The sequence below is a fragment of the Providencia sp. 6390 genome, assembly GCF_058148425.1.
Genome location: NZ_JBYVYL010000012.1, coordinates 1 through 57,671 on the forward strand (window position 1 = coordinate 1; position 57,671 = coordinate 57,671).

A 57,671-nucleotide genomic window follows, 5' to 3' on the forward strand; every position below is an offset into this window, starting at 1 on the left:
GAGCAGCTTTCCACGTTTGTTATCGCCGGGGCAAGACAGTTTAAGCTTTTTTATTACGCCAGTGCGGATTGCCAGCGACTTGCAAGCCGGCGCTTATCGTGCCTTGATTTCTTTTGAGTTGATGTATGACTAACTTTTATGGCAGAGGTATTTATATGAAAGTTATGCCATTTAAATTGATGATTAAAAGCGTATTAACGCTGTTAATCGTTTTATCATCATATATTTCAATGACATCGACAAGTTATGCTGTTGAAGTTTTCATTAATGGAACATTAATTGCTGAGCCTTGCACTTTAATGCCTGGTGATGAAGAAATTGAAGTCGATTTCGATACGATCGTCGATAAATACTTGTATATCAATACAAGGACTCATCCAGAGCCATTTAGTATTCACCTAATCGATTGTGAAGTTGGACCTGGTGATGGTGTTAAGGTCAGTTTTATGGGGGCAGAGAATCCTAACCTCCCTGGATTACTTGCTTTAGATGCTGGAAGTGTTGCAACAAAAGTGGGCATTGGAATACAAAATGAAGCAGGAAAATTAATTCCAATTAATACAGAAACAGATCTATATCCTCTAATGAATGGTGACAACACACTAAGGTTTCAGAGTTTTGTTGAAGCTGAATTAGATGCAATCAAAGCAAAAACAATTGGGCTAGGTACTTTTGTAGCAACAGCTGTTTTTATATTGAATTATGATTAATTATTCATTTTAGGCGGAAGTATGAGAATTCTTACTTTATTTTTGCTGCTAATATTTTCATTTAGTTCTTATGCATTTAAATGTAGAAATGGTGATAGACAAACACCAAATGGCTCTGTTGTTGATATATATGTTCCTGTCGAAGATAACATTGATGTAAATAGCTTAGGTGAAAATATTTTTGCAAACGTGGGAGACCATTTCGAGTGTTATAATGATTACGGTTGGGGTATAGATTACCTTGATGTTATTGAGATAATACCAGGGCCAAGTATTGAGAGTGCAGGGTTAGCTTCAGGGGTATATTTACATGGTGTAAAATATTATTCGGATAGCCCTCTGGGTTCTGGAGTTAATGCATTTGAATTAGAGGATTCTGAATGGACTCCACTAGATGTAGATATGTTTTTTGATACAACACAAGCTGTTGGTCCTTTAGTTATTATTTCTGCTGGTCAACCTATTTTGACATTAAAAATGCACTTTCATTCAACTAATGATGATCATGAAGAATGGTTCACATGGGTGTTTAGAGCTGATAATGATATGTTTTTGGCATCTGGTAATTGCATGATCAATGATAACGAGCCTATTGAGATTGATTTTGGTGAAGTAAGTAAAAATAAAATCTCCACAGTAGGCCATCAAACCTTTTACCAAGTTGATGAAGAGCTAAATTACGACTGTGAAAATAACTCGGTCAATGAAAATATTAAAGTATCACTATTTGCTGATGTTGCACCGTTCTCTTCAACTGCTTTTCCAACCAAAGAAATATCAGGTCTTGGCGTTGAAATGTATCATGATGGAAAAGTTATCGCACCGCGAGAAGGGTTTAATTCTAATATCTACAATGGTAGAGGGAGAGATACTGTAACTTTTACACTAGTTAAAACTCCTAATCCAGGACCTAGTGATTTACAAGAAGGTGATTTTTCTGCAAGTGCTTCATTGGTTATGTCGACACCATAATTATATTTAAACTATAAAAAAATAATAAATAAAAGATCTTATTAGCCCTAATAAGATCTTTTATTCACAACCCAAATAAATACTCTCTTTGTTTATTTGATATTTATTCTAATTAGAGAAAACATTATGAAAAAACTATTATTAGCAACTTTGCTAACATCAACGTCATTATCTGCAATGGCAGCAGATTCTGTTGATATTTCTGTTATTGGTACCATTAGCCCAACTTCCTGTGTACCGAGTGCGTCAGGTGGTGGGGTGGTCGATTATGGAAATATCAAACCTGATGCATTAATGTCAGGTGCACCGACAGTATTGCCGGCGAAAACCGTCAATATTTCAATCAGCTGTGATGGTAAAACCTCAGTCGCTCTGCGTGCCACCAGCAACCGCCCAAATACGGTTCCAGATACCAGTGGCGCTGAAAATATTTCAGGGAGTGCTTTAGTTAGCCAAGCCGTTATTGATGCGGGTTTAGGTAAAAATCTACCATTCAGTTTACCAACAGTTTTGAAGCCAACAGCAGCTGGTCTTGGCCTTGCTAACGGTAATAAAATTGGTGGTTATATGATGAACTTACCGGTGACGTTGGTAAACCTAGATGGTGACCCAGCAGCGGTACGTTATTACTCATTAACGGCACCAACCTCGACCTCTGGCTGGAGCAAAATGACAGCGGGTATTTCAGCTAACGATGGTGATTCTTTACTGCCACCAAATACGGCATTCTTTGGCTACAGCACCAACAGCGCAGATAGCGTGCCTGAATCATTCCAAAACTTAAGCGCGACGGTAGTTATCCAAGCTTATATTACCGATAAAGATACATTAGCAACTAACCAGCCGATTAATTTAGATGGTTCATCAACCATCGAGCTTTATTACTATTAATTAAATAAAAAATTAATTAAATAACGAATTCATTAACGTCTTTATCGACTATTGAGAATTTATGATGAAAAAAGTTCTTTTATCAGCGCTGCTTGCGTCTGCGTCATTGCCTGCGTTAGCGGCGGACTCTATTGATATTTCTGTTATTGGTACTATTAGTCCAACGGCTTGTGTGCCTTCCGCTGCGGGTGGGGGTGTCGCTGATTATGGCATGATCAAGCCAAGCGAGTTGGAAACAACAGGCGTCAGTGTACTGGATGTGAAAACCTTAGGTTTCTCTGTGCAATGTGATGGTGTGACGAATGTGGCGTTACGTGCAAATAGCAACCGAGGTAATGCTTCGGATGCCGGCCCAGCAAATGACACTGGCGCATCAAAACTGACAGATACTACGGCGCTTAGTTCAATGATTGCCAACCTGCCTTATAACGTGTCAGTCGTCAATCCAGATGTGATGGGTTTAGGTACGGCACCTAATGGTGCAGACATTGGTGGTTATATGATGCTGTTACCAACGAGTTTAGTCACATTGGATGGTGAGGCAGCGACCAAACGTTTCTATGCATTTGGTCCATTAACTCAAAGCACCACGTGGAATACCGAAACACAGGAAACCAACCACGGCGGTAGCATTAACTCAGGCGCTACTTTTGTTTCTTACAGCGCCAACAACACAGATACTAAGCCACAAGCTTTCCAAAATTTAACCGGAACGCTGATTATTCGTGCTTATATTACCGACCAGTCTAAATTGGATGTGACTCAACCTATTAACCTTGATGGTTCATCGACCATTGAACTTTATTACTATTAATAACTAAAAAGGTCGTTACTCGGCATATCTAGGCTGAGTAGCGGCCTTATTTTTTGAGGGCACAGTATGTTTGTCAAAATAATTACGTGGGTAATGTTGATGTTTTTGCCGATAACCTCGGTGTGGGCTGCAGGCATGGTGCCTCAAAGTTCTATTGTCGTGATTGAAGAAAGCGATGGTGAAGGCAATATTGATATAAAAAATACCGATAAATATCCAAGTTTATTGATCACTAAAATCGAAGATCTTGAAGACGATAAAGAAGACTTGATTACGGTTTATCCACCTGTTGCACGCGTGGAAGGGAATGAAATTCAAACCGTACGATTTTTGATTACCTCAAAAACGCCGCTGAAAACGGAACGATTAAAACGCGTGACTTTCGAAGGGGTTCCTCCGAAAAAGGGTGAATTGGAAAAAGAAATTAACGTCACCTTCAAACAGAATCTCCCTGTGATTATTCGACCTGCGGGATTGGCGCAAAACCTTACCCCTTGGGAAGGCTTAACGTGGGAATATAAAAACAACCAATTTATTGTCACTAACCCTTCACCGTATATTGTGCGTTTTATCTCACCCAATATTACCGTATTACCTTCAGGCCAAAAATTCACTTTGCCTAAAAGCTACATATTGCCCCACCAATCGTTTGATTTGTCGAGTAACGAAAACGCCAATATCAAAAATGCCGATAAAGTGCGTTTTTACCCTGCGACGACTTGGGGATTCTCGACGGATAAATATTACGATGCGGCATTAGTGCGTTAATTCAACGGATTTAAAAATAATAGCGTAACTAAAATGAAAAAATATACGCCGACAGCGCTCCTTTTTTTGGTCAATCTTCACCCTGCGATGGCAACAGAATCGATGACCTTTGATGAAGAATTTTTAAAGTCACGCGGTATTGATACCTCGATTGCTAAACAATTTGCACAAGCCCCCGCTTTTTTACCGGGTCAACAAGAACTCAAAATTTACGTCAATAATCAATACCGTGCGAGTGTGGATGTTGATATTAATCAGGATGGACAGCCGTGTATTAATGCCGCGCTATTAGACGCTATTGGGATTAATGATCCGCGTACTTTTCAGGGGGCACAAACCTGCATCGCACTTCAGCAGCTTTGGGAAAACAGTGATATTGTGCCTAAACCAACAAAACAAGAACTGTGGTTTTTTGTTCCTGAACGCGCGGTTGCGACAAATTTTAATCAGCAAAAAAGTTATGTGTACGGCGGCACCGGCGCCATCGTGAATTATGCTGCAAACTATATGGGCAGCTCAGGCTCGGGCAACCGCGACATGTATTATGTGAATACGGAAGCGGGGTTTAACTATCAAAATTGGCTGTTCCGCAGTTATCAAATTTATAACCATTTCACTGAGTCAGAATTTATCCATCAATATGCGTATGCGCAAACCACACTCGAAAAGCAGAAAAAAACACTGCAATTGGGACAAATCAATTTAAATAACAGCGTCATTGGTGCATCTCGCGTTATTGGCTTGCAACTGTTCCCTGAAAATCAATTGGAAAATCACCGTGGTGGTGGCGCATTGGTGACGGGGGTAGCCGCAGAGTCTTCCATGGTGGAAATCTATCAGGCAGGCCGATTGCTGTATAATACTGCCGTTCCTGCGGGGCCTTTTGAGTTATCCCAATTTTCGTTAGTCAATCAAACCGCTGATCTACTGGTGAAATTAAAAGGGGTCAACGGGCAAGAACAACAATTTATTGTCCCTGCCTCGACGTTTTCGAATGACAGTCCATTGAGCAATACGGGCTATTCCATGGGGATCGGTCGTTATGATGAAAACAATGCACCGCATAAGCCGTTAGTCGCATCGCTATCAAAAGGATGGGGGGTGAACCGCTATTTAGGGTTACAAACCGGCGCGGTGGTGTCTCCCGACTATTATGCTTTGGGGGTGAATAGTGCCGTGCGTTTGAACGAGTCATGGCGTTTGTCGGCCAATACGGATGTGGCACGTGATGAAAAGCATCATAAAACGGGGGGGCTATTCACGGGGTCGATGGCCTATTTAGCCTCCGATACGCTGTCTATTGGGGTCAATGCCTTGATGCAAAGCCCTGATTATCACTACTTAAGTGACGCGGTGAGAGATGAACCACGTGTTAATAATAAGCAAAAGCAGTTTGGTGGCGACATTAATTGGTCAACGAGCTGGGGAACATTGGGCTCTTCAGTGGGGCGAACTTATACGCAAGACAATCAGTCTCAAGACTACATTAGCTTCTCATGGAGCCAAACACTTTACAGAAACACCCTTTTAAACACCAGTTATCAGCGCACTTACAATATCGACAATGTGTATGAAGATACCTTTTATTTACGACTGAGTATTCCACTGGATCGTGCCAATATTTCATCGTGGTTAACGCGTTCCGATAACAACAATCGCTGGGGCACTCGCTATAACAACTATGAGAGCCATGATAGAAACTGGGGCATCGCGTATGATTATAGCGACCAAAAACAGTATCAATCGGTTTCTGCTAATGCACATACCGTCACACCGTATAGCCAGTTAGGTGCCAATATTCGCCGTGATAATCAACATCAAACCAGTTGGGGAGCTTCCTTAAATGGGGGCATTGCCATGGTCAATGAAGGTGTATTGCTGTCACCGTATGAAATCAAAGACACCTTTGGTATCGCGAAGGCAGGTGATAGGCGTTATGTCCGTTTAGACACGGGGGCAGGCCCAACGTGGACTAATGGCAATGGCTATGCCGTGATCCCCAATCTCAATGCTTATCAACAAAACGCGGTGAAAGTCGATCCGAGAAGCTTATCTCGCCAAAGTGACATCCTTAATGCCTATAAAACCACGTTACCTGCAAAAGGTTCGATTGTACCGATGACTTTTACGGTGGTCGAATCGCGTCGTGTGCGGGTGAATACACGATTGGCAGGGCGACCGTTACCCGTTGATAGCGTGATCCGCGATGAAGCGGGTAACTTTTTAACATTGGCGACCCAAGCAGGACAATTTTTCTTAGGTCAAGCCACGCCGGCGATGAAGCTGATGATTGAAACACCAGAAAAACAGGTTTGTGTTGTTCAACTCGATTTACCTGATGAGCCTGAATCACAAGCTTTATACGAAGAGGTTAATGCATCATGTCAATAATACAGCGGGTGAAAAGGCCCCTCATTGGGCTTTGTTTTACTCTCAACGTATTTGCATATTCACCTTATCTGTACGCAGAGAGTACGGTGGAGAATGATTGCCAATTGGTGGTTTCTCAATCGAGTCTTGATTACGGTACGGTTTCGCGTGATCAGATCAAACGCTTGTCGAGCGGAGAGGGAGAGTTACCGAGTCGACAGGTGGTGGCCAAATTGATGTGCCCACAGGAGATTGAGCCTGTCTTTAAAATTCAAGACCTTTTGGGGGGGAGTCCAACTGACTTTCAATATGGTCAAAAAGGTCTATTGCAAGTCAGCTTAGCAGACTATCGCATCGATGGGCAGAGCACGACTGCAACGGTTGTTCGTCATCAAGTCCATCAATCCACGGCCTTATTAAAGCCAAATGATGAAATTCGTCCACAAGCCGCAGTGAGAGGTAAAAATATTGAACTGGTGTTAAATGTCACACCAAGAGTCGCAGCCACTGAGGTGACTAACCCGATGGTTTTAACTCAATCAGGGCAATTTTCTTTGAATTTTGCGGCATTACCGCCAAGCCCTGTGAGGGTTTCCTCTGAATTACGAGCAATCGCTTGTATTCCTTCGGTATCGAACAACGGTATTGTGGATTACCATACTCTCCATTCCAACGATTTAGCGGATGGCACAGTGACCGTCTTACCGGCTCAAACACTGAATTTTACTTTGAGTTGTGATGCTGCGACGAATGTGGCGGTACGCGCAAGAAGTAATCGGCTGCAATCGACCCCAAATGCAGAGAGTGAAAATGAGATTGGCAGTGCACGCGCCAAAGCGGAAGTGTTATCAGCTGGTTTTGGGAAAAACTTGCCGATGGGGCTTCCGAATGTGACGCAAGCGTTTGTGGCAGGACTAGGAACAAGTAATAGTCAAAAATTGGGAGGGTATCTCCTGAATTTGCCATTTACCCAAGTACGGTTAGATGGACAGGTGGTAACAACGAAATATTGGACACCTTCGTTGCCAACAGAGACAACGAATTGGAATAAAGAAACGGATTTACAAGGTAATGGTGGCAGCTTATTTACAGGAACTGCCTCGTATTTCTCATTTGGCACCGACACAAGTTCTGCTGTGCCAACTCCCTTTAAACAATTAGAAGGGTTGTTAATTATTCAAGCCTATATTACTCAGAAGCAAGATTTGGATTTAACGGCACCATTACACCTTGATGGTTCTTCAACGATTGAACTGTATTATTATTAAGTAATATATTGATAAACAAGCATCCATGGCTAAAGTTATTTTATAGCCATGGATGCTTGTTTAATCTATGGGTAAAAAACATTTTTTCGTTAGGAAAATAAAACTATTTGTTGAACTATTAGCGTTCAAGTCAACGATATTTTCTTGAACCACCTGCGTATTGAGAACATTAGTTTTTCGGGTTGCTCAAGTGGAAGCATATGACCTGTATTGTCAATAATACATAATTCTGAATTCGAGTAATCAGAGAGTAAAGCTTCAGATTCAGCAATTGATCTTAATTTATCACTCGCAGAGGCAATAATTAGCACTGGAAAATTATTTTCAGCCTTCAACAAAATGGGGTTATTGCGAACAATCAGTGATTGTTGAATAAAAACTTTTCCACCTAACCTGATACTCATTTCTCGTATCATGGTTATTAACTCATGATTATCCTGATTGAGTGAGTGTAATGATGAACGAATGGCTGTAGTACTTAACCCGCCATAAGTATGTGGATTCGCCATTCTTGCATTAGAACGCTTTTGTTTAAGCTGAGCAGGAGCATCGGGTAAATTAGATGTAGCGATGAGAATCATTGCTTCTACTTTGTTGGGAACGAGGCTAGCAATCCATCTAGCCACATAACCACCTAAAGAAAACCCAATTAAAACAAAGTTAGATGGGGACTGTTCGATAATATTTAGAGCCAACTGTTTAAGGTCACTGCTATCCGTTATTTTTGCATAAAATACTTCCCCTAATGATGACAGATCTTGAACAACATCTTGCCATAAACGTTCATCAGTCATAAAACCGGGTATTAAAACAAAATTCATAATATGCCTTTAAGTTCAATTTTATATTTACTAGGGTTGTTTCAATGTGTTGTAAGTTTCATCCTGAAACCAGCGTATTGAGCATACTATTAGCCCTAAAAAGCTAATACCACTACCTAGCCATAATGCAGATAGAGCTCCTTCTGCATGAGAGAAGGATAGACACCATGCAACAAGTGAAGCTCCAAGTGTTTGACCTAATAATCTCGATATGGCGACAATTCCACTAGCGCTGCCACTTCTGGATAAAGGAACTGTTCCCATAATGGTGCGGAGGTTGGGTGTTTGGAATAATCCAAACCCTATGCCACAAAGCGCCATTCTGATCATGATCTCGAAAGAGGAAGGCGCCATAGGTAGTAAAGTAAGGGAAAGCATTCCAAGCATAAGCAATAATATTCCTACACTGATAATAACTTCGTTTTTATATTGATCAGAGAGCCTACCAGCGATAGGTGCGACAAGCGCAACCATCACAGCCCAAGGGGTAATATAAAGGCCTGTTTCGAATTGGCTTTTTTGAAATACAATTAAAAAAAGAAATGGAAGCGCAACAAAGGCGATACCTTGAACAGTATAAGTGCAAATAGATGTTAGTGCTGATAACAATAACGTAGAAGATTTGAAGAGATCTATTGCAAGGATTAATGATGTACCTTTAATTTCCTTGTGAACGAGAAATATGCCAGATAGTATTGAAAGCGACCACGTGATAATGACGATAGCCCATGAGCCATTTCGAGTTAATTCACCAAGCCCAAAAATGAAAGTAAAAAACATGATAAAGCAGAGTAAGGCACTCCAGCAGTCATATTGGGCAATTGAAGAAATCTTATTGCTGTCTGGTGTTAAATAAAACCATGAAAGAAGTGTAGCAAGACACCCTATAGGAACATTGATTAAGAATAGCCATTCCCAATCAGCAAGTGACAATATTAAAGATGACAATAATGGTGCAATCGTAAATGAAATAGCCACAATTAATGCATTAAACCCTAAACCTTGTCCGAGCTTATTGGCGGGATAGATTAATCTTATCAGTGCGGTGTTCACACTCATGATCGCCGCTGCACCAAGACCTTGCAGTGCTCGAAAAACAATAAGTAAGGATAAAGAATCTGCGAGTCCACAAAATAATGAGGAGAGGGTAAATATCATTAGCCCCATCAGATAGATTTTTTTATATCCTATAAATTCGCCTAAAATAGCAAATGGTAACAACAACGAGATCATGACCATTTGATAAGAGTTAATAATCCATACTGCACTTGATGCATCTACATTGAGCTGGGATGTTATTACGGGAAGTGCTGTATTGACTATTGAAATATCTATTGTTGTCATACATATAACAATAGAGATGGCGGTCAAAGACAACCGCCATTGTAAAATATTTGAGTTACAAACTTTCATTAAACGGCGTAACCTGTTTTTTTCATTGTATCAACGGCCTTATTTTCGTTTGAGCCTTCTTGAATTTCATAGATGGAGCCGAATTCAGTCTTGGCGATAGGCAAATGATGAGTGCCTTGGTTAACTCTGGCTTTTCGTGATATTTGACCACGGAGTAATTTAATTCCAGGCTCATTATGAGCCGCATGTGGTCCGAAATAGATAGGAAAAGCATCAGCACTTCGATAAGCAGGTAAAAAGGTTCGACGTGGAATTGAAGAGGTATTCACTGCTGAAGCATGCATTGTAAGGCAGTGTAAAAAAAGTACATCCCCTGCTTCTGCCTCTATATAGATAGCATCATTTTCATTGACACCCTGTATTTTACCTCTGAAAAAATCATCAATATTATGAGATAACAACCCATGCTTGTGTGAGCCAGGCACGACTTGCAAGCAGCCATTCTCGATAGTTGCATCATCAAGAAATATTAATGCAGTTAATAAATCTGAATTAGTATGGGGATAATATGAAAAGTCTTGATGCCATTCTACGAGGCTTCCTACTTTTGGCCCTTTCATATTTAATTTACTATAATGAAAAACAATATTTTCACCTATTAAGTGCTGTACTATATCCAATAGTTGTTTGTCTTCAGCTAGCTCAACGAAAGCCATGTGTTTCTTAGTCGGGGACCATATACGTCTTACAATCGCATTATCTTTAGGTTCCTTTTCTGAATTTTCGTCAGCATCACTACGCGATAAAATTTCATCTATTGCAGATAATCCTTTAAAAATCATTTCATCATTGAAATGGTTTTTAACAACTAAATAGCCATTATCCCTATAAAATTGTATATCTGAAGAATCAAGCATATATAGCTCCTATTTATAAAGTGGATTTAATCAAGCCACCATCTACACGGATATTATTGCCCGTCAAATAACTGGCAGGTTTGCCTGCTAAAAACACTGCGACAGCGGAAATTTCATCGATGCTTCCATCTCTGTTTAACGGTATCGATTTATGATTTTCGTTTTTAACCTCTTCAATTGAAATATCCCATCTTTTAGCTCTTTGTTTATCGATACTTTCTAATCGTTCCGTTGTTATTCTTCCAGGGACTAATGTATTCACTGTAATACCAAATGGCGCTATTCTATTTGCTAAGGTCTTACTCCAGCTAGTCAAGGCTGAACGCAGCATATTAGATATGGCAAGGTCAGGAATTGGCTGATATACCCCAGATGAGGTGATGGTTATAATTCTCCCCCAATTATTACTTATCATAGGCTCTATTAACTGGTTAGTTAGGTCTATAAATATATTTATCATTTCATTAAAATGATTTAGGTAATCTGTGCTGCTTAGTGACAGAATATCTGCTGATTTTGGCCCTCCTGATATATTAACTAAAATATCAATGTTAATTTTTAATTCTTTTAATTTGGCTGTAATGATATTAACTGCATTTTTCTGACCAATATCAATTTGCAAAAAATTAACAGTGATTCCGTGCTCTTTGATTAGTTCTTCTTTCAGGGAAACTAGTTTATTTCCAGAACGTGCTATTAAAAATAAATTAACTCCTTCTTTGGCCAATTGCTTTGCGATTCCATTGCCAATTCCACGACTTGCACCAAAAATCAATGCATTTTTACCATTAATGCTTAAGTCCATTGATTTTCCTTTATTAGCTGACTAAACCTATATTTTTCTCAATAAATTGGTCATCTTCATTTTTTTCATAAAAATGCACTCCGAGACTTTTAAATTCCTCGAAAAAATCTGGGAATGAGCAATGCACATCTTGATAGCCTTCTAGACTATTGGGTGCATCACAACGTAGTGACGCAACAAACAGTGACATGAAAATATGATGATCCCCCCAGCTTTCCATTGTTACACCACCGGGATAGTGACTTTTTCCTTTTATTTCGAAGCCATCATAAACGTTATCTTTGAAGAGAGGTTTAATATCAACACCCATTTTAGTTAATTCTGAAATGATAGCTTTAATTCTAGGAGACTTATGTAATCTAGTGATTGAGCCACCAACGACTTTAAACGTTCCAGGCACATATGAACCTAATACGGCTAATGTTGGTACTATATTAGGGTAGTCGCTAGCATCAAATTCATAATCACCTTGGATTAGCTCATTATTTTCTAAAATTAATTGATTTTTCTCATCATCAAATTCAGCTTTAACACCCAAGGTTCTTACAATATCAATAATAAATTTTTCGCCTTGATAGCTTTGGCTATTCATATTGCATAGTACAGTACGCCCTTTATAGATAGATGATGCAGCAATAAGATAAGAGCTTGAAGTAAAGTCGCCAACAATTTGGTGTGTAATAGCCTGATATTTTCCAGGGTATACTTTTATCCTAGTGAAATCTTCTGCAACTTCAATCTTGATACCTGCTTTTGTCATTGTATCAATAGTTTGCTTAATATATGACACTGATAATATTTCACCCTCAATAAATATTGTGGTTGGCTCTTCAGCCATTGGTGCTGCAATCAAAATTGCTGTAATAAATTGTGAGCTTAAGTTCCCTTGGATGTGGCACTCTCCGCCTTTAAATCCACCTCCCCAGTTGACGACAGGAGCATTCCCCTTTTTTACTACACAATGAATTCTAGCTCCTAAGTTATTTAATGCATCGAATAACGGAGACATGATGCGGGTACGAAGTATTTTGTCACCAGTAATTATGGTCGGTTTTTTAGAAAAACATGAAATAGCCGTAAAAACACGGAAGACTAAGCCTGACCCCAATGCATCGATAATTTTTTCATCGGGTATAAGGGTGCTGCCAACACCATCAATTTCTAAATAGCCATCCTTCTCCGTTATTTTTGCACCAAAATGACGACAAGCATTTTTCATCGCTGTGGTTTCTAAACATCTTAAATCGTTGTAAACGTATGAAGTTCCATTAGCGAGAGTAGCGGCTAAAATGGCTCTTTGTGTTTCTGGTTTGGATGAAGGAATATTAGCTTTTCCAGATAGTTGATCTGTAGGTGTTATGCTTAATAGCATTGGTTAATCCTCAATTTAATTGTAGAGTTATATTATATTGGTTCTATATTTAATCTTTTCTAATATATGGCATTTTTATCTTTTGAAAATGCTTAGGTAATTAAGTTAATTATTATCTTGTTAAACTCTTTTGATTTTAAATGAGCGAATTTTAACTTTAATCCATAATGATTCGCTAGCTAATTAATTGTTGTTTCAGTTAATTAACTTGTTTGTTTTTTTGTTTTTTATTTTCAATGGCGTATATGTATCTTTTATATGAAATTCACATTAATGATGTATTTTTCATTTTGGGAATTTATAATTGCAGATGATTTTGATGTCAATAAAATATTGCAAAATTTTAACTTTATGGTTTTTTTTGTGATGCAGGTTAAATAATTAATTATTTTCATTTATTTATTATTTGATGAGCTAAAAGTATTTTTAATACTAAATTGAGGGTTATTGTTTATATATGGATGAAGTGATAATTGAAAATAAAAATGGTAGATGAAAAATAAGTAGGGTCAGGTTTTATAATGAAAATAAGAGGTGGGATATTAAAAATAGAGTCGCATTTTATTTAGAGCATATAGCGGGAAAATAGCCAAAAAAGAGCTTGTGGATGAAAATAATATGAGGAAAGTGCTTAGAAAGGATAGGGGAAGGTGCTGATAATTGAAATATGCTAAAGGTGTCTATCGCTTAACAGCCTGAAAGGATATGATAATGTTTATTTTAGCATTTCAAGAGAGTGGGTTTCGCTTGCTTGGTTATCTTTATTGCCTAAGCAGTTCCAAGATCAAACGGGTATTTTTCTCCATTAAAGGAATATCACCACGTGATTCGACATTCAAACGTACCAACGGCTCAGTGTTGGAGGAGCGCAGATTGAAACGCCAGTCAGTGAACGACATACTAAGCCCATCAGTTCTATCAATGGCAATAGCTTCACTGGCAAAGTATTGTTCTACTCGATCAATTGCGGTTGTTGGCTGTTCTAGTTGGCTATTGATTTCACCACTTGCGGGAAATGCAGCCATTCGCTCACGCACTAGCTCGCCCAGTGATTGTTTTTTTAAACAGGCTAATTCTACTATTAATAGCCAAGGTATCATTCCACTGTCACAGTAGGCAAAATCACGAAAATAGTGATGGCCACTCATTTCACCACCGTAAATGGCATCTTCATGACGCATACGTTCTTTAATAAACGCATGGCCTGTTTTTGAGATTATTGGTGTACCACCTGCCATAGTCACGACATCTACGGTATTCCAATAAAGGCGCGGATCATGAATGATTTTAGCGGCTGGATATTTTTCAAGAAACGCTTTTGCGAGCAATCCAACGATGTAATAACCCTCAATAAATTGACCTTTTTCATCAAATAAGAAGCAGCGATCGAAATCGCCGTCAAATGCGATACCCATATCGGCGTTATATTTAATCACCGCATTATGCGTGTCCGAACGGCATTCTGGCAATAATGGATTAGGGAGGCCGTTTGGAAAATTACCATCTGCTGTGTTATGTATTTTTATTAAAGTGATTGGTATACCTAGCGCTTGAAAGCGTGCTTCGATAGCATCTATCACCTGTCCAGCAGCGCCGTTGCCCGAATTAATGACGAGTTTCAGCGGTGTGAGGTTTTTTATATTGATGTAACTGAACAAGTGATCAATATAGGCATCACGTAAATTGATCTGTTTGTAGCTTCCACGTTTGTTATTATCTACAACCTGAAAGTTATTAGCTTCTGCTAAGCGTTGTATATTGTACAAACCGTTATTGCTGCTGATAGGACGAGCGCCTTCACCTACTAGTTTCATCCCATTGTAATCTATAGGGTTATGGCTAGCCGTGACTTCAATTCCACCATCAACATCTAGGTGAAAGGCGGCAAAATAAATTTCTTCCGTCCCTGATGTGCCAATATCTAGCACATTGACGCCTTCATCTTGCAGGCCTTTTGCGAGTGCTAATTTTAGTGGTTCACTGGTTAGTCGTACATCGCTGCCTATTACGATAGTCTGCGGTTTTAGGAGCTCACCATAAGCGCGGCCAATTCGCCATGCAATATCTTCATTTAATTCTTCACCTAGCTTACCGCGAATATCGTAGGCTTTGAAACAGGTTAGCTTTGTCATAATCGTTTGAAAAATTGAGGGAGTTTAGAAAGGTTTTTACATATCAGGGTAATGGGCCAAATCAAGCCATATTTACGCATAACACTAATATCTTCTTTAGATTTTTGAAGGATATTTTTTAGTGAACGGTTACTGATACCGCCAATACGCATCTGTGTCAGCACATTAGGTAAATAGCTGACTTTTGCTTTATGTAGCCAAAGATAACGAATCAATGAGTCATAGTCTGCCGAGATTTTATATTCTAAATTAAAGCTACCCCACTTGGTATATAACTCTCGTTTCATATAAAAACTCGGGTGAGGAGGCATCCATCCAAATTGTATTTTAAACAGTTTAAATGGCCCACTTTTCCAAAAGCGAACAACTTTTGTAACGTCATCCTTCGATATATATTCAAGATCGCCATATACTGCATCGCATTGGTCATTTTTGAATTTATTGACAACATCGTTAATAACATCAGGGTAGGCAAGCAGGTCATTAGAATGTAAAAAACCAATAATATCCCCCGTTGCTATATTAATTCCTTTATTTAGCGCATCATAAATACCATTATCAGGTTCACTAATAATGATTGTTACACGCTCTGTAATAGTAGGGATTAATTGTAATGTTGCATCGCGTGATTGGCCATCAACGATAATATATTCAATATCATGATACGATTGGCAATGAAGAGATCTCAATGTATCACTTAATGTGGCTGCACTGTTATAGGTAGCAGTTATTATACTAACTTTCATATAAGCTGCCGTGTGTATATTGTTCCAATCGAACGATATCGTCATCATCAAGGTATGCCCCTGTTCTGACCTCGATAATTTCAAGAGGTATCTTTCCTGGGTTTTCTAAGAAGTGGGGGGTACCTACAGGTATATAAGTTGATTCATTTTCAGTAAATAGTTGGATGCTGGTGTCACAATAGACCTTCGCTGTACCTGTTACTACGATCCAATGTTCAGCACGATGATAATGCACTTGAGTGGCTGTTCGTTCACCTGGCTTAACCATAACTTTTCTGACATGGTACCGATGACCATCAGAGAGTGCGTCAGAGCTTCCCCAAGGGCGATATAATTCTTGGTGCTGTAAATATTCATTGCGAGAAAGAGATTTTAATTTATTAACTATTTCTTTTACTGACTGTACCTTATCTTTATGAGAAATAAGAATCGCATCTTTTGTTTCAACGATAATGACATCACTAAGTCCAACGGTACTCACTAATCTATGTTGAGAATATAAATAACTTCTCTGTGTATCAATAGCAATAATATCGCCATGAATGACATTTTCATTGTGATCTTTTTTATCGACTTCCCATAAGGTTGACCATGAACCTACATCACTCCAATTGGCATCCAAAGGAATAATAACTGCATCATTTGTATTTTCCATTATTGCATAATCAACTGACTCGTCAGGACAAGCAGCGAACGAATCCATGTTTAAGCGGGTAAAATTAAGATCAAGAGAGGCGTTATTTAAAGCTTGAGTACAGGCTTTTAGTATATCAGGACGATATAATTCAAGTTCTTTCAGATAATTAGATGCCTTAAATATAAATATCCCGCTATTCCAATAATATATCCCAGCATTAAGATATTTTTTGGCCGTTTCCAAATTAGGTTTTTCAACAAACTCAGATACGCGATAGGCATTTTTGGCTATTAATTCACCTTGTTTTATGTAGCCATAACCCGTTTCGGGTTTATTGGGTATGATACCAAAAGTAACTAATTTCCCTTGATTTGCTAATTCTATTGCATTTTCTATGGCGGTGATAAATGACTGGTGATTTTGAATGATATGATCTGCTGCCAGCACAAGTAAAAGTGGGTCATTGTTGTTTTTCATTGCATGTAGTGCGGCCAATGCAATTGCTGGTGCTGTATTTTTACCTACAGGTTCAAGGATTATACCACTATGCTGTAAGTTTAATTGGCGTAATTGCTCCGCGACAATAAAACGGTGCTCTTCATTACAGATTATTAGCGGGGGTTTATGTTGAAGCCCATCTAATCGAGTGATGGTATCTTGTAACATGGAGTTATTTGAAGCTAATGAGAGAAACTGTTTGGGATATAATGCTCTTGAAAGTGGCCATAACCGACTTCCAGTACCACCGGCCATTATTACAGGTAGAATACTGTTAGACATATTTACCTTCTAATTTTATTGAGTATTGTTTTATTAATATATGTAAAATGAAAATTGTGGTGAGAATTAATAATAGATATGGTTGTTATTGTTGATGTTTATTGCTTTCTGAGATTATCTTGATTTTTGATAAACCAATCATAGGTCATTGATAGACCATGATATAAAGGTGTGGACCATCGCCACCCCATATTTGTTAATCGACTGACATTCATTAATTTTCGTGGGGCACCATCGGGCTTGCTACTATCAAAAACGATATTTCCTTTAAATCCTATAACAGAAGCTATTGTGGCTGCGAGTTCTTGAATAGTATAATCTTCGCCAGTACCTACATTTATATGGGAAAGCATTGGCTGAGTATATTTTTGATAGGTATCATGTGGCAAATTCATTATGTAAATAGATGCTTCAGCCATATCATCAACATATAAAAACTCGCGCATAGGACTACCGCTTCCCCATACCGTCACAGTTTCAGCATTCTGTATTTTTGCCTCATGAAAACGCCTTATTAATGCAGGGATCACATGGGAATTATCAGTATGGAAATTATCATTTGGCCCATAAAGGTTAGTTGGCATAACACTACGATAGTCACGTCCATGCTGTCGGTTAAATGATTCACACAGTTTAATACCTGCAATTTTGGCGATAGCGTAGGGTTCGTTGGTATTTTCAAGTAGACCTGTAAGAAGTGCTTCTTCTTTCATTGGTTGAGACGCATCGCGAGGGTAGATGCAGCTTGATCCAAGAAACAATAGTTTATTAATGTTGTGAATGTGAGCTGAGTTAATGATGTTGCATTCGATGATTAAATTCTGATAGATGAAATCAGCAGGGTAGGTATTGTTGGCATAGACCCCTCCCACTTTTGCCGCTGCCACATATATTTGGTCGATCATTTCGTTCTTAAAAAAATGATCGACATCAGTTTGTGAAAGTAAATTAAGTTCACTTCTTTCCTTAGTTATTAGCTCAATATGATGACTTTCTTTTAATTTTCTGACTAAAGCTGAACCAACCATTCCATTATGGCCTGCAATAAAAATTCGTAATGACATAATTAATGCTCCTGTGAAATAGAAACATTAAATCCGTTAGCTTTAAGTAAAGCGTGCTGTTTTGACTTTAGCAGATCGCTAGCAATCATTTCTTGGCACATCTCTTCTACGGTTATTTCTGGAATCCACCCTAATTTATCTTTTGCTTTTGATGGGTCACCTTGTAAGGTTTCTACTTCAGCGGGTCGAAAATAGCGAAGATCGACTCTAACGATCACATCACCAATATTTACACCCGGTGCACTATCACTTGAGGCTTGGGTGACGACACCAATTTCATTGATACCTTCACCCTGAAACTCTAATTCAATACCAACAAATTTGGCAGACATACGGACGAATTCACGAACAGTGATTTGTTTACCTGTTGCAATAACAAAGTCCTCAGGTTTTTCTTGTTGCAGCATTAGCCACTGCATCCTGACATAATCTTTTGCATGCCCCCAGTCTCTTAATGAGTTCATATTGCCAAGGTATAAACATTTTTCTAACCCTAGTGAGATATTGGCAATGGCTCGGGTAATTTTTCGCGTTACAAATGTTTCACCACGGCGAGGTGATTCATGATTAAAAAGGATCCCATTACATGTATACATTCCGTAAGACTCTCGATAATTTACTGTGATCCAATAGGCATAAAGCTTAGCAACCGCATAAGGGGAACGAGGGTAGAATGGTGTTGTTTCTTTTTGAGGTGTTTCTTGTACTAAACCATATAATTCAGAGGTTGAAGCTTGATAAAAACGTGTTTTTTTTTCAAGACCTAGGAATCTAATTGCTTCTAGTAAACGTAATGTACCTAAGGCATCAATATCAGCGGTGTATTCTGGGGACTCAAATGAAACTGCAACATGACTCATGGCACCTAAATTATAAACTTCATCAGGTTGAACTTGTGACAGAATACGAGTGAGATTTGATGTATCTGAGAGATCACCATAGTGTAGATGAAATTTAGGGTTGTCTATGTGTGGATCTTGGTAGATATGCTCAATACGAGTGGTATTAAATATTGACGCGCGACGTTTAATACCATGGATTTCATACCCCTTTTCTAGTAATAATTCAGCTAAGTATGAACCATCTTGCCCTGTGATGCCTGTAATTAAGGCTACCTTCATGTTAAACCCCTAATTTCATCATAAAATTTTATAGTTTCCGCAAAGCAATTGTTCCATGAGTATTTTTCTGCATGAAGTTGCCCGCCAATGATCAACTTATTACGAATATTGTCGTCAAAGAGTTTATTTATGCATTTTATAAAGTTTTCCACCGTTGCATCTTCAGCCAAAATTGCATGACCTGCTGCTATTTCAGTAATCGAAGATCCTTCAGTTGCGATTACTGGACACCCTGATTTCATAGCTTCAATAATTGGAATACCAAAACCTTCATACTGAGAGGGATAAAAAAGAAATAGAGCATAATTATAAAGATTATTTAATTTAGTATCATCGACATATTTTTCTTTTATATATCGGCCTTTTAAATGTAAGTTTAGTAAACTTAATTCAGTGATGTTTAAATTACCTCCACCTACAATAACCAATTTAATATCTTTAAATGGACTCAATGACTTTACACATAAATCAAAATTTTTGTATTTTTCACGAGCGCCGACAAATAAAACATAGGGGGCTGAGTATAAACTCTGTTGCTGCTGATTGTCTTTTTTTGAAAAATCTCCAGCTCCATTATATATAACCGTAATAGGAATATTTCTAGCTTCAGGTATAAACTTTAGGAGATCGTGTTTAGTGTTTTCTGAGATGCAGATTATGCCATGGCTATTGAGTATTGCTTTGCGTTTATGATAGCTAAGTACTTTGGATTTAAAATTACGAGGATAAACTTCATCAGTGAAGTCATGAACTGTGGTAATGATTTTCCCTGTAAATTTTTTTTCTGGTAATCGATAATAACTCGAATGAAATATTTCAGCATCAGTTATGATATTTTTACATCGTAAAAAACGCTCAATATTAATAGAGTAACGATGTTTATAGTCTACTTCTTTTAGAGGTGCAAACTGGTTATTATGTGGATATAATGCAATTCTATAATTTCTACTTTCTCTTGAAAGAAAAGCAAGTAATTCTTTGAAGTATACAGATATCCCACCAGAATCCTGTAATGAAAAAATTATCCCATCAATAAAAATCATTTGGCTATTTCAACCATTTTTATTGATTTTAATGTATGATATCTTAATAAAATAACATTCAAAATTATCATAATAGGAGACCAAAATAGAGGCGTCGTTGCACAAAAAATTAGCGCTAAAAAATATTTAAATCTTGCGCCATAGCAATTTTTATAAACATATAAACAAAATAGTAAAAAAAACAAAAGATTAATAATTCCAGAGTATAAAACCACCTCAAAAATAAAGTTGTTAAATTTTCCATCGAAGGAAAATAAAGGTTCCGAGTTATAGCCTGCACCTAGAAAAAAAGTTGTAATATCTTTAGGGAAAATACTCAAGCCATTTCTAATTCCATGAAACCTCTCTGCTAGAGAACTTGTTTTATTAATGTAAGGATTATTAGATAATATTATATATGCTGTAAATATAACGCTTAAATAAAATGTTATAGTACGAAAAATTAAGTTTTTGAAAATATTCATTATCAGTAATGTAGAAAGAATGATCCCTGTAACTGACATCGTAGATAATACGGTAATAAAATAAATGTAATAGATGGCTAAGAAAATTTTTTTATTATAGGTTTCACGGATGAATGAAGTGATAATCATCGCAATAAAAATATAGAAAGCAAAAAAACCTGGCTCTTGAAAAAAGAATTGATTCCTGATGAGCTCTGTTCCATTAAAGTCAAAAGATACGGTATAAACGCCCCAAAATGAAAGTATATTATAAATATACGACTGGAATTCTAAACTTCCTGTGACTGAGATGATTTTTAATACATAGAGAGTCTCGCCAATAATTGAGTAAATACAAATGGCGACTATGAATGAAGTCAGTATTTTTAGCACTTTCAGCATGTGTTTATCATTAAAAGACATGATAAATAAATAGATTACTAAAAATTTCAAAGAGAAAGATAAAGAAAATATGAGTCCTTCAATATTGTCTAATCTAATAAAATTGATTATTCCAGTTATGAGAATAATGTCAATAAAAAAGAGTAAAATGATAGATGAATTGTTATTTGTTATTTTTATTGTTCTAAATATAAATAGTGGAATAAATAATACCGCAGCGGTTATGATTATTTTTTTAAATTCTGGAATGATTATCGAAATATAATTTGGTGACAGAGAAATAAATATAGTGAAAAATAATATAGTCGAGGTTTTTGCTAGAAATGATAATTCAATTAATGGCAATCGACTAAGTGTAGTCATCTCGTTTAATCTCCGCGATCACAGCTGAAGTATTATAATGCTCAATTAAATGATAGAATATATTAGTTCTCATTCTATTCCTTAATTTTTTATCTTTTATAACTAATATAATATTTCGTGAATCCTTATCGATATCTTCTTCAAGAAAGAAACCATTGAATTTATCATTAATTATAAATCGGTTTGAATTTGCTTTCGTTGTAAAAACAATATTAAGGTATTTTAAAGAGTTAAGAATGCTACCACTCGTTGGGTTAATTACTCTATAATTTTTAGTGGGAAGTAAAACAATATTATCTTCTTTCATTAGTATATCAAGCTCATTATCTTCAACATATCCCATATATTCAACATTGTCTGAATATTGATTCTTTAATGCTTGAAAATAAAACTCTGATCGTGTGTCGAGTGTTTTCCCAATGATTTTTATTAGTATTTTCTGTTCAAGTTGCTGATTAATTTTTTCATGTAGCATGAGCGCGTACTCAACTCCTTTATTTTTTCCAATAAAGCCAAAATAGAGTAGCTGAGGTATTTCTAGCTTTTTATCTTGTACATCGAGTATGTTTGTTAAAATATGGGGAATTGTTTTTACATTAGTCAAGTGATAGCGATTTTTGATTGAGGTAGTGCCTTTGGGATTGAGAGTATAAAAACGTTTTATTTTGTATAAATGCTTATAAAAAATTAACGTAAAAGGCCACCTAAGTATCACATATTGAGTCAATTTGGATATTATATTTAAATGTCGACAAGAAAATTTAATAATCGGGTACTCAATAAATGGGGCATCATGTACCGTGATGACGATATTAGGATTTTTTTTCTTTATCAGTTTTTTTAGACATAAAGTTTCTAAGTGCGAGCCTAACCCTATTTCTATCCAAACTTTATCGGTATTGTTTATTGTTAATATAGTCTGAATAACGTCATTTTTGTTTTTTAAGTGAATTTTTTTAAAAGAATGTGGCTCAAGGATTGATGAATAAAAAAAACTTCCATATTTTGATATACCGCAGGCATCCGTAAAATCTCGACAGATGTAATATTTTTTCATTGGAACCTTGGTTTCCATAATGGGTTATAGCATAAGTTTTTATTTCGATATCCTATGACCCGTGCTGGATTGCCTGCAACAATGGTATAAGGGGCCACATTTTTCGTAACAACAGCTCCTGCGGCAATAACCGAACCTTTACCGAGTAATACGCCAGGGAGAATTATCGCTGCAGTACATACCCATACATAATCTTCAATGACAATGGGTTTAAGTGTTAATGCAAAATCTGGGCAATTGATATCGTGACTAGCAGTGATAATTTTGACATTAGGAGAAATACTAATATTAGAGCCTAATTTTATTTCTCCTCTACCATCAAGATGCACACCTTTGTTTATTGTTGTATTATTGCCTATTGATATCCCACCAATGCTAGTAATGCTAATATTACGTAATAGCGATACATTTCCATTGATTTTATTATTCATAAAGTAGGTGAAATATACTTTTCGAATGTAATTACATGGAGTTTTCGAAACTAGTAGTTCCCATATATAAATTATTAACGCATTCATTTAAATACTCTTATGACCCGTGATAGATAGAAAAATAGGATGCTTTCAATATAACCATACCAAGCTTTAAATTTATGACCAAAGTTATGTAAATAAATTTCTTTGTACTCTTTTCTACCCAGTTTATAGTGGGTATTACTTATACCACCAAGCCGCATCACGACATGACTTTCCGTGTATTTTATAGTGGGATTTTTGTTTATTATTTTAAGGAGTAATTCACAATCTGCTGCAACTTTATATTTTAAATTGAATCCATTAAAATGTGCTATTATTTCTTTTTTGATAAATACAGATGGGTGCATAAAGGGTAAGCGTAAGTGAAGTTTATATTCACTTTTGTTTTCACTGCGTTTAAATTTTACCCTAGCACCATCACGGTCTTGAGTTAAAGTGTTAGCGACAATAACATTGGGTTTTTCATTGGTACATTCTAGAACGGATTCAAGCATATCTGGAAGATAGAAATCGTCACTATTTAAGAATGCAATGTATTCTCCACTAGCTATTTTCCATCCTTTATTCATTGCATCATAAAGGCCTTTATCAGGTTCTGAAATAATAATATCGATATCTTTTGCATATTTCTTAGCTATAGTTAATGTTGAGTCACTGGATTTTCCATCAATAATAATATACTCAATCTCCTTGCTTTTTTGGCTGATTACACTATATATTGCATCTTCAATGTATTTTTCACCATTAAAAACGACCGTTATGATTGATATTTTTTTTTGCAATTGAGTACCCATTATTATTGCTTCTGTATATCTTTCTTTATCAGTTGATTAAATTTATAAGGTAGGTAAATAGCAACGGTTAAACCAAATGATATTATTGAACCAAGTAATATACCAATCAGTGATAGTTCAGATACCAAATACCATTGTAGTAGTATATTGATTACTGCTTGAATGGGTACTATTATAAATAGCGGCTTCATATTACCTATAGTTTGGAGTAAAACAGCATAGGTATCGCACCAAGCACGGATGATAAAATATAAAGAAAATAAGGCAAAAAGAGCAAAAGATCCTTTTGGAATATTATGAAGACCTAAAATAGAAAATATAAAGTCCTGTAAAAAAAAGATAATCAAGGTTAAAAAGAGAATAGCAATAGCACCTAGCATTACTGTGAATCTTATATTTTTCTTAAGCGCTATCCATTGTTTTTTGACTCTTAGTTCAGTACAAACTGGCCACCATGCTTGTAATACAGCACTATAGGTAAAATAAACCACATTGAAAACACGTAATAGCACTCCATACAATATTATTTCTTTAACTGTACCTTTTTGTGATAGTACAATTAAATCTGTTTGAAGAACGATAGTGCCCATTATTGCGAATATAAAAAATGGACGAGCTCTTTGTATTATTTTTTTACTACTTATTAAAAACAACGCTTTACTAACGGTTTTCAAGTTAGAGAATTCTTTCTTAAATCTGAATAATAACAGAGAAAAAGAAATAATTAATGCAGGTGAGAAAAATATAACGAATATGTCAAATAAATTATTTATTTTGCTATTCAAAATGCTCGCAAGATAGATCCCTAAAAGACCGAGTAATGCACTAATTGCTGTGTATAAATTTGATAGCCAACCAATATGTTCAGCATACCATATCTTATAAATTAGATTGGAAGTGGTTGTAATACAAAAAATTACGGTAGCTATAAAAAATAACTCAGTTTTATTATTTAACAGCTGATAAGAATAAGCTTTAAGATAAACTCCTGCCATAAAAGTGGATATAAAGTACAAGAATATGATTAGTAATAGACAAACAATGAGCATCAATAGGGTTGCTGCTATGATCAAATGACTATATTGGCGGTTCTGAGCTTTTCTTTCGGATATAAAATTTAGGATACTATTACCAATTCCAAAATCACTTAAGCTACACCATATCGCTAAGCCACTAAGCAAAATGAATACAGAGTATTTTTCCTCGCCAAGTATGGCTAGTAAATAATGTACGCTGACAATCTGTACACTCGCACTGACCCCTCTAGTTGCCCAAGATGATGCTGCAACCCACAAATGATTAGGAACCCATTTAAACAAATGCATTTAACCGGTAACCTCTTATAACCGGATCCTCTATAAAATTTGTGTATGCTACCGCCCTTGGCTTTACAGCTACCAGTGCACTGTGAACTCTCATTGTCTATAAAACTCTGCTTTTACATAAGCTTGAACATTGGTTGATTTTGTGACTAGTTTGTCCTTGAAACAATGGCTTAACACGACAATATGAATTAGCAGAATCCGCCGTAAACCGTCGCCTAATGCGGGCAGCGAGACGCGTCGTCTCAGCCCATGGAGGCCAGCGTAAATCCAAGGTACAGACGCTAGCAGTCTGAGAAGTGGGAAGCTTCGTCGTTTACGGCGAGGAGCAGCCATCAGATGTATATAGCGATTAATTAAGATTGGGTGATAGAGTGGGAGGAGGTTGGAATTTATTGGGGAATAAACAAGAAGTTGGTATCTTAGAAAGCAAAAACCCCCGCCGAAGCGAGGGTTATAAATGCGTGGTGCCGGTACGAGGAATCGTACTTGTTACCAGCTTCAAGGTGACTTTTTAACATCACTTAATAATTTTAGCATAACTTTACCAAATTAATATTCTCCATTGACATTGGTTGATAATAGGGGCTTGTTGCAAAAATTACCTAAGTGAGAAACACTCACAGTATTGAACATCGCTTTAGGATAAACGCATGTCACCAAACGAGTTTAAATGGAAACATTTTGCTCCCACAATTATCCTTTGGTGCTTACGTTGGTATGGCTCCACACCGTTAAGCTATGCCAACGTCAGTGATATGCTGGCAGAAAGGGGTATTTCTATTCATCGCTCGACCATTTATCGTTGGTTTATTGAATATGCTCCCATTCTCCGTAAAAAACTCAAAAAATATCAATTTATTCGGGCTGTTTCCTCTTGGCAGCCCGATGAAACTTACGTCAAAGTGAATGGAAAATGGTTTTACCTTTACCGTGCAATAGATAAATACGGAAACACACTGGATGTTTATTTTTCACCCAAACGTAATCGGTATGCCGCCTATGAATTTCTCAAACACGTATTAAAACCTTACACCGCTGAGCGACAACCCAAAACGTTAAATACCGATAAGCATGCGGCTTATGGTTATGCGATAGCCCGCTTAATAAAAGAAGGCAAGCTCCGTGCTGACGTGAAGCAACGGCAAGTCAAAATTCTCAATAATCGAATTGAGTCCGATCATGCGCCGATTAAAAAATTGATTGTTGCAACGGGCGGTTTTAAATGTGCTAAGCGCGCTTGGCGAACAATTCAAGGGTTCGAGACCTTGCGTAAACTGAATAAAGGCCAATTTGATGAATGGCTACGTCGATATGAACCTGAGTTTCGGGTACGGGAGCGATCTGCTTTTATGAATCGCTTATTCAATGTAGAGACGGTGTTAGTCTGAAATTCCACTCCAAGTTGGACGTAAAACAATCTTATTTATTTTTTGCAACAAGCCCAAACTGCCAGACTCAGCAACCGTTTTAAAGATCATTAATAATTTCAAGTCAAAAAAAGCAATTTGTCCTAATGATTTTTGTTTCATTTACTTTACAAAACCCTCAAGTAAACATTTGTTAATTTTTATTTAACATTATACATACGCTATTGCAAACTATTTAATATTCATAAAAGGAGGACAGCTTATGTCAGATAATACCGTGCATGCACCGTTAAATTATGCTTCACATTGGATGCCCTTTAGCTCAAATCGATACTTTCATCGTGACCCTCGTATCATTACATCGGCGAAAGACTGCTGGCTAACCGATGAACAAGGACGTCAAATCTATGACAGTCTATCTGGCTTATGGACTTGTGGTGCTGGACATACTCGAACTGAAATACAACAAGCTGTTACGCAACAACTAGGGACTCTTGATTACTCCCCTGGGTTCCAATTTGCTCACCGCTTATCATTTCAATTAGCTGAAAAAATCACCCAATTATTGCCTACGCCACTTAATCATGTGTTTTTTACCGGCTCAGGCTCTGAATCAACAGATACCGCAGTCAAAATTGCTCGTGCTTATTGGCGAATAAAAGGACTGTCGTCAAAAACTAAACTTATTGGTCGAGCAAGAGGCTGTCATGGTGTCAATATTGCAGGGACTAGCCTAGGTGGTATAGGAGGTAATCTATAACACGTTCATGTCACAAGATATACCTGAGCATGCGGTTGAACTTCCTCATGGCTATAAGCCTTCAGAGAAGGTGCCAAGCTCTACCTTATTTATCGCTCATTTATTACAACAAGCCTAGTGTTTTTAATGTTGTAAATGGTGATAAAGAAACAGTCGATGCCTTGATCCATCATCCAGACATTAGTGCGATCAGTTTCGTTGGCTCAACACCGGTTGCTGAATATATTTATCAACAAGGCAAGAGAGTACAAGCGCTTGGTGGAGCTAAAAATCATGCAGTTTTAATGCCTGATGCCGATTTAGATAATGCAGTAAACGTTTTAATAGGAGCAGCTTATGGTTCATGTGGCGAACGTTGTATGGCTATCGCTGTGGTCGTTTGCATTGGCGATAAAACAGCCAATGCTCTCGTGCAAAAACTGCTCCCTAATGTACAGTCACTTAAAATTGGAGCAGGAACCGAATTTGCCCTCTCCATTTAAATCAAAACTAGCTCACAGTGCTGGTATGGGATCAATTATAGTTGTGATCGCCACTAATGCACCTTTATTACCTCATCAATGTACTCGGTTAGCACAAAGAGCCAGCATTGGTATTGCTAGAACTGGTGGCGGAACTGAAAATTCTAGTGGCGATATTTTTCTGGCCTTTTCAACCGGTAATAATAATTTACCTGCTGCTGATTATTCGCTGCAGGGGGATTTTACTGTTCCCGTCGATATGGTTAATGATAGTCACATATCAGCGTTATTTGCTGCTGCGGCAGATACAGTCGAAGAGTTGATAATCAATGCATTAATCGCGGCTGAAACGGTAGAAGGAAATGGTTACATAGCTCAAAAATTAGAACAAGAAAGCCTACTAACAGCTCTAATAGAGTGTAGATGGAATAAAAATAAACCATAGTTTTTAATAAATAATCAATTTAACTTGGTAAAGTAGGAGTAAGCTAATGAATATTTTTTCTAAAGATAGAATTTCATTATTATTATCTACAATTTTTATTATTTCACTTCCTGTTCAAGCAAAAATGCTAGTTTACTGCTCTGAAGGAAGCCCTGAAACTTTTAACCCTCAATTATCAGCATCACTAACAACATATGATGCTAGTTCAGTTCAACTATATAATAGATTGATTGAATTTAAATTAGGGACAACTGAAATTGAACCTGGTTTAGCTGAAAGCTGGGAAATAAGTAATGATGGAAAAGTTTATACTTTCTACTTACGTAAAGGAGTTAAATGGCATTCAAATCGGGAATTTAAACCTACCAGGGATTTTAATGCAGATGATGTAATTTACTCTTTTATGCGCCAGAAAGATCCTACACATCCGTATCATAAAGTATCAGGTGGTAACTATGAATACTTTATGGGAATGGATATGGACAACCTTATAAGTAAATTAGAGAAAATTGATGATTATACGGTTCGTATTACATTGGATCGCTTTGAATCCCCTTTTTTATCAAACCTAGGTATGGATTTTGCTTCCATACTTTCTGCTGAATATGCGGCAAAAATGCTAGCAGCTGGAACACCAGAAAAGGTTGACCTAAATCCTATAGGAACCGGTCCTTTTGAGCTCCAGCATTACCAAAAAGATTCGCAAATTCGCTATAAGTCACATAACGATTATTGGAAAAAAAAACCTAAAATAGATAATTTAATTTTTTCGATTACACCTGATGCATCTATTCGCTATGCAAAGTTACAAAAGAATGAGTGCCAAATAATGACATATCCTCATCCTGCAGACCTGGAAAGGATGGCTCAAAATAAAAATATTGTCTTAATGAGTAGTCCCGGACTTAATGTTGGATATCTTGCCTTCAATGTTAACAAAAAGCCTTTAGATTCAAAAGAAATTCGGCAAGCATTAGCGCTCGCAGTCAATAAAGATGCAATTATTGATGCTATTTATCAAGGATCTGGGCAAAAAGCAAAAAACCTAATTCCTCCCATCGTATGGAGCTATAATGATGAGATAAAAGACCATGAATACAATCCTGAAAAAGCTAAATCTATATTAGTAGAAAAAGGATTTGCGGATGGATTTGAAATTGATTTGTGGGCGATGCCAGTACAACGTCCATATAATCCTAATCCGAGAAGAATGGCTGAAATGATCCAAGCTGACTGGGCTAAGATTGGTGTTAAATCCAAAATAGTGAGTTATGAGTGGGGGGAATATTTAAAAAGAGCTAAAAATGGTGAACCACAAACAGTAATGATGGGATGGACTGGTGATAATGGTGATCCTGATAATTTCTTTGCTATTTTATTTAGTTGTGCTGCAAAAGACCGTGGAACAAATTATTCAAAATGGTGTTATAAAGACTATGATGACTTAGTTTTAGTTGCTCGTACGACTGATGACATGAATCAGCGAATAGAACTCTATAAGCAAGCACAAGTTATTATGCATGAGCAAGTTCCTGCACTACTTATTGCACACTCAACAGTGTTTAAACCGATACGTAAAGAAGTAAAAGGCTATATAATTGACCCATTTGGTAAAAACCATTTTTCAAATGTAGACATTGAGTAAAGAAGTAATGAATTGGTAAATTTACGTATTTTTGCCCAATGTAAATTGGGCATTTCATGCTAAAACAGTTTGACACGTTTCATTGATAACAACGGGCTTGTTGCAAAAAATAAATAAGATTGTTTTACGTCCAACTTGGAGTGGAATTTCAGGCTAACACCGTCTCTACATTGAATAAGCGATTCATAAAGGCAGATCGCTCCCGCACCCGAAACTCAGGTTCATATCGACGTAGCCATTCATCAAATTGGCCTTTATTCTGTTTTCGTAAAGTTTCAAAGCCTTAGATTGTCGCCCAAGCCTGCTTAGCGATTTTGAAACCGCCTGTTGCAACAATCAATTTTCTAATCGGCGCATGATCGGACTCAATTCGATTATTGAGAATTTTGACTTGCCGTTGCTTCACGTCAGCACGGAGCTTGCCTTCTTTTATTAAGCGGGCTATCGCATAACCATAAGCCGCATGCTTATCGGTATTTAACGTTTTGGGTTGTCGCTCAGCGGTGTAAGGTTTTAATACGCGTTTGAGAAATTCATAGGCGGCATACCGATTACGTTTGGGTGAAAAATAAACATCCAGTGTGTTTCCGTATTTATCTATTGCACGGTAAAGGTAAAACCATTTTCCGTTCACTTTGACGTAAGTTTCATCGAGCTGCCAAGAGGAAACTGCCCGAATGAATTGATATTTTTTGAGTTTTTTACGGAGAATGGGCGCATATTCAATAAACCAACGATAAATGGTCGAGCGATGAACAGAAATACCCCTTTCTGCCAGCATATCACTAACGTTGGCATAGCTTAACGGTGTGGAGCCATACCAACGTAAGCACCAAAGGATAATTGTGGGAGCAAAATGTTTCCATTTAAACTCGTTTGGTGACATGCGTTTATCCTAAAGCGATGTTCAATACTGTGAGTGTTTCTCACTTAGGTAATTTTTGCAACAAGCCCCTATAATTCACTTTGAGCCGAAAAACTCAACTTCATCTCATTATTTGCAACAGTGCCCCATTATTAATATTTATCAAATTAGTCTATTGAAAAGAAATAATTATTTGTTCTTAGTAATATCGTAATTAATATAAAAAATTTTCGTTTGCCTCTAAACACCATAAACTTTTCCATATTGCTAATTTTTAATGCTGGAATAATATTTATAAAATAAAATAATAAAAATTGAAGTGAATTAATTTAAAGCTTAAATACACAAAGTTATTGAGGGTAATATTATAAAACGATAGTGGTAACTGACGGACCATAATTATAGAATAGAATGAAAAATAGTGATGCAAGAGATTTTTTTTCGATGTTGTATTCACTATTGTGGGGTAAGGGGGAGTACTCTCTTTATAAATGGCATTGTTATTATATTTTAGTATAAAAGAACCTGAAATACTCACTTATTTGTTATTTGTGAAAAAACAAGGGAAGTGCGTATAATGTTAATTATAACAATAGATTATAATTGATTGATACTGAGTTTTTATTCAATCATTCTTGAATATCCCGTTAATTATTAAAATCGGAAAAAAAAATTCCAATTTATGTATTTATTTTTGAGCTTCGTACAATAAATATTAAGATTAATTTAATATTATAAAACTTGGGGGTGAGTACTTATGAAAAAACAAGAAAGACAAAAAGCTATTAGAGTTAAATTGATAACTGATAAAAAAGCTTATGTTAGTGAATTAGCTAGGGAATTATCGGTAACTACTCGAACTATCCGTAATGACTTAAATGAGCTATGCCAAAGTACACTTTTCTCATTGTTTCATGGTGGTGTACAATTAAAAAATACACTGAATGATGAGTTTTTATTTGAGCAATCGTTTACGAAAACGATGTTAAATGGCTTTAAAAGCGACAAGGAGATCGTATTAAATACTGATCGTTCTACACAAAATAGTTATATTAATGAAAGCATTTATATTTTAGGTTCATTTAATGTTGATATTGTCCCTGAAATAACAGCACTACCCCAGATTGGACAAACTATTCGAGCTTCTGCAACACATTTTTATGCCGGAGGAAAGGGAACAAATCAGGCTCTAGCTGCAGCTAAAATTAATAATAATGTTCATTTAACGGTTAAATTAGGTTCTGATGAGTTTTCAAAAAAAGCCAAGAAGTATTTAACAAGTACTGAAATTTCATCATTTTCTTTTTTTATGAGTGAAATGTCTTCAACTGGAATAGCTATTGTATGGGTTTCTGATGCTACCGGAGACAATATGATTAGTGTCACTCTTGGTGCTAATGAAACATTTACGGAAGAGGATATTTTATTAGATATTGATAGCATTCGTAATTGTAGGGTATTTTTGACTCAGCTAGAAAACAATTTTCCTATAACTCGTTATGCAATAATGCAGGCAAAACTTGGAAAATCCATCATTGTATTGAACCCTGCTCCTTATTCTACAGAAATCAAAGAGATATTACATTTAATAGATATTATTACACCGAGTAAATTAGAGGCTGAAGCATTATCTGGCATAACTATTGTCGATATTAATTCTGCCAAAAATGCAGCCAAACTTATTCATATTCAAGGTGTAAAATGCGTCATTATCATACTAGGTAGTGAAGGTTATCTAATCTTTGATGGCAAAGCTTATACGCATATTCCAGCCTATAAATCAGCGGTTGTCGATACCAGTGGGGCAGCCGACGCTTTTACTGGAGCTCTGGTTGCATATATTGCTAACGGTAAAGAGCTTATCAATGCAGCTCAATATGCTTCGGTGTTTGCATCGTTGAAAGTTGAACATAAAGGCGCATCAAACATGCCCAGTAACTCGCTAGTTTATCACCGTAAGCAGCAGTTATTTAGAGAATTATTCAGTCCACTAAGCCTATAGGATAATTAAATGAAAAATAAAATATTGTATCGTGTTATTAGTGCAACTGTAGGAATAGTATTTTTGTCTTCCTTCATAACACCTGTTTTTGCTGCTGATATACAGACGCATAAGCCAAAAATCGCTCTAGTAATGAAATCATTGGCAAACGAGTTTTTTCTCACAATGGAGACTGGAGCAAAAGATTACCAGAAAAAACATGCTGGCAAATTTGACTTGATATCTAATGGGATCAAGAACGAAACCGATACAGCAAGTCAAATCCAGATTGTAGAACAAATGATCGTATCTAAAGTCGATGCAATCATCATTGCACCATCAGATTCTAAAGCTATTCTACCTGTAATTAAGAAAGCAATTGATGCAGGAATAATTGTTATTAATATTGATAATAAATTTGATGATGATGTACTCAAAGATAAAAACTTAAATATTCCTTTTGTTGGTCCTGATAACCAAAAAGGTGCTAAAGATATAGGTGATTATTTAGCAAAACACCTTAAACAGGGGGATCAAGTAGGTATTATTGAAGGTATTCCAACCTCTCGTAATTCTCAGCAACGAACTCTGGGGTTTCAGCATGCAATGGCTGAAGGGGGAATGAAAGTGGTTTCTGTTCAATCCGGTCAATGGGAAATAAACAACGCTAATGTGGTAGCTGCTGCAATGCTAAGTGAATATCCAGGTATCAAAGCTCTGTTAGCAAACAACGATAATATGGCTTTAGGTGCCGTTTCCGCAATTCGTTCTGCTGGAAAAAAAGGACAGGTACTGGTAGTTGGTTATGACAATATCGAAGCTATTCGCCCGATGCTGAATGATGGCCGAGTATTAGCAACAGCAGATCAATTTGCTTCCCAGCAAGCGGTATTTGGTATTGATGTAGCACTTGATGCGCTAAAGCATGGTAAAAAACAGAATGATTTATCCAATAATATTGAGACCCCAATAAAACTTATTGTAAAACAATAGGTTAGTTATGGTTCATTGCTGTGATATTACAAAATACGGATATCACAGCGGCTTACCTGATGAGGCCAGAATATGAAAAGTGGACAAGAGATCCTCTCACTTTACGGAATAGGAAAAATCTATAGTGAACCTGTCTTAGTAGATGTGACACTAGCATTATATCCAGGAAAAGTATTGGCTTTGACAGGAGAGAATGGTGCAGGAAAAAGTACCTTAGCCAAAATTATTGGAGGGATAACCCGCGCAACCTCTGGGCAGATTACCTATCAAGGAAAACCTTATACACCGAATAGCAGAAAAGACGCTGAAAAATTGGGAGTTCGCATGATGATGCAAGAACTCAATTTACTTCCCTCGTTATCGGTGGCAGAGAATTTGTTTATCGAACAACTTCCTCATTTGCTAGGCTGGATTGATCGAAAAAAGTTAAAGGAAATAGCTCATCCCGTGATGGAAATGGTTGGGTTGCAATCGATTGACCCGAATACACTTGTCGGTGAATTGGGTATTGGTCATCAACAGATGATTGAGATCGCAAAAAACCTGATTGGCGAAAGCCGAGTTCTTATTCTTGATGAGCCTACGGCAATGCTTAGTAGCCGTGAAGTTGAATTACTGTTTAAACAGATAATGCTGTTTAAAACTCGAGGAGTATCATTAATTTATATTTCTCATCGACTAGAAGAATTAGCTGTAATTGCTGATGATATTGCAGTACTGCGAAATGGGCAGTTAGTCTGTGTAGATGATATTAAACGTTATAACAGTGATCAGCTAGTTTCATTAATGGTAGGACGAGATTTGGAACGTTCATTTAATTTAAGTGGGCGCCAGATTGGCCATCCGATCTTGAAAGTGGAAAATTTTAAGCGTGGAAAAATTATTCAAGATACATCATTTACGCTGCACAGTGGTGAAATATTAGGTATTAGCGGTCTAGTTGGCTCTGGGCGAACAGAACTTTTACGCGCTATTTTCGGCGCGGATAAAATCGACAGTGGTACATTACAGATTGGTACTCCGTTAAAACCCGTATTGGTACGATCTCCAGTGGATGCAATTAAGCACGGTATCGCGTTGGTTACAGAAGACCGTAAAGGTGAAGGCCTTTTGTTACCTCAATCTATCTCTGCAAATATATCTTTGGGTAATAGTGAGAAAATAAGCTTTCTATCTATTATTTGCTCACTTGATGAGGCTAATTTGGCGAATAAATATATTAAAAGCCTAGGTATCCGTGCGACGAATGCTTCGCAGGTTGTAGAAAGTCTATCTGGAGGTAATCAGCAAAAAATCTTGATTAGCCGATGGTTGGAAAGAGACTGCCAGATTATTTTATTTGATGAGCCTACTCGAGGTATAGATATTGGTGCAAAACAAGATATTTACCAATTACTAAATAAGTTGACGGCGAAAGGAAAAGGTATTGTCGTGGTTTCCAGTGATTTACGCGAACTAATGCTCGTTTGCGATCGTATTGCTGTAATTTCAGATGGCAAATTAGTGAATACCTTTTCACGTGATAACTGGAGTCAGGAGCGAATTTTAGCGGCAGCGTTTTCTGCATATCAGCATGTAGAAAATACTTCGAGTTAGTAGCTGAGGATAAAAAATGAGTAATAAATTATCGACTCAACAAGTGGTCTATACGCCATTAAAAGAGTTAAGTAGTTATATAGGGTTAATTGTGGCGTTATTGGCAATGATAGTGCTATTTTCATTCCTCAGCACACATTTTTGGAGTATGAATACTTTCAGTACTATTGCAAATCAAGTTCCGGATCTAATCGTTATGTCTGTTGGGATGACATTTATATTAATGATTGCAGGTATAGATCTTTCTGTTGGATCGTTGTTGGCTCTTGCAGCAGCAGTGGTTAGTGTAACGTATTTAAATTTTCAATGGACTCCATGGTTATCCGCTCTTTCTGGTGTAGTTCTCACAACATTTGTTGGTGCACTAACAGGTTTTATTACGGTCGCTTGGCGTATTCCAGCATTTATAGTTTCACTCGGGATGCTAGAAATGGCTCGTGGGGTAGCTTACCAGTTGACTGATTCTAGAACGGCCTATATTGGTTCTATTTATGGTTATATTGCCGAACCGATTTTCTTTGGTGTATCTCCTTCTTTTATTATTGCCATAGTCGTGATTGTGGTCGGGCATTTAGTTTTAACTCGAACAGTATTTGGTCGCCATTTGATTGGTATTGGCACGAATGAAGAAGCGGTCCGATTATCAGGCATTAATCCAGGCCTTTATAAGATAGCTGTATTTGCACTTATGGGAGGATTATCCGGTTTGGCTTCACTGTTTCAGATCGCACGCCTTGAGGCTGCTGACCCGAATAGTGGTGTTGGGATGGAATTACAGGTTATTGCTGCTGTTGTGATCGGTGGTACAAGTTTGATGGGGGGAAGAGGTTCTATCATATGTACTTTTCTTGGGGTATTGATTATTTCCGTTCTAGCCGCTGGATTAGCTCAAGTTGGTGCAAGCGAGCCCACAAAACGCTTTATAACAGGAGCAGTAATTATTGTTGCAGTAGTACTTGATACATACCGTAGTCACCTAAACAAGAATTAAACAACCATCTACTACCTACTAAACGTGAATAGAAGGAAAAAAAATGTCTGAAAATAAAATTATTATTGATTGTGATCCCGGACATGATGATGCGATGGCTATTTTTTTAGCATTAGGCAATCCGAATATAGATTTACTTGCCGTAACTACGGCTGCTGGAAACAAGACTTTAGATGAAGTCACTTATAACACACGTGCTATTATGGAATTTGTTGATGCAAATCATATTCCTATCGCAGCAGGTTGTTCTCGCCCTTTAGTCAGGAAAATAGGGAAGGGTTTAAAAACTCATGAAGTAACAAGTATTGATAAGTCGCAACTTCCAGTACCTAAGTTACCTATTGATAAACGACATGCTGTTGACTTAATTATTGATACGCTTAAATCTCATCCGCCAAAATCAGTGACTCTTGTTCCCGTAGGGGGACTTACAAATATTGCATTAGCAGTAAGAAAGGCGCCTGAAATTGTTGAGTTAGTGAAAGAGGTAGTTTTAATGGGAGGAGCATATCAGACAGGTAATAGCAGCCCTGTTGCTGAATTTAATATCATCATAGACCCTGAAGCCGCCCATATTGTATTTAATGAGACCTGGCCTATTACAATGGTTGGATTAGATCTAGCCTATCAAGCCCGGCCCGATGACCAAATTATAGAACAAATTAAAGCGTTGAATACTCCTTTAAGCGATTTTGTTGTTGAATGCCTTAATAACTACACTGCTAGTTATCGTCGGCAAAAGGGGAAATGTGACCATGCTCCAGTTCATGATTTATGCGCTGTTGCTTATGTTATTAATCCATCGATAATAAAAACAATTAAAGCACCAATTGATATTGAATTACGAGGTACTTTAACGATGGGTATGACAGTCACTGATTTTCGTCAACCCGTTGAAGATTGTCATACTCAAGTTGCGACTAAATTAGATAACCCAAAATTATGGAATATGTTGATTGATTCCTTGGAGCAATTAGGAAAAAAATAGAGTCATAATTTCCTCCCATTATCCCTAGCTGTCTTTTATACAGAAGTCCTACTCCTAATGTGTGGGACTTTTTCGAACTAAATTATTGGGCTTGTTGCAAAAATTACCTAAGTGAGAAACACTCACAGTATTGAACATCGCTTTAGGATAAACTCATGTCACCAAACGAGTTTAAATGGAAACATGTTGCTCCCTGAACCTGAGTTTCGGGTGCGGGAGCGATCTGCCTTTATGAATCGCTTATTCAATGTTGAGACGGTGTTAGCCTGAAATTCCACTCCAAGTTGGACGAAAAACAATCTTATTTATTTTTTGCAACAAGCCCTATGAAACAGTCAAAGTTGATACGTTCAGCGATAAACCTAAACCTAAACCTAAACCTAAATAACCTCACTCTAGAGGTAAAGTTCCGTTTATGGTAGATGGGGATGTTTCAATAGAAGAGACATTTGCGATATGTCATTATTTGTGCCATAACTTCCCAAAGGGAAGTTTTTATCCTTCTGATATTAAAGAACAATCAGTTATTGAGTTTTACATAAGCTTTGCATTAACAGACTTAGAATCTCCTATCTGGAATTTACTAAAACAACTTGTTTTTGTTCCTGAAGAAAAACACGTTTTACCGTTAGTTTATTACTTTAAAACAGAATCTGAAAACGTGACCAAACAATTTAAATTCGATGAAAATAACGAGTGGGTCATTGGTGATAATTTCACTCTAGCTGATATCTTGGCTCTGTCGAAAATATCCTGTCAGGTCAAGGATAGCCTTATTCAGGGCGCAGTCAGGCTGACAATGAATAGAATTGTTTCCAGACAGGGGGATTGACAGTCTTTTCCATCTGGCCTTTCTTAAGCATTCGATGTAATTCAATCCCCGCTATCGTGGCGTCAGCCGTTTCAAATGACTTAAATCCGAGTGTATATTTCGTGATGCGTTTAATGCCCCGATGGTCTTGTTCTATCTGGTTGTTCAAATATTTTATCCGTCTGACTTCCATCAACAAAGGCCAAAGTCCGGTGAGAAATAAAAGGAAGTTGATTCTTTCCAGCGCGGCGGTATTCGCACCGGATTTATCTATATTGACTTTCTCTGGCAATCCATTGGAATTGATGGCTTTTTTGAAAAACTTCAGGGCAGCCGGACGGTCACGTGTTTCTGATAACCTAAAATCAATGGTGTTTTCCTCATTATCCACAACCCGATAAAGGTAAACCCATTTGCCATTCACTTTGATATAGGTTTCGTCCATTTTCCAGGAACGCCCTACGGGTTTCTTCCTTTTCCTGAAGGCTTGTTCAAGCTGTGGCGAGCAATGAACGACCCATTTATGTACGGTTGAATGATCGGCATTAGCCCCTCGCTCTTAGAGAAGCTCTTCAATATCCCGATAACTGAGCGGATACGCTAATTTCCACCTCACAGCCATCAAAATGAGATCCTTGGGGAAATGACGACCTTTGAAACTTAACATCATTCAACCTCAACTCAGATTTATTGCGTGAGAGTATAAACCAACTTTATATTTTCGACAGAACCCGTTGGCATAGCTTAACGGTTTGGAACCATACCAATGCAAGGATCAAAGGATGATAATGAGGATAAAATATTTCCATTTGAAATGAATTGAACGATCATAGCTGCAAATTACCAATAAGTTTGGCTTCTTCAACAAAGTCATATTCATATTAAACTCATATTTTTTATTCCTTTCTTTATGACAAGATTGTAATCATTTTTTCATCAATTATGCATGGTTACCATAGTAGATTTAAGATAAATCAACAGAAAATGAGATGATTTGATATGAAAAAAGTAATATTAACAACCTTAACTAGTGCTTTATATAACAGTTTATGCAAAAGCATATCTAAAGACGATGAAATGTTGATACTGAATGGCCGAGTCTGATTTTTAATAAGAAATGCTTTATGCAGCTTGGAGAATAGAGTGAAAAATTTTATTAATAGTTTTATCCGCTCAGACTACGATATGGTTACTCTTCGCCTATCGGTTATCATGATATTTATGCTCTTTGGAACTTATAAATGGTTTGATTTTGAAGTAATGGCTCTTGAGCCTCTGATATCGAATACGTGGTTGAATATCCTGTATACCCTGTTTGGTATCCACGGAGGAAGTTATTTTCTCGGCGTAGTCGAAACTATCACCTTTATCTTTCTTATCATCGGCTTTTTCAAATCTGCAGTTGGAGTATTAGGCGATATCATTGTTATTACTACGGGCATCACTACATTGAGTTTGTTACCTCAACTAGGAAAAATCGACAGTTTCATTATAAAGGATATGCTGCTGATTGGTGCCGGAGTTGCTCTGCTGAAATATGACTTAAAAAGGTACTTAAATATCAGAACGGAGACTCTTCTTGTCAAAAAAATACACAATCATGAACAGGAATGAGCACAAAAAAATCAGCTAAACAATAGTCGTCTAACTCGAGACCGAAGTTTACATATAATGGAAGCCATTGGTCAGTAAGTTTGTATGATTAATATAAACGGTGGGATTTAGTTTGTTATCTATTCATTGAGGAAAACATGAAAACTAGGCTTAAAATTATCCTGCTAATTTCACACTTGGTAGTTCTGGGGGCGGGGACGGCACTAGGAATTTACCTGCTACCGATACTGACAGCTCAGGAGAATGCGACACTGAATGAAATTAACGATGTACGGAAGCTGGCAAAATATAAAGGTGAGTTTATCCGCGATCAGAAAGGCAGTGATTTTGATCTGCTTTAATAAAACAGGACACTTTAATAATGGAATATAATCCAATTATTGAGGTGTTAAATGAAAAAACGAATAAATCGATTTTATACCACTGAGTTTAAGCAAGAGGCGGTCGCATTAGTCACCGAGCAAGATTATAGCGTCCCAAAAGCGGCAGCTTCTTTAGGGATCACCGATAAATTACTTTATAGCTGGAAAGCAAAATTTGACGCTGAGCAGTCTGGTAGCAGATTGAATTCAGATGAAAGAGCTGAGCTATTAAGGCTTCGAAAAGAAAATAAAGAACTTAGGATGGAGAAAGAGATCCTAAAAAAGCCAGCGCCCTCCTGCTAAAAGAAACCAAGTAGCGTTTAAAACGATTAAGCAATTATCTTCACAGTTTCCCGTGCTGAAGCTCTGCAAGTTAATGAAAACGAGTCGTTCTGCCTATTACGCTTGGCTTAAACGCCCTGCAAAATTAATCACCGCAGAACAACTTAGCCTGTACCGCAGAGCTAAAGTTATCTTTGAACAGAGTCGAAATAGCTTAGGTTATAGAACGTTACATAAACGGTTATGTAAAGAGGGCTTTAACGTGAGTGCTTATGGCGTTCAAAGGCTAATGGCTCAGCTTGGTCTAGTCGTTACTCAGCGTGTTGCTTATAAAGTTACCACAAAACGCAAACACAGTAATGCCGTAGCCTGTTGGGATAACGCCGTTGTTGAACGATTTTTTGGCAGTTTAAAACACGATTGGGTACTTAAAATCCCACAACCGACTCGGAAACAGATGAAAGAGAAGGTTATCGCGTATATGCGCTATTACAACCTAGAAAGGCTTCATACTGCCAACGGTGAGCTATCACCCATTGAGTATGAACAAAATTCCTTAAGAAAAGTGTCCTAATTTTGTTGTGCAGAACAGGTTTGGCCGCCCGAATTTTAGCGTCAGTCAGTGCCATAGTGAGCTTCCTGAAAGATAAAATGGGTACAAAATTCTATCGAACTAGTGTATACCCGCAATTGTACCCACGCAATGGGGTTGATACGGGTAGAATCGAGTTGAATTCAGTTGAGTTGAAACTTTGGGTGAGTTTTGATTTTAGCGGGCTTTACAAACAAAAACAGACGTCGGTTGACGTCTGTTGACAATAAGGTGGTGCCCGGACTCGGAATCGAACCAAGGACACGGGGATTTTCAATCCCCTGCTCTACCGACTGAGCTATCCGGGCAACGAGGCGTATTAAACCTGATTTCACTGTGGGAGTCAAGGCAGATCCACAAAACTTTCTACCGGATGCGCTTTTTTTCAACATGTTAGACAATGATTGAGCAAGATGAATAATAAAAAAGCAGAAAAATAAAAAAACACTCGTAAACAAGATGTTTAAACGAGTGTTTTTTATACGACCGACAATAATTGCTAACGGCGATAGTTTTTCTGTGCCTTATTTACCTTGATTAGGTAGTTACGAGACTCTGCAGCTGGGTGTTTGGTTGACAGCGTTTCATAAACATCGCCGGGCTCCAAATTGTTGATTTTCACTGCTGCTTGCTTTTTATCATTGTGGAAGACTCTCAACACGCTGCCTGCGCCACCATTATAAGCGGTGATCACGGCATAGCGCCGCGAGGTTGGGTTTTGGATATCACCTAGATAGCTGTTTTGTAGGATAGCTAGATATGCAGTACCTGTATCGATATTTTGCTCAGGATCGAAGAGGTAGTTACGGCTCGGTACGCCAGATTTACCTTGTGAACGGAAAACATCTTTACCCGCCGTATTTGGCATGATCTGCATTAATCCTAGCGCATCTGAACGACTGACCGCATAAGGGTTAAAACTCGATTCAATTTGCATAATTGCTAAAATAAGGGATTCTTCAACGCCATATTTAGCGGAAGCTTTTCTTATAAATGGTAAGTATTTGTGGGCACGTTTGTCTAAGTGGTTAGGGACTAACTGCATGGTGACAGCCCAGATAACATTCATACCCGACTGGCGACGTTGCAATTTGTTAGTCACTAGGTAATCTGCATATTTAGTTGCGCGCCATTCCCAGCGAATTGCTTCACCTGTATTATCTAATACCTGCCCAAACAGAAAGGGTTCTTTGCTGTGTGGAATATCATTAATGTCAGAATACAAGTCAATAGAATTAGGATCATCACCCATCAATAGGGTTGTGACAATGGCTTTCTTGAGGTGCTCTGAGGGCTCAATGGCAGAGATGGTTTCTATTGTGATAGTACCCGCATCAAAATTAATATGACTACGTGTACGATATTCATCGGTATATTTAACATAGTCTTTTGGTCCTGCAATAAGGACTTCTTTGATCCCCCATATGTTTTCAATATTATGAGCAAATTGGCCCATAAGGATATCGAACCCATTGGTGTCTTTGACATAGTTGGGATTATAATCAGACTCTTTATTACTGGAGCAGGAGATCAGTAAAGGCACCAGCAGCGTTAAGGCGAGCAGTTTTTTCATATATTCCACAGTATTCAAAAAGCGGCCTACCAAAAATGTCGGTAGACCAAGCAATTATTTTTCAGGTGTGTAGCCGTCGATATGAATATCGTGTCCTTCAAAGAGGAACTTAATCATCTCTTGCTCAAGCATTTTACGATCATCAGGATTCATTGTATTAAGTTTTTTTTCATTGATTAGCATGGTTTGCTTTGTCATCCATTGAGCCCATGCTTCTTTTGAAATTTCATTAAAAATACGTTTTCCTAGTTCACCCGGATAGAGTTGAAAATCTTGCCCATCAGCATCACGTTGTAAAAAAGTACAAAAAATAGTTCTACTCATTATTTTTTCCTCAAAATATCAGGCGGTACGGCAAGCTGTTGAAGTAAGCTTTCAACCGGCGCTGCGAGGCCGATTGTTGCACCGAGATTTAAGTTATACCAAAGTCCTTTGCCTTCATCCATGGCTGAAGTAAATGCCTGAATATTAACTTTAACAGGAATAATATCCAGATGAAAATGGCTGAAAGTGTGGCGAAACGCAATTAATTGTTCTGGAGCGTCATGATGGATCCCTGATTGAGAGAGCCATTCGTTCATCAATTGTTGGGTTTCAAATTGAGGGAAAGCGAACAGTCCCCCCCAGATACCAGAAGGTGGGCGTTGCTCAAGCCATACTTGGTTTTTATGTTGCATAATCAAAAACCAAGCTGTTTTTTCAGGGACCTTCTGTTTTGGCTTTTTACCCGGATAGTTTTGCCATGAATGATTAGCGTAAGCTATACAGCCAAAATTCAGTGGGCATAGCTCACATTTCGGCTTGCTGCGAGTGCAAACCATAGCGCCAAGATCCATCATTGCTTGGTTAAAAAACTGAACTTCTTCATTAGGTGTGACGTCAGTACTGATTTCCCACAAACGGTTTTCAACTTCTTTTTTCCCTGGCCAGCCATCAACTGCATAGCAGCGAGCCAATACTCGCTTGACGTTGCCATCCAGTATTGGATAGTGCTGTTGTTGAGATAAGGAAAGGATTGCTCCTGCGGTTGAGCGGCCAACACCGGGTAAGGCGACAACATCATCAAATGTGGTGGGAAATTTACCTTGAAATTTTTCAGCAATAACTTTAGCGGCCTTATGCAGGTTCCTCGCGCGAGCGTAGTAGCCTAAACCCGTCCACAAATGGAGTACTTCATCTAATGGGGCATCTGCCAGTGCTTTCACATCAGGAAAGCGGCTGATAAATTTTTCAAAATAAGGGATAACGGTACTAACTTGGGTTTGTTGTAGCATGACTTCAGATAGCCATACATGATAAGAGGTCTTTTCTTGTTGCCATGGCAACGTTTTACGACCGTATTTGTGATACCAGTTAAGCACGGCGGGTGAAAATTGTTGAGCTTCCATTGAGTATATTGTTTTTATTAAGTCGGTTGAAATCAGTGTTAGTCAGGATTGCAACATAGACAAGACAAGCTGTAAACCGCTTATTGTGTGGTTGAGTGTAAAGTTATCCAATTTTCACCTGCAACCTTGGTTGAGTTTTGGTAAACTCCTTGCTCTTTCTATAAAGCCTGTATTATTAATCGTTTTACTAACTCGTTGAAAATAGTAGGCGGATAGAGTCATTTTGGGCATATTTACTTGATTAGGCAATTAATTCTCAGAACTTTTATATTATGATCAATAACGTCATTTCCCCTGAATATAATGAAGAAGGGCGGGTTATGCGCCGCGTTCGCAGTTTTGTCCGCCGCCAAGGTCGCCTGACGCAACGCCAAGAAGATGCGCTACAAAGTGAATGGGAGGCAATGGGCATTGATTTTGTCCCACAACCTTTCGATTTTACTGCTGTATTTAATAACGCAAACCCAGTTGTATTAGAAATTGGGTTTGGTATGGGCTCATCTTTAGTCACTATGGCGGCACAAAACCCTGAAAAAAACTTTCTGGGGATTGAAGTTCATGCGCCAGGCGTTGGGGCATGTCTCGCATCGGCTAAAGAAGAAAATGTGACCAATTTGCGCGTGATGTGTCACGATGCAATTGAAGTACTGGATACGATGATCCCAGATGGGAGCTTATCGATGGTTCAGTTATTTTTCCCTGATCCATGGCACAAGGCGAAGCATAACAAACGTCGTATTGTTCAAACGCCTTTTGCTGATAAAATCCGCACTAAGCTTGCGGTAGGTGGTGTTTTCCACATGGCGACAGATTGGCAGCCTTATGCAGAGCATATGCTAGAAGTGATGACAAATGCTCAAGGCTATAAAAACCTATCAACAACAGGGGATTATGTCCCTCGCCCTGAAACACGACCAGAAACAAAATTTGAAAAGCGCGGCCAGCGGTTGGGGCACGGTGTATGGGATTTAATGTTTGAGAGGACAAAATAATGGCTAAGCAACAACGCAGTCGTCGTTTACGCAAAAAATTACGTATTGATGAATTCCAAGAGTTAGGTTTCATTGTTAAGTGGAGCTTTGAAGAGGGCACGCCAATCGAGGAAGTTGATCGTGCGGTTGATGCGCTGATTGCAGAAGCGATTGAGCCAAATGGGTTAGCTTTTGAAGCTAGTGGCTATATGAGCTGGGAAGGGATCGTTTGCCTGCAAAAAATTGGTAAATGTACTGAAGAGCACCGCGCAATCGTTGAAAACTGGCTGAAATCAAAAGGCATGAAAGACATCGTTGTTTCAGAGCTATTTGATGTTTGGTGGGAAGAGTAAATTCAGAACTTAACATTAAGCAGGAAAACTGTAGTGATCCTGTTTTGTTAGCAGCTTCAAGGCATCCTTATAGGGTGCCTTTGTTTTCTGGAGTGAAGTGCAGTGAGCAGTCAATTTTCCAATCAGCTACTGAACGATATTTTAGACCAAGTGCGGCCTTTAGTGGGCAAAGGCGCAGTGGCGAATTATATTCCAGCGTTAGCCAGTGTATCACCTTCTCAACTCGGGATCGCAGTAAACACCGCCGATGGTGAAGTTTTTATGGCTGGTGATGCCGAAACCCGTTTTTCGATTCAATCCATATCAAAAGTACTTAGTTTGACATTGGCAATGACGCGCTATGAAGAAAAAGAAATTTGGAGCCGCGTCGGTAAAGAGCCATCAGGTCTGCCATTTAACTCGTTAATTCAAATTGAAATGGAAAAGGGCATTCCTCGTAACCCTTTTATTAACGCAGGAGCGATTGTAATTGCTGATATGTTGCAGTCACGTTTAAGTGCCCCTAAGCAGCGTATGTTAGAGTTTGTCCGAAAGTTAGCCTGTGAACCGGATATTAGTTATGACACGACCGTCGCTCGCTCGGAGATGGAACATGCCAGTCGTAATGCAGCAATTGCCTTTTTGATGAAATCATTTGGTAATTTTGAGAATAATGTACTTACAGTTCTCGAAACTTACTTTCATTATTGTTCTCTAAGTATGAACTGTGTAGAGCTTGCACGCTGTTTCTCTTATTTGACTTCTCAAGGGATGTCATCATGTTCAGTCGACCCAATTATTACACCGTTACAATCACGGCAAATTAATGCCTTAATGATGACTTGTGGTATGTATGATGGATCTGGTGAATTTGCTTTTCGAATTGGCATGCCAGGTAAATCAGGGGTTGGTGGAGGGATTGTTTGTATCGTACCGAATCAGTTTTCCGTTGCGGTATGGGCGCCTGAGTTAGACTCAGCGGGCAATTCACTGGTTGGTTGTGCTGCACTCGAATTATTATCAAAACGCATTGGTCGTTCTGTATTTTAAGTATCATCAATAGGAGTTACTATGTTACGCCGTACTTTAATTGCATTTTCACTATTGGCTTGTGCTACTAGCCAAGCTGCTGATTATAAATGTTCTGTGACGCCTAAAGACGATATATTTATGACGCCTGCGAACATTCAGGTTGTTGGGCGCAATGGTGATCTGAAAATTACCCCTAATGGCGATGTGACCCTAAATGGTCAAAATGTGGCGATAACGGAACAACAAAGGCAACAAGCTATTCGTTACCAAACTGCCGTCCGTAACGATATCCCATGGATCAAACAAGAAACGCAAAAGAAACTTTCTGCTTCACGCAATACTTTAGATAAAGTGGTGATCCGCGTGATTGGTGATGACAGTAATGTACGTAAGCGTTTAACTAAACTTGAAGGTGATCTTAATGGGCAAATTAATCAGGTAATTGAGACACGCGCTGATGGTTATGCTTTTCATCATCAAGCCATGAATAAAGTTGAAACTCAGGGTCGTCAATTAGTTAATGATAGCTTAGGGGGCATGCTACAAGACAGCATCAATGAGATGGGGCGTAAACAATTGCTTTCTGGTGGTGATAGCAGTAAAGCATTGCAAGGTTTATTAGGTAACTTGGGTGGTTTACAGCAAGATCTCGAGGCAGAATGGAAAAACCAAGAGAACAATTTCCAACAGTTTGGTCAACAAGTGTGTGGCAAAGTGACGTCTTTAGAGCAACAACGTGTTTCGTTAATGAAATCAATTAAATAGCTATTGCATATGATTGACAGAAGGCAGTAAGGTTTACTGCCTTTTTGTTAAGAATAAAAGTGTGATGCTCTAATCAATAATAAGAATCCAAATGAAATTGATTCTTATTTGATTGACTTATCGATTAGTCTCCCTAGAATGCGTGTTTGGCTTAGCGACTAATTGGTACTGTTAATATGAAAAAATTCATTCCTGCTGTCCTTGTTTCTTTACTCTCTTTTTCCACGCCATATGCACTGAGTGCTGAATCAACCACATTTACCCCTAATGCAGTGATTGCTCAGGGCTCTGAAAAACTGAACATCAAGCATTTATCAGGTGAAACTGAAGTAGCTAAAAAACCACAAAAAGTGGTGCTGTTTGATTTTGGTATTTATGACTCAATGCAGAAATTGGGGCTTGGCGATAAAGTAGTTGCTTTGCCAATGGGGAACGCACCTGCTTATATTAAAAATAGTATACCTGCGACAATGCAGAATGCAGGTGGAATGAAAGAGCCTGATTTAGCTAAAATTGCTGAATTAAAGCCTGATTTAATTGTGATCACAGGTCGCCAAGGCAAATCTTATGAGGCGTTATCAAAGATCGCCCCAACAGTCAATTTAGGCACTGATAGCAAGCACTATATTGATTCGGTAAAAGCGAATATCAAGTTAATTGGTGATTTGTATGGTGACCAAAAAGCGGTTGACGCTCAGTTAGTTCAATTAGATAAATCGATTACTGCTGCTCAAGATAAAGCGCAAAAGTCACAATCCAAAGTATTGGTTCTGCTGCATAACGACGGTAAATTGATCCCTAATAATCAAAGCGTTGTTTATGATGTCGTTCAAGTTCAGCGCGCTGAGTTGCCTGAAGTGGCTGAAGCAGATAAATCAAAACGTCGCATAGTGGATACTAAAACCATCGCTCAGGCCAACCCTGATGTGATTTTAATTGTTGACCGTAGCGAAGCTATTGGCGCAGGTAAGTTAGATAAAACAGTTTTTGAAGATCAAAATATTCAAGAAACTAAAGCCTATAAAAATGGCAAGATCACTTATTTGCAATCTGACTTATGGTATTTGTCAGGTGGTGGTTTAGTTAGCTTAACCGAACAGGTCGATGCGGTTGCTAAAGCGTTATAATGACAATAAAAACCCGCTTTAACCGCGGGTTCTTATTATTCTTCGTCAAGAAACAGCTCTAATAATGAGTTTAAAAACAATTTACCGTGTTCAGTAATTTGCCACTCATATTCAGTCTCAGAGATATAGCCTTTATGTAATGCTTCATCCAACGCTGCCCTAACGGTGGATTCAGGTAATCCTGTATAATCACTAAACTCGTTTCGCGGCATGGCTTCTAATAGCCTAAAACGGTTCATAAAATATTCAAATGGTAGGTCTTCTGCGGCAACATTATAAGATTGCTGCAAATAGCGCCCTTCCATGTATCCACGTGGATGTTTGGTTTTAACTGTGCGCAAAATATGCCCATCAGCACATGTCACTTTGCCATGAGCACCACAGCCTATCCCTAAATAATCGCCAAAACGCCAATAGTTTAGATTGTGTTGGCATTGGTAGCCTGGTTTTGCATAAGCAGAGGTTTCATACTGTTGATAACCCGCAGCAGTTAATAGCTGGTGACCTTGAGAATAAATCTCCCACAAGGTGTCATCATCAGGCAGTGTTGGGGGACGTGAGCCAAACTGGGTATTGGGCTCAATGGTCAATTGATACCAAGACAAATGAGGAGGGGATAACTCTATTGCTTGGCGCAGATCTGATAAGCCTTCATCACGAGTCTGGGATGGTAACCCATGCATCAAATCTAAGTTAAAACTACGCAGATGGAGTTCGGTGGCTAATTTAGCTGCTCGTTTAGCCTCTTGTGGGCCATGAATGCGCCCAAGGGCAATTAATTTATCATCGCCAAAACTTTGTACGCCGATGGAGATACGATTAATACCTGCCGCTTGATAGCCAGAAAAACGTTCGGCTTCAACCGTTCCGGGATTGGCTTCCATGGTAATTTCGGCTTGTGGATCGAGATTTACGCGTTGACGTACTCCATCCATGAGCATTTGCATTGACTCAGCAGTTAATAAACTAGGAGTACCGCCACCGATAAAAATGGTTTTAACTGAACGATCGCCAATTAATTCAACATCGTTATCGAGATCTTGCAATAGATGCTCAACATACTCTTTCTGGGGAATTTCCCCTTTCAGAGTATGCGAGTTGAAATCACAATATGGACACTTTTGTACACACCAAGGAATATGGATATATAAACTTAATGGTGGCAACTTAAGCATTTTTAAGTGCATCCAGTAGCATGGCTAACGCTTTTCCTCGATGTGAAACCGCTTGTTTTTCTGCTTTGCTCAGCTCCGCTGAGGTGCAATTAAGCTCTGGCACATAAAAAATAGGATCATAGCCAAAACCACCTTGCCCACAAGGCTCATGAGTGATAAAACCGTGCCAACGTCCATGAAATACTAGTGGGGTTGGGTCTTCTGCATGGCGTAAGTAAACTAATACACAATTAAATTGAGCCTGACGTTGATTGTCAGGCACTGATTTCATGGCATCCAATAACTTATACAAATTTTGCTCATCAGTGGCTTCTTCTCCCGCATAGCGTGCAGAGTAGATGCCCGGTGCACCACCAAGCGCATCAACAGAGATCCCTGAATCATCGGCAATAGCAGGGAGACCGGTTTGCTGAGCTGCATGGCGCGCCTTTAAGATTGCATTTTCAATAAATGTTAGCCCTGTTTCTTCCGCAGACTCAACACCTAGAGATGTTTGGGCGACAATGTCCATCCCAAAATCACGTAATAGGTCTGCAAGCTCATTCACCTTCCCCGGATTACCGGTTGCTAAAACCACTTTTTGCATTGTTAATAGCTCTTATTACATCACACCAATTGAATAGAGAATGCCTGTTAAGGTTGGGTCTATCATCAGTGATACATCCAAACGTAAATAATTCAGTGCAATCAAGATAAACATCACAATCATTGCAGAAAAATCTAATCCACCCATCGCTGGAATAATGCGACGAATCGGTGCCATTAATGGCTCTGTTAATTGATATAGCAAATAATCGATAGGGTTACGACCTTGGCTAACCCAACTCATGATTGCCCTAATTAATATCATCCAAAAAATTAATTTACCGATATAAGTAAGCAGTAAAATAATGCCAATGGGTATGATAGTGATCCCCATAATTGGCAGCGTATTTGTCGCCCAAAGGCTAAAAATAATACTGGCAATCGCTAAGACAAAGGCAACAACTACCGAAGCACTATCAATCGGACCAATAGCGGGTATAACACGACGTAATGGTGTCACGATAGGCTTAGTGGCTTTAACCACAAACTGTGAGAACGGGTTATAAAAGTCAGCGCGTACCCATTGCATCCAAACGCGTAGCAGTAGGACAAAAATATAAAGTTGAATAACGGTGGTCACAACAAAAAGTAAGGTCTGCATATCTCGTCCTGCTATTAATTAAAAAAGTTTTTCCATTTCTTCTGCCCGTGAGATCGCACTTTGCATTGCTGCGGCGACCGTCTGCGGAAGGTTGTTTTCATAAAATTGCGCTAATGCCATGGCAGTTGTACCACCTTTGGAGGTGACTTGTTCACGCAAGGTCGAAAAGGCAGTTTCATTTTGTGATTTAGCAAGTGCAACTGCACCTTCAGCAGCATTTAATACTAATTCATGGGCTTGCTCTTTGGTATAACCGAGATCTTCCGCTACTTGCTGCATTGATTCCATAAACAAAAAGAAATAAGCCGGAGAGCTACCTGTAATCGCAATAATATTATTTATTTCTTGCTCTTTTTGGCACCAAATTGTTGACCCTACGCTTTGCATTAATTGTTCTGCAAATTGTTTGTCTTCAGTGCTAACCGTGGTTTCTGCATAGAGCCCGCTGACACCTTTGCCCACTAGTGATGGGGTATTAGGCATGATACGAATCAAGCGTAAAGGCTGTGCTAAGTAATCATGATAGCGCTGCGCGGGGATCCCTGCGGCAATAGTTAACAGCAATTTTTTACTGAAGTCAGCCACATTTTGTAGTGGTTGGCAGACTTGTTCCATCATTTGTGGTTTTACTGCTAATACAATCACATCAGCTTGTTGTACCGCAGAGACATTGTCACTACTACTGATAATGCCGTATTGTTGCGCTAATTTGTCTCGACGGATCGGGGTGGGCGAGCAGACGGTGATCATGGAAGCAGGGTAACCATGGCTAACTAATCCTGCAATAATTGCATGAGCCATATTTCCGGCTCCAATAAATGCGATTTTGCGATGTTGCATGCTGTTTTCCTTATGATTTTTGATAGTCACGCGCACCAAAAATAGCCGTACCAATACGCACAAGGGTAGAGCCACAATGAATGGCGGCAGCCATATCATCGGTCATTCCCATCGAAAGGGTATCGACACTCGGGTAGTGTGCTTGTAATTGTTTATAAGCGCTTTCCATTTCGCGAAAGACTAAACATTGGCGTTCATAATCAGGCTCAGGTGCTGGAATGGTCATTAAGCCACGCAGTACTAAATGAGGTTGTTGGCTAACATATTTAGCGAGTTTATCCAGTTGTTCAAGTTGGATCCCTGATTTACTGTTCTCATCACTAATATTAATTTGGATTAATACATTTAATGGCGCTTTATCGCTAGGACGCTGATCATTAAGGCGTTGAGCGATTTTTTCACGATCGAGGGTATGAAACCAGTCAAAATGTTCAGCAACAAGGCGGCTTTTATTTGATTGTAATGGGCCAATAAAGTGCCAAACTAGATCAGGTGTATTAGCGAAAAATTGAATTTTTTCAACACCTTCTTGAACATAATTTTCACCGAACTGACGTTGTCCTGCTGCAATAGCCTCTAGAATTGCGTCACAAGGCTTAGTCTTGCTAACCGCAAGAAGTGTAATGTCATGTGAGGAGCGATGACATTCGGTGGCCGCTTGTTCAATGCGTGCTTTTACATCAGAAATATTACTTTGAATGGTCATTATTCTGTTCAATTACATTAGGTGGATAATCAACAATGCCACTAGTGTAAAGCATATTGCTTTATAACGGCACCTCTGCGTGCGTAGATTGACAAAAATTACACCACAAAGAGAACATTTATAGCTATAGGTGTTGATCAAACCAACTTTCTAAGATCACGACTGCGGAAGCAGAGTCTACTTTGCCTTTACTTAAGGCGCGGTAACCCCCTTGTTCAAACAAATCGGCTTTTGCGGCAACCGTTGAAAGGCGCTCATCGTGCAACTCAACTTTTACGCCAAAGCGGCCGTGAATACGGTTGGCAAAGTTACGTGCTTGGCTGGTAACGAGTTGCTCAGTGCCATCCATATTTAAAGGAAGACCAACAATAACTAATTGGGGCAGCCACTCCTTCAAAAGCTTTTCGATTTGTTGCCAATCAGGTCGACCATCATTGGCTTTAAGAGATGTTAAAGCGCGAGCAGTACCGGTAATTTCCTGACCAATAGCAACACCAATGCTTTTGGTGCCAAAATCAAAGGCGAGAAGCGTTCTGTTAGACATTATGCGTGCCCTGCTTGCATAGAAATAGTGCGAATGTTGATCCCCAATAAATTAGCCGCCGCTTGCCAGCGATCTTTTATTGGTGTGTTGAAAACTAGCTCGGGCGTTGCTTCGACAGTCAGCCAACTATTTTCCATGATTTCGTTTTCGAGTTGGCCTGGCTCCCAGCTTGCATAGCCTAAAGCAACCAATGATTGCATTGGATGACGTTCGCTACCGAGAGTTTCTAAAATGTCTTTAGAAGTGGTGACCATCATATCATCATTAAGGTGCAAGCTGGATGCAAATCCTTTGATGGGGGTATGGAGAATAAAACCGTGCTCTTCAGCAACTGGGCCACCAGCAATAACGGGTTTTTCTAAGTTACTGGCATTTGTATCAGTGGAAATCGTAATTTCTAATTTTTCCAACATGGTGCTGACGGAAAAGTCATCAATGGGTTTGTTAATGACGATCCCCATCGCACCTTTTTCATTGTGCTCGCACACATAAACAACTGATTGCTCAAAATAAGGATCAGTCAGGGACGGCATCGCTATCAAAAAATGATTTTGTAAGTTCATAAATGGGTTATTTATTGCCTACTTTGATCGGTTGATTAAGAAAAGGCCAGTGACAGCCTTTTCATCTTAAATAACAGCTTATTTTTTTATATCGCGCTCAATAGCATCCATTAACATACCTGTAATGGATACATCATAAGCGGCTTCGATTTCACGGGCACAAGTTGGGCTAGTGACGTTAATTTCTGTCAGTCTATCACCAATAATATCCAAACCAACAAAATAGAGGCCTTTGGCTTTTAAGGTTGGTGCAACAGCACGGGCAATTGCCCAATCACTTTCACTCAATGGACGTGCTTCGCCACGACCGCCAGCTGCAAGGTTACCACGCGTTTCCCCTTGTGCAGGAATGCGAGCAAGACAGTAAGGAACTGGTTCGCCATCAACCACTAATACACGTTTATCACCATCTTTGATTGCTGGTAGATAGTTTTGTGCCATGCAGTATCGGCTTGCGTGCTCAGTCAGTGTCTCAATGATAACACCTACGTTAGGATCATCTTGTTTTAAACGGAAAATCGATGCGCCGCCCATGCCATCAAGAGGTTTGAATATGACATCACCATGTTTCTGATGGAATTCACGTAGTTGTTTAGCGCTACGAGTGACGAGGGTATCAGGTGTTAACTCAGGGAACCATGCTGTAAACAGTTTTTCGTTACAGTCGCGTAGGCTTTGTGGTTTGTTAACAATTAAAGTACCAACTTGCTCAGCTCGTTCTAGAATATAGGTGGCGTAGATAAACTCAGTATCAAAAGGGGGATCTTTACGCATCAAGATCGCATCGAGAGAGCCAAGCGCGATATCTTGTTCAGACTTGAACTCGTACCATTTGCTTGGGTTTTCTTCGACGGTAACGATCTTAGTGGTTGCTCGTGCTTCACCTTGGTGCAAATAGAGATCATTCATCTCCATATAATGAATTTCATAACCACGACGTTGAGCTTCCAGCATCATAGCAAAACTAGTATCTTTCTTGATTTTAATGGATGAAATAGGATCCATTACTATACCGAGCTTGATCATTTTTTCTCCTTAACCTAGATCGCCTAGGCGCACTTGCAGTGCGGTGATTGCGGTTAGCGCAGTCGTTTCTGTTCTTAATACTCTAGGCCCTAACAAAATATCGGTAAATTGATAATTAGCTGTCATGGCGATTTCTTCTTCACTTAACCCGCCTTCAGGGCCGATTAATAGGCGAACTTTATTTAATTCAGCGGGCAATGTATTGATACTTTGTGTTGCCCTAGGGTGTAAGTTGATTTTAAACCCACCATCGTCTTCTGCGCACCATGCTTCAAGTGATTGAATTGGGCGAACTTGAGGGATACGGTTACGGCCAGATTGCTCACAAGCGGCAATAGCAATTTTTTGCCATTGTTGTAATTTTTTTTCAAGCCTTTCGCCGTCTAAGCGAACGCCACAGCGCTCTGACAACAATGGTGTAATAGTATTGACCCCAAGCTCTACAGATTTTTGAATGGTAAATTCCATTTTTTCACCGCGGGATATGACTTGCCCGAGGTGCAAATCTAACGGTGATTCTCTGTCATCAAATTGGCTACTGAGAATGTTGACAGAGACTTTCTTTTTACTTGCTTCTAATATTTCAGCGCTAAAAATTTGGTTCGTTCCATCAAATAATTCAAGTTGTTGGCCTACTGTCATACGAAGAACACGGCCAACATGATTAGCGGCATCATCGCCAAGAGCGATTGTGGTATTAGTTTGAAGTGGCTCAGGGTGATAAATGCGTGGAATGCGCATAATTTTTCCTTAAAAAATACAAGGTTATAAATACAGATAGCAAAATAAAATATGGGGTTTAAATCCCTAAATGCAAGGGGAGTGTTTAAGTTTATAGTGATTTGAACACTTTTTGTAGCCCACCTTGTGTGATATTGGTGGTGTGGATGAGTTTGATTAATTTAAAGTGAAAATTGATTATAAAGGATAAATCGATGATTAACATCGGAATTACTGTGTAGGGGGAGGGCTAATCACAGTTTATTATTGGTGTGTTACGAAATATGCATTATAGATAATTCGAGGTGTAGTTAGGTAGCTGAAGAGTGACTTGCACTAAGTAGGGATAAGTATTGAGTGAAGACAATCACCCTACATTTACAAAGGGTGCTGCAACTTGAAGAATGACGAATATTGCTCCATTAAAGGAATAAGGAGAATAAATGCTGTTTTCTGTTGGGCGGGTTTATCATAAGGTTATTCATAACATACCTGTTTTTCCTTTTAATTATAACGACAGCGTTATAACCTCATTTTTTTCAGTCCTAACCATGTGCCTAGACAACTTCTGTGTTGCAAACATAAAAGAAAATTATTTTTTCTTTTCTTTTGTCAATGCATGCCATTATCGGCTTTTGCTGCTGATTATTCTTATTCTATTATCGGCAAAGGTTACACAATGGCTGCTGAAACATATTCCTGTAAAATATTTACGTAAAGATAAAATCAGTATTATTTATAAAAAGTTGCTTCTTTTATACCTGCCTATTATCTTTTTTAATATATTATTAAACAATGAATTAATAATTATCATATTATTTACTTTCTTTTTTAATATCACGATTTGCTTATTTATCATTGATCTTAAAACAGGTTATTTACCCGATATACTTGTTTATCTATTACTCTGGGGTGGTTTGATATATCAAAGTTGTATAGCACAAGGTAATGTCGTTTCTGCCGTGTATGCTGTAGTGATTAGTTATCTTTCCATCATGCTAATCACTGCACTAATGGAAAAAGTCCGCCGACGCCCACAGATGGGGCGGGGAGATTTTAAACTCATTGCCGCTTGTGCTGCATGGTTGGGGATGATGGATTTGCCCTACTTTTTGGCCTTGGCTGCTATGTTTGGGATGATACATCATGGTTTTATTTATTATGTAAAAAGGCGCACAGAAACACTCAATACAATTCCATTTGGCCCTGCCATTGTACTGAGTGCGAGTTATTGGCTAGTTGCGCCATTACTGAATGTATTCACACTCAAAATGGCGAGTTAAAATTAATGATTTATTGCCACCAGTGAATTTAAAAACTGGTGCCATTTATCGGTATCACCTAAATAGTTCTGTAGTGGAACTCGTAACCATTTACCTTGTTGCTGTATTAATAACGTAGGGAAGCCCGAAGAGGCTGACTGAGCCAGCAATTGGCGGCTATGGTGAATATGATTTTCTAGATTATCACCCCCTTGTTGCTGGTAATCGTGTTGGTATTGCTCAATATCCAAACCTATTTCATGCGCGATTTCTAACAGCGTACTGGGATCACTAATATGACGACCAGAAACATAATGTGCATGTTGAGCGGCTTTCAACATAGTCAGTGCTTGATGTTGCTTATCTGCTGCAAGGATCGCTTGCAAAGGTGGCGCTGAATCAAGCACCAGATCCTGCTCATTTAACATTTCTAGGTATTCACTACCAAACACTTGTCCAGTCATTGCAGCAATACGTTTATCAGACTGCTTAATATGTTCACGGAATTGATTATCCATATGTAGGCGGGATGCACCGGCTAGCATTCCACCGCCATGGAGTTCTAACATGATATTAGGGTGGGCATTGGCAATCTCGATGAGTGGTGATGCACCATAACACCAGCCACAAAGCGGATCATAAATATAATGTAGGGTTATTTTATTCACGGCGTATCCTTAAATTATTATTATAAGGTTGGCTCATATGAGCCAGCCTCGATTATTTTACTGCGGCCACTGCATTTCGCCTTTGATAACTTTAGCACTCAGTTCTAGGCTAGATTTGTCATCAAGGTTAGGGTAAGCCGCTTCCATTTTACTGGTTAGCATTTTGGCATCTTTACTCTGTTCCGCCATTGCTTCAAATGTATTCAAATATTTCTGAGTAAAGGTTACTGTACCAAGATCCATTTTTGAATTGCCTGTATAATGCCCCGGTACAACGATTTCTGGTTTTAATGCCTGAATACCTTCTAATGTTTGCTGCCAATGTTGGCGAGACTGCTTAGTTTGGGTGTCAGCAATCCAAACATGGATGTTATCTGACACAACGACACCACCAACAACCGCTTTTAGTGATGGTACCCACACATAGGTGCGATCAGGGGCTGGGCCATCACTACCTTTAATGAGCAAGGTTTCACCATCAACAGTAAAACTATTACCTTGTATTACATCAGGCACGACTAGCGCTGCCGGAGCTTGGTCTTTAAGTACTTCACCCCAGTACGCCAATTTGCCATCTTTCGAGGCTTTGATGGCTT

Annotated in this window: 56 protein-coding genes, 1 tRNA gene and 4 pseudogenes (1 of these 61 running past the window's edge); 27 read left to right on the forward strand and 34 right to left on the reverse strand. The window is 38.4% G+C overall.

The genetic code is table 11. From position 1 onward, the window contains the following. Positions 1 to 155: 155 nt before the first annotated feature. From AC3Z9T_RS19735 to AC3Z9T_RS19765, 7 genes are all read left to right on the forward strand, one after another. A complete protein-coding gene (locus AC3Z9T_RS19735) occupies positions 156 to 710 on the forward strand; it encodes a fimbrial protein (RefSeq protein ID WP_490127796.1) in 555 nt (184 codons plus the stop codon). Positions 711 to 731: 21 nt separating this feature from the next. Next, positions 732 to 1,682 (forward strand): fimbrial protein, encoded by a 951-nt coding sequence (locus tag AC3Z9T_RS19740; RefSeq protein WP_490127797.1) that lies wholly within the window; start codon positions 732 to 734, stop codon positions 1,680 to 1,682. Between the two features lie 126 nt (positions 1,683 to 1,808). Next, a complete protein-coding gene (locus tag AC3Z9T_RS19745) occupies positions 1,809 to 2,573 on the forward strand; it encodes a DUF1120 domain-containing protein (RefSeq protein WP_490127798.1) in 765 nt (254 codons plus the stop codon). A gap of 61 nt (positions 2,574 to 2,634) precedes the next feature. Next, positions 2,635 to 3,387, forward strand: a complete 753-nt coding sequence (locus AC3Z9T_RS19750; protein ID WP_490127799.1) for a DUF1120 domain-containing protein — start codon at positions 2,635 to 2,637, stop codon at positions 3,385 to 3,387. A gap of 66 nt (positions 3,388 to 3,453) precedes the next feature. After that, positions 3,454 to 4,155: a fimbria/pilus chaperone family protein gene (locus tag AC3Z9T_RS19755; protein WP_490127800.1), complete on the forward strand. Its 702-nt coding sequence runs from the start codon at positions 3,454 to 3,456 to the stop codon at positions 4,153 to 4,155. 33 nt (positions 4,156 to 4,188) lie between these two features. After that, entirely contained in the window at positions 4,189 to 6,546 is a 2,358-nt protein-coding gene (locus AC3Z9T_RS19760) for a fimbria/pilus outer membrane usher protein (RefSeq protein WP_490127801.1), read from the forward strand. Beyond that, entirely contained in the window at positions 6,537 to 7,793 is a 1,257-nt protein-coding gene (locus tag AC3Z9T_RS19765; protein ID WP_490127802.1) for a DUF1120 domain-containing protein, read from the forward strand. Before AC3Z9T_RS19760 ends, AC3Z9T_RS19765 begins: the two co-directional genes overlap by 10 nt. Positions 7,794 to 7,918: 125 nt before the next feature. Here the strand turns inward: AC3Z9T_RS19765 and AC3Z9T_RS19770 are convergent, their stop codons facing one another. The 16 genes from AC3Z9T_RS19770 to AC3Z9T_RS19845 form a co-directional block, all read right to left on the reverse strand. After that, positions 7,919 to 8,614 (reverse strand): alpha/beta fold hydrolase, encoded by a 696-nt coding sequence (locus AC3Z9T_RS19770; protein ID WP_490127803.1) that lies wholly within the window; start codon positions 8,612 to 8,614, stop codon positions 7,919 to 7,921. A 30-nt stretch (positions 8,615 to 8,644) separates the two neighbouring features. Next, complete coding sequence (locus AC3Z9T_RS19775; protein ID WP_490127804.1) at positions 8,645 to 10,027, reverse strand: MFS transporter; 1,383 nt, start codon at positions 10,025 to 10,027, stop codon at positions 8,645 to 8,647. Continuing rightward, positions 10,027 to 10,884: a phytanoyl-CoA dioxygenase family protein gene (locus AC3Z9T_RS19780; RefSeq protein ID WP_490127805.1), complete on the reverse strand. Its 858-nt coding sequence runs from the start codon at positions 10,882 to 10,884 to the stop codon at positions 10,027 to 10,029. The genes AC3Z9T_RS19775 and AC3Z9T_RS19780 overlap by 1 nt, the downstream gene beginning before the upstream one ends. A 13-nt stretch (positions 10,885 to 10,897) precedes the next feature. After that, a complete protein-coding gene (locus AC3Z9T_RS19785; RefSeq protein ID WP_490127806.1) occupies positions 10,898 to 11,689 on the reverse strand; it encodes an SDR family oxidoreductase in 792 nt (263 codons plus the stop codon). Between the two features lie 13 nt (positions 11,690 to 11,702). Next, entirely contained in the window at positions 11,703 to 13,061 is a 1,359-nt protein-coding gene (gene aroA / locus AC3Z9T_RS19790; RefSeq protein WP_490127807.1) for a 3-phosphoshikimate 1-carboxyvinyltransferase, read from the reverse strand. Positions 13,062 to 13,822: 761 nt separating this feature from the next. Continuing rightward, the gene (cpsG, locus tag AC3Z9T_RS19795) at positions 13,823 to 15,193 is read right to left on the reverse strand and encodes a phosphomannomutase CpsG (RefSeq protein WP_490127808.1); all 1,371 of its coding nucleotides are present in this window, start codon (positions 15,191 to 15,193) and stop codon (positions 13,823 to 13,825) included. Continuing rightward, on the reverse strand, positions 15,190 to 15,939 hold the full coding sequence (locus AC3Z9T_RS19800; RefSeq protein ID WP_490127809.1) for a glycosyltransferase family 2 protein: 750 nt from the start codon (positions 15,937 to 15,939) through the stop codon (positions 15,190 to 15,192). Before AC3Z9T_RS19800 ends, cpsG begins: the two co-directional genes overlap by 4 nt. After that, positions 15,929 to 17,356 (reverse strand): mannose-1-phosphate guanylyltransferase/mannose-6-phosphate isomerase, encoded by a 1,428-nt coding sequence (locus tag AC3Z9T_RS19805; protein WP_490127810.1) that lies wholly within the window; start codon positions 17,354 to 17,356, stop codon positions 15,929 to 15,931. The genes AC3Z9T_RS19800 and AC3Z9T_RS19805 overlap by 11 nt, the downstream gene beginning before the upstream one ends. Before the next feature lie 98 nt (positions 17,357 to 17,454). After that, positions 17,455 to 18,420, reverse strand: a complete 966-nt coding sequence (gene fcl, locus AC3Z9T_RS19810; protein ID WP_490127811.1) for a GDP-L-fucose synthase — start codon at positions 18,418 to 18,420, stop codon at positions 17,455 to 17,457. 2 nt (positions 18,421 to 18,422) lie between these two features. Next, on the reverse strand, positions 18,423 to 19,541 hold the full coding sequence (gene gmd / locus AC3Z9T_RS19815; RefSeq protein WP_490127812.1) for a GDP-mannose 4,6-dehydratase: 1,119 nt from the start codon (positions 19,539 to 19,541) through the stop codon (positions 18,423 to 18,425). Then, positions 19,538 to 20,584: a glycosyltransferase family 4 protein gene (locus tag AC3Z9T_RS19820; protein ID WP_490127813.1), complete on the reverse strand. Its 1,047-nt coding sequence runs from the start codon at positions 20,582 to 20,584 to the stop codon at positions 19,538 to 19,540. The genes gmd and AC3Z9T_RS19820 overlap by 4 nt, the downstream gene beginning before the upstream one ends. Beyond that, positions 20,581 to 21,792: a hypothetical protein gene (locus tag AC3Z9T_RS19825; protein ID WP_490127814.1), complete on the reverse strand. Its 1,212-nt coding sequence runs from the start codon at positions 21,790 to 21,792 to the stop codon at positions 20,581 to 20,583. Before AC3Z9T_RS19825 ends, AC3Z9T_RS19820 begins: the two co-directional genes overlap by 4 nt. After that, the gene (locus tag AC3Z9T_RS19830) at positions 21,779 to 22,849 is read right to left on the reverse strand and encodes a glycosyltransferase (protein WP_490127815.1); all 1,071 of its coding nucleotides are present in this window, start codon (positions 22,847 to 22,849) and stop codon (positions 21,779 to 21,781) included. Before AC3Z9T_RS19830 ends, AC3Z9T_RS19825 begins: the two co-directional genes overlap by 14 nt. Continuing rightward, positions 22,846 to 23,367, reverse strand: coding sequence for an acyltransferase (locus AC3Z9T_RS19835; RefSeq protein WP_490127816.1), 522 nt, complete (start codon positions 23,365 to 23,367; stop codon positions 22,846 to 22,848). Before AC3Z9T_RS19835 ends, AC3Z9T_RS19830 begins: the two co-directional genes overlap by 4 nt. Further along, positions 23,364 to 24,119: a glycosyltransferase family 2 protein gene (locus AC3Z9T_RS19840; protein WP_490127817.1), complete on the reverse strand. Its 756-nt coding sequence runs from the start codon at positions 24,117 to 24,119 to the stop codon at positions 23,364 to 23,366. Before AC3Z9T_RS19840 ends, AC3Z9T_RS19835 begins: the two co-directional genes overlap by 4 nt. Before the next feature lie 2 nt (positions 24,120 to 24,121). Continuing rightward, positions 24,122 to 25,444, reverse strand: a complete 1,323-nt coding sequence (locus AC3Z9T_RS19845) for an MATE family efflux transporter (RefSeq protein ID WP_490127818.1) — start codon at positions 25,442 to 25,444, stop codon at positions 24,122 to 24,124. Positions 25,445 to 26,094: 650 nt separating this feature from the next. Here AC3Z9T_RS19845 and AC3Z9T_RS19850 point away from each other — a divergent pair. Next, complete coding sequence (locus AC3Z9T_RS19850; protein WP_490127819.1) at positions 26,095 to 26,832, forward strand: IS6 family transposase; 738 nt, start codon at positions 26,095 to 26,097, stop codon at positions 26,830 to 26,832. On the opposite strand, the gene AC3Z9T_RS19855 is transcribed toward AC3Z9T_RS19850, so the two are convergent. Then, a complete protein-coding gene (locus tag AC3Z9T_RS19855; protein WP_490127820.1) occupies positions 26,824 to 26,973 on the reverse strand; it encodes a hypothetical protein in 150 nt (49 codons plus the stop codon). The genes AC3Z9T_RS19850 and AC3Z9T_RS19855 overlap by 9 nt on opposite strands. A 100-nt stretch (positions 26,974 to 27,073) precedes the next feature. On the opposite strand from AC3Z9T_RS19855, the gene AC3Z9T_RS19860 reads away from it, so the two are divergent. From AC3Z9T_RS19860 to AC3Z9T_RS19875, 4 genes and pseudogenes are all read left to right on the forward strand, one after another. Further along, entirely contained in the window at positions 27,074 to 27,571 is a 498-nt protein-coding gene (locus tag AC3Z9T_RS19860; RefSeq protein ID WP_490127821.1) for an aminotransferase class III-fold pyridoxal phosphate-dependent enzyme, read from the forward strand. A gap of 55 nt (positions 27,572 to 27,626) precedes the next feature. Next, positions 27,627 to 28,035 (forward strand): annotated as a pseudogene (locus AC3Z9T_RS19865) (aldehyde dehydrogenase family protein); the annotation flags it as partial. Beyond that, positions 28,001 to 28,477: a P1 family peptidase gene (locus AC3Z9T_RS19870; protein ID WP_490127822.1), complete on the forward strand. Its 477-nt coding sequence runs from the start codon at positions 28,001 to 28,003 to the stop codon at positions 28,475 to 28,477. The pseudogene AC3Z9T_RS19865 and the gene AC3Z9T_RS19870, both read left to right, overlap by 35 nt. A gap of 46 nt (positions 28,478 to 28,523) precedes the next feature. Continuing rightward, positions 28,524 to 30,122 (forward strand): ABC transporter substrate-binding protein, encoded by a 1,599-nt coding sequence (locus tag AC3Z9T_RS19875; protein WP_490127823.1) that lies wholly within the window; start codon positions 28,524 to 28,526, stop codon positions 30,120 to 30,122. 148 nt (positions 30,123 to 30,270) lie between these two features. On the opposite strand, the pseudogene AC3Z9T_RS19880 reads toward AC3Z9T_RS19875, so the two are convergent. Then, positions 30,271 to 31,008 (reverse strand): annotated as a pseudogene (locus AC3Z9T_RS19880) (IS6 family transposase). A gap of 736 nt (positions 31,009 to 31,744) precedes the next feature. On the opposite strand from AC3Z9T_RS19880, the gene AC3Z9T_RS19885 reads away from it, so the two are divergent. From AC3Z9T_RS19885 to AC3Z9T_RS19910, 6 genes are all read left to right on the forward strand, one after another. Beyond that, positions 31,745 to 32,989, forward strand: coding sequence for a ribokinase (locus AC3Z9T_RS19885; protein WP_490127824.1), 1,245 nt, complete (start codon positions 31,745 to 31,747; stop codon positions 32,987 to 32,989). A 9-nt stretch (positions 32,990 to 32,998) separates the two neighbouring features. Then, entirely contained in the window at positions 32,999 to 33,961 is a 963-nt protein-coding gene (locus tag AC3Z9T_RS19890) for a sugar ABC transporter substrate-binding protein (protein WP_490127825.1), read from the forward strand. A 72-nt stretch (positions 33,962 to 34,033) separates the two neighbouring features. Then, on the forward strand, positions 34,034 to 35,557 hold the full coding sequence (locus tag AC3Z9T_RS19895; RefSeq protein WP_490127826.1) for a sugar ABC transporter ATP-binding protein: 1,524 nt from the start codon (positions 34,034 to 34,036) through the stop codon (positions 35,555 to 35,557). A gap of 16 nt (positions 35,558 to 35,573) precedes the next feature. After that, entirely contained in the window at positions 35,574 to 36,548 is a 975-nt protein-coding gene (locus tag AC3Z9T_RS19900; protein ID WP_490127827.1) for an ABC transporter permease, read from the forward strand. A 43-nt stretch (positions 36,549 to 36,591) separates the two neighbouring features. After that, the gene (locus AC3Z9T_RS19905) at positions 36,592 to 37,536 is read left to right on the forward strand and encodes a nucleoside hydrolase (protein ID WP_490127828.1); all 945 of its coding nucleotides are present in this window, start codon (positions 36,592 to 36,594) and stop codon (positions 37,534 to 37,536) included. Positions 37,537 to 37,951: 415 nt separating this feature from the next. Beyond that, positions 37,952 to 38,368, forward strand: coding sequence for a glutathione S-transferase family protein (locus AC3Z9T_RS19910; RefSeq protein ID WP_490127829.1), 417 nt, complete (start codon positions 37,952 to 37,954; stop codon positions 38,366 to 38,368). Here the strand turns inward: AC3Z9T_RS19910 and AC3Z9T_RS19915 are convergent. Continuing rightward, positions 38,325 to 39,017: pseudogene (locus AC3Z9T_RS19915) on the reverse strand (IS6 family transposase). The gene AC3Z9T_RS19910 and the pseudogene AC3Z9T_RS19915 sit on opposite strands and share 44 nt — an antisense overlap. 473 nt (positions 39,018 to 39,490) lie before the next feature. Between AC3Z9T_RS19915 and AC3Z9T_RS19920 the strand changes: the two are divergent. From AC3Z9T_RS19920 to AC3Z9T_RS19930, 3 genes and pseudogenes are all read left to right on the forward strand, one after another. Then, positions 39,491 to 39,961 (forward strand): DUF417 family protein, encoded by a 471-nt coding sequence (locus AC3Z9T_RS19920; RefSeq protein ID WP_490127830.1) that lies wholly within the window; start codon positions 39,491 to 39,493, stop codon positions 39,959 to 39,961. A 137-nt stretch (positions 39,962 to 40,098) separates the two neighbouring features. Beyond that, complete coding sequence (locus AC3Z9T_RS19925; protein WP_490127831.1) at positions 40,099 to 40,302, forward strand: hypothetical protein; 204 nt, start codon at positions 40,099 to 40,101, stop codon at positions 40,300 to 40,302. Positions 40,303 to 40,353: 51 nt separating this feature from the next. Continuing rightward, positions 40,354 to 41,179: pseudogene (locus tag AC3Z9T_RS19930) on the forward strand (IS3 family transposase). Between the two features lie 250 nt (positions 41,180 to 41,429). On the opposite strand, the gene AC3Z9T_RS19935 reads toward AC3Z9T_RS19930, so the two are convergent. From AC3Z9T_RS19935 to mutY, 4 genes are all read right to left on the reverse strand, one after another. Next, positions 41,430 to 41,505: transfer RNA gene (locus AC3Z9T_RS19935), tRNA-Phe, on the reverse strand. 191 nt (positions 41,506 to 41,696) lie between these two features. After that, on the reverse strand, positions 41,697 to 42,770 hold the full coding sequence (gene mltC, locus AC3Z9T_RS19940; RefSeq protein ID WP_490127832.1) for a membrane-bound lytic murein transglycosylase MltC: 1,074 nt from the start codon (positions 42,768 to 42,770) through the stop codon (positions 41,697 to 41,699). Positions 42,771 to 42,824: 54 nt separating this feature from the next. After that, on the reverse strand, positions 42,825 to 43,094 hold the full coding sequence (locus tag AC3Z9T_RS19945; protein ID WP_490127833.1) for an oxidative damage protection protein: 270 nt from the start codon (positions 43,092 to 43,094) through the stop codon (positions 42,825 to 42,827). Continuing rightward, positions 43,094 to 44,158: an A/G-specific adenine glycosylase gene (gene mutY, locus AC3Z9T_RS19950; protein ID WP_490127834.1), complete on the reverse strand. Its 1,065-nt coding sequence runs from the start codon at positions 44,156 to 44,158 to the stop codon at positions 43,094 to 43,096. Before mutY ends, AC3Z9T_RS19945 begins: the two co-directional genes overlap by 1 nt. 272 nt (positions 44,159 to 44,430) lie before the next feature. On the opposite strand from mutY, the gene trmB reads away from it, so the two are divergent. The 5 genes from trmB (at position 44,431) to AC3Z9T_RS19975 (ending at position 48,385) form a co-directional block, all read left to right on the forward strand. After that, positions 44,431 to 45,150, forward strand: a complete 720-nt coding sequence (gene trmB / locus AC3Z9T_RS19955; RefSeq protein ID WP_490127835.1) for a tRNA (guanosine(46)-N7)-methyltransferase TrmB — start codon at positions 44,431 to 44,433, stop codon at positions 45,148 to 45,150. After that, positions 45,150 to 45,482 (forward strand): YggL family protein, encoded by a 333-nt coding sequence (locus AC3Z9T_RS19960; protein ID WP_070926580.1) that lies wholly within the window; start codon positions 45,150 to 45,152, stop codon positions 45,480 to 45,482. The genes trmB and AC3Z9T_RS19960 overlap by 1 nt, the downstream gene beginning before the upstream one ends. 102 nt (positions 45,483 to 45,584) lie before the next feature. Next, positions 45,585 to 46,511 carry a glutaminase B gene (gene glsB, locus AC3Z9T_RS19965; protein WP_490127836.1) on the forward strand — a complete coding sequence of 309 codons (927 nt, stop codon included), beginning with the start codon at positions 45,585 to 45,587 and terminating at the stop codon, positions 46,509 to 46,511. A gap of 21 nt (positions 46,512 to 46,532) precedes the next feature. Beyond that, the gene (locus AC3Z9T_RS19970) at positions 46,533 to 47,258 is read left to right on the forward strand and encodes a DUF2884 family protein (protein ID WP_490127837.1); all 726 of its coding nucleotides are present in this window, start codon (positions 46,533 to 46,535) and stop codon (positions 47,256 to 47,258) included. Between the two features lie 176 nt (positions 47,259 to 47,434). Next, positions 47,435 to 48,385 carry a siderophore ABC transporter substrate-binding protein gene (locus AC3Z9T_RS19975; protein ID WP_490127838.1) on the forward strand — a complete coding sequence of 317 codons (951 nt, stop codon included), beginning with the start codon at positions 47,435 to 47,437 and terminating at the stop codon, positions 48,383 to 48,385. Positions 48,386 to 48,420: 35 nt separating this feature from the next. On the opposite strand, the gene hemW is transcribed toward AC3Z9T_RS19975, so the two are convergent. From hemW to rsmE, 9 genes are all read right to left on the reverse strand, one after another. After that, positions 48,421 to 49,560, reverse strand: a complete 1,140-nt coding sequence (gene hemW / locus AC3Z9T_RS19980) for a radical SAM family heme chaperone HemW (RefSeq protein WP_490127839.1) — start codon at positions 49,558 to 49,560, stop codon at positions 48,421 to 48,423. Then, on the reverse strand, positions 49,553 to 50,146 hold the full coding sequence (locus AC3Z9T_RS19985) for an XTP/dITP diphosphatase (RefSeq protein ID WP_490127840.1): 594 nt from the start codon (positions 50,144 to 50,146) through the stop codon (positions 49,553 to 49,555). Before AC3Z9T_RS19985 ends, hemW begins: the two co-directional genes overlap by 8 nt. Before the next feature lie 15 nt (positions 50,147 to 50,161). Continuing rightward, on the reverse strand, positions 50,162 to 50,746 hold the full coding sequence (locus AC3Z9T_RS19990; RefSeq protein ID WP_490127841.1) for a YggT family protein: 585 nt from the start codon (positions 50,744 to 50,746) through the stop codon (positions 50,162 to 50,164). A gap of 18 nt (positions 50,747 to 50,764) precedes the next feature. Continuing rightward, positions 50,765 to 51,586, reverse strand: a complete 822-nt coding sequence (gene proC / locus AC3Z9T_RS19995; RefSeq protein WP_490127842.1) for a pyrroline-5-carboxylate reductase — start codon at positions 51,584 to 51,586, stop codon at positions 50,765 to 50,767. 10 nt (positions 51,587 to 51,596) lie between these two features. After that, positions 51,597 to 52,292, reverse strand: a complete 696-nt coding sequence (locus tag AC3Z9T_RS20000) for a YggS family pyridoxal phosphate-dependent enzyme (protein WP_490127843.1) — start codon at positions 52,290 to 52,292, stop codon at positions 51,597 to 51,599. Positions 52,293 to 52,416: 124 nt separating this feature from the next. Continuing rightward, a complete protein-coding gene (gene ruvX, locus AC3Z9T_RS20005; RefSeq protein ID WP_490127844.1) occupies positions 52,417 to 52,836 on the reverse strand; it encodes a Holliday junction resolvase RuvX in 420 nt (139 codons plus the stop codon). Continuing rightward, entirely contained in the window at positions 52,836 to 53,399 is a 564-nt protein-coding gene (locus tag AC3Z9T_RS20010; protein ID WP_490127845.1) for a YqgE/AlgH family protein, read from the reverse strand. Before AC3Z9T_RS20010 ends, ruvX begins: the two co-directional genes overlap by 1 nt. 78 nt (positions 53,400 to 53,477) lie before the next feature. After that, positions 53,478 to 54,425, reverse strand: a complete 948-nt coding sequence (gene gshB / locus AC3Z9T_RS20015) for a glutathione synthase (protein WP_490127846.1) — start codon at positions 54,423 to 54,425, stop codon at positions 53,478 to 53,480. Between the two features lie 9 nt (positions 54,426 to 54,434). Next, entirely contained in the window at positions 54,435 to 55,166 is a 732-nt protein-coding gene (gene rsmE / locus AC3Z9T_RS20020) for a 16S rRNA (uracil(1498)-N(3))-methyltransferase (RefSeq protein ID WP_490127847.1), read from the reverse strand. Between the two features lie 422 nt (positions 55,167 to 55,588). Here rsmE and AC3Z9T_RS20025 point away from each other — a divergent pair, with 422 nt between their 5' ends. Next, a complete protein-coding gene (locus AC3Z9T_RS20025) occupies positions 55,589 to 56,428 on the forward strand; it encodes a prepilin peptidase (protein ID WP_490127848.1) in 840 nt (279 codons plus the stop codon). Positions 56,429 to 56,430: 2 nt separating this feature from the next. Here AC3Z9T_RS20025 and AC3Z9T_RS20030 read toward each other — a convergent pair whose 3' ends face one another. Then, on the reverse strand, positions 56,431 to 57,075 hold the full coding sequence (locus AC3Z9T_RS20030; protein WP_490127849.1) for a DsbA family protein: 645 nt from the start codon (positions 57,073 to 57,075) through the stop codon (positions 56,431 to 56,433). Positions 57,076 to 57,132: 57 nt separating this feature from the next. Then, positions 57,133 to 57,671: the 3' portion of an MBL fold metallo-hydrolase gene (locus AC3Z9T_RS20035; RefSeq protein WP_490127850.1), read on the reverse strand. The gene runs 334 nt beyond the window's last position; only the last 539 of its 873 coding nucleotides appear in the window; its start codon lies beyond the right edge, outside the window — the gene reads right to left on this strand; its stop codon occupies positions 57,133 to 57,135.

What these genes read in the sequence shown, in the direction of transcription:
- AC3Z9T_RS19735 (WP_490127796.1), top strand. Translation starts at nt 156, where the DNA reads ATGAAAGTTATGCCATTTAAATTGATGATTAAAAGCGTATTAACGCTG.
- AC3Z9T_RS19740 (WP_490127797.1), top strand. Translation starts at nt 732, where the DNA reads ATGAGAATTCTTACTTTATTTTTGCTGCTAATATTTTCATTTAGTTCT.
- AC3Z9T_RS19745 (WP_490127798.1), top strand. Translation starts at nt 1,809, where the DNA reads ATGAAAAAACTATTATTAGCAACTTTGCTAACATCAACGTCATTATCT.
- AC3Z9T_RS19750 (WP_490127799.1), top strand. Translation starts at nt 2,635, where the DNA reads ATGATGAAAAAAGTTCTTTTATCAGCGCTGCTTGCGTCTGCGTCATTG.
- AC3Z9T_RS19755 (WP_490127800.1), top strand. Translation starts at nt 3,454, where the DNA reads ATGTTTGTCAAAATAATTACGTGGGTAATGTTGATGTTTTTGCCGATA.
- AC3Z9T_RS19760 (WP_490127801.1), top strand. Translation starts at nt 4,189, where the DNA reads ATGAAAAAATATACGCCGACAGCGCTCCTTTTTTTGGTCAATCTTCAC.
- AC3Z9T_RS19765 (WP_490127802.1), top strand. Translation starts at nt 6,537, where the DNA reads ATGTCAATAATACAGCGGGTGAAAAGGCCCCTCATTGGGCTTTGTTTT.
- AC3Z9T_RS19770 (WP_490127803.1), bottom strand. Translation starts at nt 8,614, where the DNA reads ATGAATTTTGTTTTAATACCCGGTTTTATGACTGATGAACGTTTATGG.
- AC3Z9T_RS19775 (WP_490127804.1), bottom strand. Translation starts at nt 10,027, where the DNA reads ATGAAAGTTTGTAACTCAAATATTTTACAATGGCGGTTGTCTTTGACC.
- AC3Z9T_RS19780 (WP_490127805.1), bottom strand. Translation starts at nt 10,884, where the DNA reads ATGCTTGATTCTTCAGATATACAATTTTATAGGGATAATGGCTATTTA.
- AC3Z9T_RS19785 (WP_490127806.1), bottom strand. Translation starts at nt 11,689, where the DNA reads ATGGACTTAAGCATTAATGGTAAAAATGCATTGATTTTTGGTGCAAGT.
- aroA (WP_490127807.1), bottom strand. Translation starts at nt 13,061, where the DNA reads ATGCTATTAAGCATAACACCTACAGATCAACTATCTGGAAAAGCTAAT.
- cpsG (WP_490127808.1), bottom strand. Translation starts at nt 15,193, where the DNA reads ATGACAAAGCTAACCTGTTTCAAAGCCTACGATATTCGCGGTAAGCTA.
- AC3Z9T_RS19800 (WP_490127809.1), bottom strand. Translation starts at nt 15,939, where the DNA reads ATGAAAGTTAGTATAATAACTGCTACCTATAACAGTGCAGCCACATTA.
- AC3Z9T_RS19805 (WP_490127810.1), bottom strand. Translation starts at nt 17,356, where the DNA reads ATGTCTAACAGTATTCTACCTGTAATAATGGCCGGTGGTACTGGAAGT.
- fcl (WP_490127811.1), bottom strand. Translation starts at nt 18,420, where the DNA reads ATGTCATTACGAATTTTTATTGCAGGCCATAATGGAATGGTTGGTTCA.
- gmd (WP_490127812.1), bottom strand. Translation starts at nt 19,541, where the DNA reads ATGAAGGTAGCCTTAATTACAGGCATCACAGGGCAAGATGGTTCATAC.
- AC3Z9T_RS19820 (WP_490127813.1), bottom strand. Translation starts at nt 20,584, where the DNA reads ATGATTTTTATTGATGGGATAATTTTTTCATTACAGGATTCTGGTGGG.
- AC3Z9T_RS19825 (WP_490127814.1), bottom strand. Translation starts at nt 21,792, where the DNA reads ATGACTACACTTAGTCGATTGCCATTAATTGAATTATCATTTCTAGCA.
- AC3Z9T_RS19830 (WP_490127815.1), bottom strand. Translation starts at nt 22,849, where the DNA reads ATGAAAAAATATTACATCTGTCGAGATTTTACGGATGCCTGCGGTATA.
- AC3Z9T_RS19835 (WP_490127816.1), bottom strand. Translation starts at nt 23,367, where the DNA reads ATGAATGCGTTAATAATTTATATATGGGAACTACTAGTTTCGAAAACT.
- AC3Z9T_RS19840 (WP_490127817.1), bottom strand. Translation starts at nt 24,119, where the DNA reads ATGGGTACTCAATTGCAAAAAAAAATATCAATCATAACGGTCGTTTTT.
- AC3Z9T_RS19845 (WP_490127818.1), bottom strand. Translation starts at nt 25,444, where the DNA reads ATGCATTTGTTTAAATGGGTTCCTAATCATTTGTGGGTTGCAGCATCA.
- AC3Z9T_RS19850 (WP_490127819.1), top strand. Translation starts at nt 26,095, where the DNA reads ATGTCACCAAACGAGTTTAAATGGAAACATTTTGCTCCCACAATTATC.
- AC3Z9T_RS19855 (WP_490127820.1), bottom strand. Translation starts at nt 26,973, where the DNA reads ATGAAACAAAAATCATTAGGACAAATTGCTTTTTTTGACTTGAAATTA.
- AC3Z9T_RS19860 (WP_490127821.1), top strand. Translation starts at nt 27,074, where the DNA reads ATGTCAGATAATACCGTGCATGCACCGTTAAATTATGCTTCACATTGG.
- AC3Z9T_RS19870 (WP_490127822.1), top strand. Translation starts at nt 28,001, where the DNA reads ATGTACAGTCACTTAAAATTGGAGCAGGAACCGAATTTGCCCTCTCCA.
- AC3Z9T_RS19875 (WP_490127823.1), top strand. Translation starts at nt 28,524, where the DNA reads ATGAATATTTTTTCTAAAGATAGAATTTCATTATTATTATCTACAATT.
- AC3Z9T_RS19885 (WP_490127824.1), top strand. Translation starts at nt 31,745, where the DNA reads ATGAAAAAACAAGAAAGACAAAAAGCTATTAGAGTTAAATTGATAACT.
- AC3Z9T_RS19890 (WP_490127825.1), top strand. Translation starts at nt 32,999, where the DNA reads ATGAAAAATAAAATATTGTATCGTGTTATTAGTGCAACTGTAGGAATA.
- AC3Z9T_RS19895 (WP_490127826.1), top strand. Translation starts at nt 34,034, where the DNA reads ATGAAAAGTGGACAAGAGATCCTCTCACTTTACGGAATAGGAAAAATC.
- AC3Z9T_RS19900 (WP_490127827.1), top strand. Translation starts at nt 35,574, where the DNA reads ATGAGTAATAAATTATCGACTCAACAAGTGGTCTATACGCCATTAAAA.
- AC3Z9T_RS19905 (WP_490127828.1), top strand. Translation starts at nt 36,592, where the DNA reads ATGTCTGAAAATAAAATTATTATTGATTGTGATCCCGGACATGATGAT.
- AC3Z9T_RS19910 (WP_490127829.1), top strand. Translation starts at nt 37,952, where the DNA reads ATGGTAGATGGGGATGTTTCAATAGAAGAGACATTTGCGATATGTCAT.
- AC3Z9T_RS19925 (WP_490127831.1), top strand. Translation starts at nt 40,099, where the DNA reads ATGAAAACTAGGCTTAAAATTATCCTGCTAATTTCACACTTGGTAGTT.
- mltC (WP_490127832.1), bottom strand. Translation starts at nt 42,770, where the DNA reads ATGAAAAAACTGCTCGCCTTAACGCTGCTGGTGCCTTTACTGATCTCC.
- AC3Z9T_RS19945 (WP_490127833.1), bottom strand. Translation starts at nt 43,094, where the DNA reads ATGAGTAGAACTATTTTTTGTACTTTTTTACAACGTGATGCTGATGGG.
- mutY (WP_490127834.1), bottom strand. Translation starts at nt 44,158, where the DNA reads ATGGAAGCTCAACAATTTTCACCCGCCGTGCTTAACTGGTATCACAAA.
- trmB (WP_490127835.1), top strand. Translation starts at nt 44,431, where the DNA reads ATGATCAATAACGTCATTTCCCCTGAATATAATGAAGAAGGGCGGGTT.
- AC3Z9T_RS19960 (WP_070926580.1), top strand. Translation starts at nt 45,150, where the DNA reads ATGGCTAAGCAACAACGCAGTCGTCGTTTACGCAAAAAATTACGTATT.
- AC3Z9T_RS19970 (WP_490127837.1), top strand. Translation starts at nt 46,533, where the DNA reads ATGTTACGCCGTACTTTAATTGCATTTTCACTATTGGCTTGTGCTACT.
- AC3Z9T_RS19975 (WP_490127838.1), top strand. Translation starts at nt 47,435, where the DNA reads ATGAAAAAATTCATTCCTGCTGTCCTTGTTTCTTTACTCTCTTTTTCC.
- hemW (WP_490127839.1), bottom strand. Translation starts at nt 49,560, where the DNA reads ATGCTTAAGTTGCCACCATTAAGTTTATATATCCATATTCCTTGGTGT.
- AC3Z9T_RS19985 (WP_490127840.1), bottom strand. Translation starts at nt 50,146, where the DNA reads ATGCAAAAAGTGGTTTTAGCAACCGGTAATCCGGGGAAGGTGAATGAG.
- AC3Z9T_RS19990 (WP_490127841.1), bottom strand. Translation starts at nt 50,746, where the DNA reads ATGCAGACCTTACTTTTTGTTGTGACCACCGTTATTCAACTTTATATT.
- proC (WP_490127842.1), bottom strand. Translation starts at nt 51,586, where the DNA reads ATGCAACATCGCAAAATCGCATTTATTGGAGCCGGAAATATGGCTCAT.
- AC3Z9T_RS20000 (WP_490127843.1), bottom strand. Translation starts at nt 52,292, where the DNA reads ATGACCATTCAAAGTAATATTTCTGATGTAAAAGCACGCATTGAACAA.
- ruvX (WP_490127844.1), bottom strand. Translation starts at nt 52,836, where the DNA reads ATGTCTAACAGAACGCTTCTCGCCTTTGATTTTGGCACCAAAAGCATT.
- AC3Z9T_RS20010 (WP_490127845.1), bottom strand. Translation starts at nt 53,399, where the DNA reads ATGAACTTACAAAATCATTTTTTGATAGCGATGCCGTCCCTGACTGAT.
- gshB (WP_490127846.1), bottom strand. Translation starts at nt 54,425, where the DNA reads ATGATCAAGCTCGGTATAGTAATGGATCCTATTTCATCCATTAAAATC.
- rsmE (WP_490127847.1), bottom strand. Translation starts at nt 55,166, where the DNA reads ATGCGCATTCCACGCATTTATCACCCTGAGCCACTTCAAACTAATACC.
- AC3Z9T_RS20025 (WP_490127848.1), top strand. Translation starts at nt 55,589, where the DNA reads ATGCTGTTTTCTGTTGGGCGGGTTTATCATAAGGTTATTCATAACATA.